The organism is Pseudomarimonas arenosa (assembly GCF_014841215.1).
In the GTDB taxonomy this organism is placed as follows: Bacteria; Pseudomonadota; Gammaproteobacteria; order Xanthomonadales; family Xanthomonadaceae; genus Pseudomarimonas; species Pseudomarimonas arenosa.
In genome coordinates this window covers 1-57,671 of the sequence record NZ_JACYTR010000024.1, presented here as the reverse complement: position 1 = coordinate 57,671, position 57,671 = coordinate 1, and the positions used below count along the sequence as shown (strand labels likewise).

The window sequence follows — 57,671 nt, the reverse complement described above, 5'->3', positions numbered from 1 at the left end:
AAATCGGTGGTAGCAGGACCAATCGGCCCCACGATCGCCACCTCGATCACCAGCGGCCGTTCGCCGGCAGTTTGGCCCGGCTCCGGTTCCGCGGGCTGCTGCTGAGCGAAGGCCAGACTGATGCCCGCGGCCAGAACCGCGAGCATGATCAACATGCGCACCACGGCGTTCATGGTTCCAGTGTACACCCCCAGACCGGCATTTCCCGGCAATCCCCGGCCCTGCCCTGAATGGCATGGCATCGACGGTGATCGCGACGATCAGGGAACCAGCACTGCGGCGCCACGCAGGCGACCCTGGCGCATGTCGCCCAGCGCGCGATTGGCCTCACTCAAAGCGTAACGTGTTGTTTCCGCATGCACCCCGGCACGGGCAGCCGCTGGGAAATAGCTGATGCCATCTTCGCGGGTGAGATTCGCGACCGAGCGAATCTGTCGCTCCTGCCACAACCAACGATAGGGAAAACTGGGGATATCACTCATATGGATGCCACCACACACCACCACCCCGCCCTTGCGTACCGCCCGCAAGGCCTGCGGTACCAGATCGCCCACCGGCGCAAAAATGATCGCGGCGTCCAGCTCACTGGGCGGCGCGGTAGCACTATCGCCCGCCCACTTAGCTCCTAGTTCGATGGCGAAGTGTTGCGCCACCTCATCGCCCTTACGGGTGAAGGCATAGATTTCCCGTTGCTGCTGCACGGCCAGTTGCGTCAGCAGATGTGCGGCCACGCCAAAGCCGTACAGGCCTACCCGTTGCGCTTCTCCCAGCATCCGCCAGCAGCGCCAGCCAATCAGGCCGGCACACAGCAGGGGCGCGGCAGCCACCGGATCCTGCCAGCGCGGATCAAGCGCAAAGCAGAAGCCGGCTTCTGCCAGGAGGTGACTGGCAAAGCCACCCGGCCGGGTATAACCAGTGAATTCGGGCGCGTTACAGAGATTCTCTTCGCCGCGGCGACAATAGACGCATTCGCCACAGACATGACCCAGCCACGGCACGCCGACGCGCTGACCCTGCCAATCCTCTGGCAAGCCCGCCCCCACCTTAACCACCCGTCCCACCACTTCGTGTCCGGGAATGATCGGCAGCGGCTGCGCTGGCAGATCGCCATCGACCACGTGCAAGTCGGTGCGGCATACCGCACAGGCCTCCACCTGAATCAGCAACTCGCCCGCGCTCGGCTCAGGATCAGGCAGTTCGCGCCAGACCAAGGGCTGGCCGTACGCTTCGAGACACATCGCATGCATGCGCACCTCCGGCGATGATCCTCTCCATTGTGCGCCGCTCACGTGCGGACTGCCAGCAGGCAACCGCAGTTAGCTCAACGAGCGAGCGTCGATAGGGCGTCTCTCAGGCCGGTGGCGAGACTATTGGCGCAAACTCAACTACTGGCTTCGCCAAACCGCCATTGGAACGGCACAGGGAACGCCCTCCGACCGGCTCACGGACGGCCTCCGTCAATCGCGACAGCAAGACTAAAGCCGCGCCATCAAGGAGCGCAAAGCCAAAGGCTTGACCGGCTTGTGCAGGATGAAGCAGCCGCGCGCCTCGGCTTCGGCGCGAATCGCCGGGTCGTGATCTGCGGTGATCAGCACACGCGGAAGCGAACTGGCGTGTTCAGGAAGTCGATCAAGTAGATCGAGTCCGCGGGCACCGGCATCGAGATGGTAGTCGAGGATCAAGACTTCGAATGGCATTGCCTCGGCCTGCCTGTTCGCCAGGCGGTCGATGAATTCCTCGGACCGTCGAACCGCCTCCACCGTGCATCCCCAGGCACCAAGCAATGACCGCATGCCGGCCAACACCTCGGCATCATTGTCCAACACCAAAACCCGACGCCCTTGCACGGCCTGCGCGCTGACCGCGCTCGGCGCGATCTTGGCCGGCGCCGCGCAAGTGGCCACCTCCAGCGCAAATACACTTCCGCGCCCAGGCCGCGACTTCAGCTCGAGCCGCGCACCCAGCAACTTCGCCATGCGTTGGGCGATGGCCAGGCCCAGGCCGAGCCCGCGCCCACCTTGACTCAGGCGGCGAAACTCCTGAAACACCAGGCTTCGCTGCGCTTCGGCAATGCCCGGCCCGGTATCCCAGACCTCGAAACGCACATACTCGCCACGGCGACGCGCGGCCAATAGCAGGCCGCCGCGTTCGGTGTAGCGCAACGCATTGGACAAGAAATTCTGCAGCACTCGGCGCAGCATCTGCGGGTCGGCCCAGACGTACCCGTCCAGACCCCGGGCGCGAAAGTCCAGGCCCTTCTCCGCCGACAGCAGACCAAACTCAGCCGCCAGTCGATCGATCAGTTCAGAGACAGCCACCGCTGACCATTTCGGCTGCATGGCACCGGCGCCGAGGCGCGAAATGTCCAGTAAGCTGCCGAGCAAATCTTCGGCCGACCCAAGCGCCGCGATCAGATTTCCGTTGTCGAGTCGGAGCTCATCGAGCACAGGCGCGGCGCTGTCCAGCTTGCGCGCCTGCGAATAGGCGAACAGCTTGGCCGCGTTCAGCGGCTGCGCCATGTCGTGAGTGATCGCAGCCAGCAACCGACTCTTGGCCTGATTGGCTTGCTCAGCTTCGTTGCGGGCCAGATTCAGCGCCGCGGTGCGCTCTTCAACACGTCGTTCCAACGACTCCGCGGCCACTTTCAACTCCGCCTCGGTACGGCGAAACGCGGTGACATCGGTATAGGTGGTCACGAACCCGCCAGCGCTCATCGGCTCGCCACGAATCTCGACGATACTGCCATCGGGGAAGCGCCGTTCGCCGTGGTGCGGCGTGCCATCGCGCAGATGCTGCAAGCGCCGACGCACCGACAGCGCATCGTCATATTCGTTTTGCAGCACGCTCAGAGCATGGCGGATCAGATCCTCGATGGGGCGACCGATCTGCAACAGCTCCGGTGGAAACTGGAATAGCTCAACGTAGCGTCGGTTCCAGGCCACCAGGCGCAAATCGGCATCGACCACGCTGATGCCCTGACTCATGTTCTCCAGCGCAGCGCCCAGCACCTGTTGCGAGAACCGCGCCGCCTGAGCCGCATCTCCGACCAGGGTAGCGACCTGTTCCAGCTGACGATTGCTGCCGCGCCTGGCAGTGTCGAGCAACAACCGGGTCGAGCTTGCGCCCAGCACCGACGTGAAGGCCTGGGTCAAGCGCTCCTCAAAACGAGCAGCGCCTTCGCCCGCGCTACCCAACACCTGGCTGGCGCGTGTTTCGCCGAGAAAACGCACCGCAATCGGCTGTAGCAACCCGCGATCAAGGGTGCCGACCGGTTGCACAGTCGCGGCATGTGGCCAGCCGCGTGCGACCAGACCCAGCACCAGTAGATTGGTCGCCAGACTGAGCAGCACGGCGCGCGGCAGTGCATCCCAGCTCCCCAGACCCGCTAGATCGGATGGCGACAGCCAGCCAAGGCTTTGCCGCAGCACCGCTCCGCCATCGACCATCAGCAGCGGTAAGATCAACACATAGGCCCAGACCAGAAAGCCGGCAATCACGCCAGCGCCGATTGCCTTGGCTGAGATGCGCGGCCGATACACCGCCAACACCACGGCCGGGCCAAGCTGGGCCAGGGCAGAGAAGCTCTGCGCACCGATTTCGGCCAACGAGTCGTGGTCGGCCAGAACTCGGCTGTACACATAGCTCAATCCCAGCACCCCGGCGATGCCGAGCCGACGGATGCTGCGTACGTCGCCCCACCAGCGATGCAATGGCCAACCGCGGCGCACCAGCAGGGGTGCGGCCCAATGGTTGCTGACCATGATGCTGATCGACAGACTGGCCAGAATCACCATGCCGGCTGCCGCTGCGACACCGCCCAGAAACACCAGAACGGTCAGGCCCTGCGCGTCGGAGGCCAGCGGCAAGCCCATCACATACAGATCCGCCGGCAGTCCGATCGCCTGCAACTGCAAGCTGCCGGCCGCCGCCAAAGGCCAGATCGGCAGGCTGATCAACAACAGAAACAGCGGAAACAGCCAAGCGGCAGTGCGCAACTGGCGCCGATCGCCGCATTCGATCACCCCGACATGAAACTGGTGCGGCAGGGTGAACATGGCCAACACACCAAGAAACGCCAGGGTGGCGTAGGTGCCCCAACGTGGGTCCTGCTGCCCCCGCAAAAGATCGATGCTCTGAGCATGCAGTTGCAGCGGGCCGTCATACAGCTGCCAGAGCACGAATGCTCCTACCGCCAGCATGGCGGCCAGCTTGAACAGCGCTTCGAAGGCCACCGCCAGTACCAGGCCGTGATTGGACTCGGTGGATGAGGCGCGTCGAGTGCCGAACAACATGGCGAACGCTGCCATCAAGATGGCGACGTACAGGGCGCTATCCTGCCAGGCCGGTGGGTCACTGCCGGCGGCGACCAGGGCCGAGTAACTCATCGCCACCGCTTTCAGCTGCAAGGCCACATAGGGCAACATGCCAATCACGATCAGGCCGGTAATCAGCGCGGCCAGCCCAGTGCTCTGGCCAAAGCGACTGGCGATGAAATCGGCCACCGAGGTGGCATTCACCGACTTGGCGCGATCGAGCAGGCGTTCGAGAAACGGCAGCGCCAGCAGATACAACAGGATGGTGCCAAGGAAGGTTGGCGGTAGCCACCAGCCATGCTTGGCGCCCTGCGCCACCGTGCCGTAGAAAGTCCAGGAGGTGCAGTACACCGCCAGCGACAGGCTGTACACCACCGCCGCCGCCCGCGGCCCGAGACGCTGGCGATCGCCCCACACCGCTACGCCGAACAACAGGCCAAGCCAGATCAGGGCAGCGAGGGCGAGACCGCCGGTGCTTAGCATGTTGGTTCACTTGGCAATGGTGGTCGCTCGTTCATGTGCAGGCTCTTGCTGTTCGCAACTCTTTCCCTCTCACCCCGCGACTCTTTCCCCCTCACCCCGCAACTCTTTCCCCCTCACCCCAACCCCTCTCCCTCCAGGGGAGAGGGGCTCAAGAGCCAGCAGCAGGCAATCGATATGGAAGGGCAAGTGCCAAATATAAAGCCCCTCTCCCCTGGAGGGAGAGACCGATGCGCACGGACAACGGGCGCCGGCTGGTGCCGCGGAACTCCCCGATGTGCGGGGAGGGTTGCAGGGGTTGGCAGCAAGCAATTGGTGCAGAAGGGCAAGTGCCGAACATAAAGCCCCTCTCCCCTGGAGGGAGAGGGGTTGGGGTGAGGGGGAGCCATCGCCAAGCCATTGTCAGTCCGACGACGGTGTCGCGGGCTATGGAACCGGCCAATTGATGTTTCAACTGGCCGATCCAATGAAAGCAGTTCATGGATGGGCTGCTCACGCGCAGCGACGTAGTCGCTGTGAAGCGCCCGCGCGTTCGGGCATGCCTGCCGTGAGCCTGTCGAACGGTACCGGACGCGCGGGACTTGAAGTTGAACAATGCTCGAACTTCAAGTTGCCGAATCAATCATCCAAAGGAGCGCCGAGCGCCCGACTCATCGCCGCGATCCACTGCATTTGAGCGCCCTGTCGAGTGTCGTAGTCGGGCCCGGTGTAGCCCCACCAGTCCCAGCAGGCCTTGGGGTTCAGCGGCATCAGGCTGGATTGCGCCTGCGGATACAGCACCACCAGATCCAGCGCATCGGCCCAGCGATTGAAGCCGGCATCGCGGGCAAAACGGTCGCCGATCTTGCCCAGCGACTGTTCGCAGCCGTGCAGCACAATCAGCAGGCCGCAGGTCTTGCCCTGCTCGCATTGCTGCGGCAGGTAGATCAGGCCGCGAGAATCGCCTGGCACGTCGGCACCGTTGGGAACTTCGGCACCGAACTCGCGCAACGTGCCCTGCGCCGTCACCGGCGGATCGAGATTCTGCTCGGGTTGATACAGATGGCGTATCGCGGCACCGGCGCCATCGAAGCCGCAGGCGCCGATGTAGGGTGACTCCGCCCCGCCGCACGCAACTCCAGCCGCTTCGGTGGGGAACACATGCGCTGCGTCGGAATCGTAGGCCTCGCTAACCTTCACCTCCGCTGTCAACGAACGATACAAAGCAGCGCTGGCTGAACTGATACGTTCGCTGACCACCTGATCCTGTTTGCCGTGCCAGATGTACAGCCGATCGCCCGCCAAGCCCGACAGCGGCGCCAGCCGGCCGTCGGCGCTGCGTTCGCGCACGGCGTTGGCCAAGCTGTCGAGGTCCGGCATGGCCGCATCGGGCGGATTCATGCAACCGCCCAGCGCGATGTTCAAATCGCCGCGGGCACAACCATAAGGTCCACCGGAAAACAGCGCGGCGCCGATCAATCGATCGGAATAAGCCAGATGCATCTGGTGCGCCATGTAGGCGCCCGAGCTCATACCGGCCACAGCGATGCGGTCTTGATCGATGGTGAGTTGAGGGATGGGTGACGGTGATTCGCTGCAGGCGGTGAGCCCAAAGGCCATTGCGCCGAGGAGAGCAGTCAGCCTTCGACAGCTGAGCAGATTGAAAAGAGCCATCTCGAAACTCCTGAGTTGGCGAAAAAAGAACGCCCGAAAGGGTCGGGCGTTGTATCACGCGTACTACTGAACGTCGCGTGCTTGGAGAAATCGGCTTCCAATCGCCGGGGCCGGAGGCGCGCACTCTGGCCCACTCAAAGACGATTCTGATTCAGGAATGACCGCTCGGCGGCTACTTCGAGCTTCGCTCGAATCCGCTGATCAACAACTTACGTTGTTGATCGCGGCGGTGCATCCGTGCACCGCAGGAATCTCTGAACGTGTTCAGAGATTCCCTAGAAATCGTACGACACCGTCAGCGATACGGTACGCGGCGGACCATAGAAACCCGTGAGAATGCCCAGCGCGCCAATGTTATAGCCGGTCGTGCGGTATTCCTTGTCGCTCAGATTGCTGCCTTCCAGGGCCACACGCCAGGCACCATTGCTCTGCCAGATCAGCCCTGCCGATACCAGACCGTAGCCTTCTTGCTTGATCGCCTCGCTAAGATCGGTGGTCGGATACACTTCATCCTGGTAGTAGTAGCTGGCACGGGCGATCAGGCTGCCCATGTCGCCCATATCGTGGGTATAGATGCCGCTGATCGAGCCGGAGAATTCTGGCGCATTGGTAAAGCGCTGAGTGTCGGCCACATTGGCGCCGGCGGTAATGAATTCGTCGTACTCAGTATCCAGCCAGGCAAAATTGCCTTGCAGGCGGAACGACTCGCTAAGTTCGGCTTGATACTCAAGCTCGACACCGTCGATGGTGCCTTCACCCGCATTGGTGAAGTCACCAAAGAACTGCGGCGGATTGCTGCCAGGAATCTCGGTGAAGATCGACAGCTGGATGTCTTTGTAATCGTTGTGGAAATAGGCCAGATTGAAGAACAGTCGGCTGTCGAAGAAAGCGCTCTTGGCACCGATCTCATAGCTGGTGACCTGCTCGTCATCAAACGGCAGCCGCGAACGCGGCACCGCGGTTGCCTGGGCGCGAATATTGAAGCCACCCGACTTGAAGCCGCGGCTGGCCAGGGCGTACAGCAGCACGTCGTCGTTGACCTGGTAGTCGATCGACAGCTTGGGCGAGAAGTCGTCGAAAGTCTTGCTGTCGGTGAAATCGGCCGAGATCACCCCGCTCGGCACGGTGAACGTCGCGTCGGTGTAGCCGATATTGAACACATCGGCGGACTTTTTCTCGTTGGTAAAGCGTGCACCGGCGGTGATCGACCATTGCTCATTGAGGTCATAAGTGCCCTCGCCGTACAGCGCATAACTCTCGGTATCGACCGTGCCCTGGGTATCGCCGAAGATTATGCCAAAGAAGTTGTTAAGCACCTGACCACCGGCCTTGCCGTCGAAGTAATAAAGACCCGCCACACCGCGGAAAGCGCCGGCATTATCGTAGTTGAGCTGGAACTCCTGCGACATTTGATGATCGCCATAGAAGGCGATGACATCGGCAATAGTGGCCGGCAAGGTATCGAAGTCGATGTGGGTTTCGGTGTCCGATTCGCGATAGGCCGTCACCGACTTCAGTGTCCAGGCTTCGCCCAGGTTCCAGCCCAAGGTCATCGCACCGCCACTCATCGATGTGCTGTTGACGTTGGCCATGCCATTGCGAACGTCGTAGCGGTCGTCCAGTGGCTCGATGCCCGGCGCAAACCGATTCGGACCCAGCATCATCGCGCCGCGCACGCCGCTTTGATCATCCATCCAGTCGGCGGTGATCCGTGCGTAGAAGTCTTCATTGCCAACATAGCCCAGGGTGGCGCGGGCAGCGAGGATTTCCTTGTCCGACACTTGCTGATCGGTATTGACGTTCTCGCCGTAGCCATCGCGACTGAGCGAAGCGACGGCAATGCGGCTGACCCAGCCATCGGCGACCGGCGCATTGACGCTGGCTTTGACATCAAGTTGGTTGTAGCTGCCCACGGTGACCGATCCGCGACCGTAGAAATCTTCTTCCAGTGGCGCCGAGATGTACTTGATCGCGCCACCGATAGTGTTCTTTCCGTACAGCGTACCCTGCGGGCCACGTAACACCTCGATGCGCTCGACGTCGAACACATCGAGCAAGGCGCCTTGCGGGCGAGCGATGTAGACATCATCCAAGTAGATGCCGACACCCGGGTCGACGCCCCACAGCGGATCGCTCTGACCAATGCCGCGGATATAGGCAGTCACGGTGCTGCTCGAACCGCGTGCGGCATAGATGGTGAGATTGGGCACGAACGCGTTCAGGTCGCCGATATCGGCAATGTCCAGCACATCCAGCGCTTCCGCCGTGTAGGCGGTGACCGCGACCGGCACATCCTGGATGGTTTCCTCACGCTTACGTGCGGTCACGGTGATTTCGGCCAGCGAGGTGTTGTCCTTCTTGGCCCCCTCGCCGCCCTCGGACTGCGCCTGGGCGACCGGAACCAGGAGGGCCAATGCGACGGCCGCAGCCAGGGTTTGACGACGAATTGATGGACATGCAGCACTCATGACGTATTCCCTCTGGACAGGCTGAATGGCGCATAGCCTGCGCTTCGGCGCGATCGGTCGCACTTGTACCTTCGTACAGTTATCGTCACCGGCCCATCGCAGGACCATGGCGCCATCCTCGCTTTTGCGGTATCTGCCCATGTTGAGCCTGATCGGATTGATCGGCGCGCTGGCCTTGCTGATCGTGCTGACGATTCGCGGCATGAACCTGTTCATCGCCACGCCGCTGTGCGCGGCGCTGGTGGCATTGACCTCCAATATCGCCTTGCTGCAGCCCCTGGCAGTACAGGGCTCACCCGATCTGGTGAGCGCCTACATGTCGGGCTTCACCGGCTTCGTGGCCAATTGGTTCTTCATGTTCCTGTTGGGTTCGATCTTCGGCAAGCTGATGGAAGACACCGGCGCCGCCGATTCGGTGGCGCGCTGGGTACTGAAGAGTATCGGCCCGCAACGCGCTGCCCTGGCCGTGGTACTGGCCTGCGCCATCCTCACCTATGGCGGAGTCAGTCTGTTCGTGGTGGCGTTCTCGGTTTACCCCACCGCACTCAGTTTGTTCCGCGCTGCCGATCTGCCGCGGCGCTTCATTCCGGCCACCCTGGCGTTTGGCTCGGTGACCTTCACCATGACGTCCGCCGGCTCGCCGGAAATTCAGAACTGGATTCCCATCCAGTACCTCAACACCTCGCCCTGGTCGGCCTGGGAGGCCAGTCTGATCACCGCTGTGTTCATGGCCGGTATCGGCTATGCCTGGCTGGTGTGGATGCTGAAGAAGGCCCGGGCACGCGGCGAACACTTTGAAGCGCGTGAGGGCGATCATGTGGAGACCACTCGCGAGCACTTGCCCCACCCGTTATTGGCCTTGATTGGGCCCTTGACGGTGCTGGTGGTGTCCTTCGTCTGGCACGACACACTGAAGACCGCCGCTCTGATCGTCGCCTTGCTGGCCGGCTGCCTTGGTGTGGCCGCAAGCTGCGGTCGTCATTTCAGCAAGCCCGGCAAAGCCATTGCCGATGGCAGCACCGGCGCGTTGATCGCGATCGGCAATACGGCTGCTGTGGTTGGTTTCGGCGCGGTGGCCAAGCTGTCGCCGGCCTTCACCATGGCCGTCGATTGGATCACCCATATGCCGGGCTCCGGCGTAGCCAGCGCCGCCTTAGCTGTGAGTTTGATCGCCGCCATGACCGGCTCGGCGTCCGGGGGCCAGGCCATTGCCCTGCCGATACTGGGCCCGATTTTTCTCGGCCAGGGCGTGAACCCAGACCAGTTGCATCGTTCGATCGCGATTTCCTCCGGCGTGCTCGATTCGTTGCCGCACAACGGCTATGTGGTGACCACCATTCGCGCCATCTGCGGCGAAACCCATCGTGATGCCTACGGACCGGTGGGGGCCTTGACCGTGATCGTGCCCGGCCTTGGGCTGCTGCTGTGTCTGGGCTTGTTCGCGCTAGGCCTGTAAGCATTCACAGGGTGGGCCTGCGGCCCCATCGATCGGTGCTGCATGCCGCACCCTATGATCATGGGCGTTGCGCTAACTCCACCATAGGGTGCGTCTTGGACGCACCGGCGCAAGGCGGACCGCGCCGATAAGGCGAGATCGATCCGGCTCGGTGCCGCTGCCAGCATCGCGCGGCGCTTGACAACACCCCATGTGTATTGTTGTACTGATACACATGGACGCAACGCTAATTCGTATTCAGCCCAGCGCACCCGAGCCGATCTATCGCCAGATCGCCGATCAGGTGCGTCGCCTGGTCGCCAGTGGGCAGTTGCAGGCAGGCGATGGACTGCCCTCGGTGCGTGATATCGCCGCGCATCACGCCGTCAATCCGATGACGGTGTCCAAGGCCTACAGCCAGCTGGAAACCGAAGGCGTGCTGGAGCGCTTGCGCGGCAAGGGCATGGTGGTCGCCGCCAATGCTGTCCGCCCCAAGCCTTTGGCCGAACGACTGCAACAACTGGAACCCGCCCTGCGCGAAGTCGCGCAGCGGGCCGAAGAACTTGAACTTCCGCCAGAACGGGTACTCGCCCGGCTCAGGCAGCTGATGGAGAAGTAGATATGACTCGCGACGAGCATCCGCTGAAGTGCATTGACCTATACAAGCACTACGGCAAGAAGCCGGTGCTGGAAGGCATCCATCTCAGCCTCGCGCCCGGCCAGGTTCTGGGCCTGATCGGTCGCAACGGTGCCGGCAAGAGCACCTTGATTCGCTGCCTGCTGGGCTTGAGCGAGGCCGATCAAGGTCAGGCCCTGGTGTTTGGCGAGAAGTCGTACTTCATGAGCGATGCCACCAAGGCGCGTCTGACCTATGTTCCGCAACAACCGACCTCACTGGGCTGGCTGCGGGTGTCCGATATGCTGGCCTTTGTCGCGCGCTTCTATCCGCAATGGGATCAGGCCATGGTCGAGCGCCTGCTCGATCGCTGGGAAATCGATCGCAAGCAGTCGATGGCGAAGTTAAGCCCGGGCGAACGTCAGCGCCTGGCCTTGATTCGCGCCCTGGCACCGCGACCAGACTTGCTGGTGCTGGACGAACCTGCCGCCGCACTGGACCCGGTGGCGCGACGCGACCTGCTGCGACAGATCGCCTTGCAAGCCAGTGACATGGGCACCACCGTGCTGTTCTCCTCGCATATTCTGTCCGATCTGGAGCGGGTTGCCTCCCACGTCGCCTTCCTCGATCGCGGCAAACTGCTGATCGATGGAGAGCTCGATGGCTTCAAGGAGCGCTTTGGCCGCTTGCATGTCGGCCCGGAGATGGCCGCCAGACTTCCCGCCAAACTGGCCGGCGAACTGCGTCGACGCCCGGCCGCCGATGCCGGACTTAGCTTGCTGCTTAGCATGGATGCTCAGGCCGCATGGCCCGAGGACCTGCGCCAGGCCTGCCATCAAGCCACGCCGCTGGGCCTAGAAGACCTGTTCGTCGAGGTGGTCGAATGAAACCCCACTTTGCCGTTGCCCGCGCAGCCTTTCGCCTCAAGGGCACCCTGCTGTTTCTGATCTTTGCCGCCCTGCTTTCGGCCGTATCACTGTTGATCAATTCCCAGGCCGAGAATCACAACACACAGTTCATCGCAGTGGCGTTCATGAGCATGGCGGCCTGGATGGGCTGGTTTCTGTATCTTCCGCGCCTTTGGCAGCTGCAACGACACGCCGAGGACCTTTGTCTACCCGGCGCCCGCCAGCGTCACGAGCGCACTACAGTGATACTGTGTGTGATGGGCACCCTGGCGGCAAGCCTGGCGCTGTGGGCTACAGGCGCCCCGTTTGGCATGGCGTTGCTGGGCATGTCGCTGGGCCTGAGCACGGCCCTGTTGCACCTGATGATCAGCGCCCTGATGGGTGTCGCCTTGATTGCCTCGAGCGTACTGCTTCCGGCGGCCGCAAGCGCGTTTCCGGGACTGCTTCCGCTGCTGCTCGAACACACCTATGGGCTGCTGAGTCTGGTGGTCCTCATTTCGCTTTGGGTCGGGGTTCGCACCTGGCGCCGCACCATGGGCGTATCGGCCGATGCCGGTTGGCGTGCGCCGCAGATCGTGCAGCTGGCACAGCGCGGCGATATCAGCATCAGTGACGAGCGCATGGATCCCTCACGACACTGGATGAGCACCAACGCCAGCTCGCTGGATGGCTCGATCGGCCCCAACACGCCGATTCGCTCACTGGCGGTGCTGCTGTGTGGTGCCATGGCCCCGCTTGGCTGGCGCAGCTACCTGCGCAGTTCAGCCTGGATGGCAGCAGCGATCGGCTTTCTGCTGCTGCTCAGCCTATCGAATGATCGAGCCAGAAAAGGCCCGGACTTCGGCCTGCTTATCCTGCTCAGCATCTGGGCCATGGCGCTCCCCACCACCCTGATCACCCGACTGCGACAGGAGTGGTCCGGCAGCGGGCAGGGTCTGGCCGAAGGTTTTCTGCTACCTGGCCTGGTCAATCCGCGCCTCTCCTGGCTGCAGGTGATCGGGGCCATGCTGTACACCTGTCTGTATCGACTTTCGCTACCGGCCTTGATGGTGGTGATCGCTCTCACCATCAACAGCGGCAGCCCGCAGGCTGGAATGCTGACCTTGGCGGTGGCCGGCTGGGCGCTGCTGCTTTCCCTGAGCTTGTTGCCGCTGGCTCAACGGCAAAGCGGATTGGCTACCTTCCTGCTGTACTTTCTGCTCGGCGTGATCGTCGTCGCGGTGATTGCCGTGCACCTGATCGTCGATAGTCGCGGACTGTGGCCCATACCCATGATCATTCCTGTGGTAACCGGCGTGATCTTGCTATGCGCAGCTCTCGGTGGCTTGCTGCCCCGCAGCCAGTCGCCGTTCGCACTTCCTGCCTCCTGATTCTCGTTCGCAATGGAGTTCACCATGAAACTTCGACTCACCCGGCCTCTGTTGCTGTGGTTGGCTTTTTGCCTGATTCAAGGCTTTCTGGTTGGCAATGCCTTCGCCTTGGACCTGCCCAAGGGTGTGACCCAGGTCACCGAGGTCGAGGGCATCACCGAATATCGCCTGGAAAACGGCTTGCGCGTGCTGCTGTTTCCCGATGCCAGCAAACCGACGGTCACCGTCAACATCACCTATCTGGTCGGGTCGCGCCACGAGCACTACGGTGAAACCGGCATGGCGCATCTGCTGGAGCACCTGCTGTTCAAGGACACCGAGCGCTTCCAGGACATTCCAGGCGCAATGAAGAAGCGTGGTATCAACTTCAATGCCACCACCTGGCTCGATCGCACCAACTACTTTTCCAGCTTTGCCGCCGACGAGGACACTCTGAACTGGCTGCTCGACCTGGAAGCCGATCGCATGCTGAACAGCCCGTTACAGCGCAGCGATCTGGATAGCGAGATGACCGTCGTACGCAACGAAATGGAAGCCGGCGAAAACAGCCCGGTCGGCTCATTGATCGAGCGCATCACCTCGATCGCCTTCATGTGGCACAACTACGGCAACTCGACCATCGGCGCCCGCGCCGATGTCGAGAACATGCCGATTGAGCGGCTGCAGGCCTTCTATCGCCGCCACTATCGACCGGACAATGCCACTTTGCTGGTAGCCGGACGCATCGAGCCGGCCGCCGTGCTGAGCAAGATCGTCGACCGCTTTGCCGAACTGAAAGCACCATCAACGCCGCTCGAGATCACCTATACGCGCGAGCCGCCGCAGGATGGAGAGCGCAGCGTCACCGTGCGTCGGGTCGGTGAAACGCGCTATCTCGGCTTTGGCTACCACACGCCGGCCGCCACCGATGCCGACTACGCTCCGCTGTCTCTAGCGGTGAATATACTTGGCGACACACCGACCGGCCGGCTGCACAAGACCCTGGTTGAAGGCAAACTCGCTACCTTTGTTGGCGCTTTCTCGTTCGGACTGATCGAACCCGGCTTCAGCATGTTCCTGGCCGAAGCGCCGAAAGACGGTGATTTCGATGCCTTGCGCGAGAAGATGCAGGGCCTGATCGAACAAGTGGCCGAGCAACCGTTCACCGAGCAGGAGCTCACCGACGCCAAGCGGCGCACCAGCAAGGCGATCGAGCTGACCATGAACGATGCCAATCGACTGGCGTTGGCGCTGTCGGAGTCGGTGGCTCAAGGCGACTGGCGCATGTTCTTCCTCAATCGCGACCGCGCCGAAGCGGCCACGCTGGATGATGTGAACCGGGTGGCCAGCGCCTACTTCAAGCGCAGCAATCGCAATTTCGGCCAATTCATCCCCACTCAGAAACCCGATCGGGTCGAGATCGCCGAAGCGCCGAGAGCGGCCGAACTGCTCAAGGGCTACAAGGGTCGCGCTGCAATTGCCGCTGGCGAAGCGTTCGATCCCAGCCCGGCCAACATCGATGCCCGCACCGAGAGCGCCAAGCTGACGAACGGCACCGAGTTGCGCCTGCTGTCCAAGGCCACCCGCGGCAATACCGTGGTACTGAACGCTGTGTTTCGCTATGGAGACCTGGATTCAGTAATGCACAAGAGCAGCGCCGCTGACTTTGCCGCGGCCATGTTGATGCGCGGCACCCACACGCGCAGTCGCGAAGATATCGCCCGGCGTTTTGACGAGCTCAAAGCAAGAGTCAGCATCGGCGGCGGCGTGCAGTCACTCACGGTATCCGTGCAGACCACCCGCGCCAATCTGCCGGCGGTGATGGAACTGGTGGCCGAGGTACTGCAGCAGCCCAGCTTCCCGGAGGCCGAGTTCGAACAGCTGCGCAGCCAGTCGATCACCGGCGTGGAAAGCCAATTGACCGAGCCACAGGCAATTGCATCGAATGCCATGTCGCGCCACTTCAACCACTATCCTAAAGGTCATCCGCGCTACGCCGAAACATTCGAAGAGCAGCTGACTGCACTCAGGGCACTGAGCTTGGAAGAGGTCAAGGCCTTCCACCAGCGGTTCCACGGCGCAGGCGACGGCGAGATCGCCGTGGTCGGCGATTTCGATCCGACCGAGACCGAGACACTGCTGCAAGGCCTGTTCGGCAACTGGCAGCGCGGCGTGGCCTTCGTCCGCATCGACAACCCTTACCAGCCGACGGAAACGGCCAAGCTGCGCGAAAACACCCCGGACAAGCCAAATGCACTATGGCTGGCGCGCAGCGAGATGCCGATGAATGATCAACATCCCGACTACCCGGCACTGAGCGTAGCCAGCTATGTATTCGGCGGTGGCAGCCTGAAGTCGCGGCTGGCCGATCGCATCCGCCAACGCGATGGCCTGAGCTACGGTGTCGGCGCCTCTTTCAGCGCCAGTGCGCAGGACGACAACGCCATGCTGATGGCCTATGCCATCGCTGCGCCGGAAAATATCGACAAGGTCGATGCGGCCTTTGCTGAAGAGTGGGACTTGATGCTCAAGCAGGGCATCAGCAAAGACGAGCTCAAGGATGCCGTCGAAGGCATGCTCAGAGCCCGCGAGCGCGCCCGCGGCGAAGACCCAAGCCTGGTCAGCGCCCTGCAAAGCAATGCCTACCTCGGCCGCGACATGAGCTGGTCGGCCAAGTTCGATCAGGCTTTGCGCTCACTCGATGTGGCCACCGTGAATACCGCCATTCGCCAGCACTGGTCCAAGCTCGCCTTCACCACCTCGGCGGCCGGAGATTTCGAGAAGGCCGGCAAACAGTGATGCGCGGCGGTGGTGCGCCAACGCCCACCGCCGCAGCCGCGGAGGACGCGATGGCAGGGCGGGCCCTGGCCCGCCACCGACGTTGACGAGACGCCACAACAGGCGACGTCACCGCAACGAAATGGCGGGCTGAGCACCCCGGTGCACTCCATTTGCCGAGATGCGTCAAGCGAAGGGGGAACAGGGTGTGGAGGCAACTGAATGGCGGGCCAGGGCCCGCCCTACGACCTGCTGACCCGCCGCAGACGTCACCGCAACGACATGGCGGGCCAGGGCCCGCCCTACTTCTATTCGGCCTCGTTCGACTGTCCGTTACGGGTAGTCACTGATCCCCTGCCCTAACACGATGTCGCGTTGCACCTGCCAGATGCCTTGATCATTACGCTGCGGCTGGGTGAGGCCATCGCCGCCGCGGCCGCTAGGCATCTGCGAGCGAAGCCGCTCGGTGAGCAGGGGGTCATCATCGAACAGGATATCGTCGATATAGTAAGTCACCCGCCCCGGTTCGATCACGTGCAGGTGCACGTGCTGCGGTATCGAACTGTTCGGATAAGAAGCGGGACGGATGGTTAAGAAGCCGTATTCGCCCTGGGCATCGCTGCGGGCCCAGCCGCGCAGCAGACCATGGCGGCTGTCGCCGCGTGGATATCTGCCCTTGGCATCGGTGTGGTAGGCATAGACGATAATGCCGGCTTGCGGCACACCCGCGCTGTTCAACACCCGCCCGCGGATACGCAGCGGCTCACCGGGCTCATCCGGCGCGGCAATGCGCGTGCTATGCGGAATCTCATCCGGCATGCCGCGAAACACCTGCTCGCAGCCATCGCAGGGGCCGCCAACGATGCGCTCCTCGGCCATCAACGGCACTGCTGCGAACAGAACAAGGCTGAGCCCAACTATCCAACTGCGCATGCGGCACTCCTGGAGTGGTGAACGCCGCCATCCTACGTCCGAAGGTCGCTCTGGCTCAAATTTTGACCCTAGCTTTGTCCTTCGTGGATACTCGCGGCTCTTCGCCTGGCCACTGATGGATCAGACCGGATGCCACGCCAACGCAGCACTCGCACCACCGATGTCGAACGTCGGCAACGCCTGACCGAAGAGCCGACTGAACGGCTGCAACTGCCGAGCGGGGCGCGCACCGCCCTGTATGCCCTGCGTGGCGCCAATACTGAACACACCAGCACGTCGATCATCCTGCCGGCGTTGGGCGTGAGCGCGGGCAGTTATCTGCGCTTCGCTCGCGCGTTAAGCGATCTCGGCCGCCACGTATTGATTGCTGATCTGCGCGGCGTCGGCACCAGCACGGTGCGGGCCAAGCGCGGTGTCGACTGGGGCTATCTCGACTTGGTCGATGAAGAATTGCGCACTCTGTGGCAGGCGGCCGAAACGCATTTCCCGGGCATCGACAAGCACTGGATCGGCCACTCGCTGGGTGGGCACCTGGCCTTTATACATCAGGCCCGCCATGCCGATCAGCCGGTGCAGCGCATTGAGCTGGTGGCCAGCGGTTCGCCCTGGTATCCGAATTATCCCGGCATCTACAGGCACGGCACCCGGGTGTTGGGCGCCTTTGCGCGTATCAGCTCCGTCCTGCTCGGCGCCTTTCCCGGCGACTGGATCGGCTTTGGTGGCAAGCAGGCGTCACGACTGATGCGCGAGTGGGCCGGCTTTGTCCGCACCGGCCTGCCTGGGCCATTGGCCGATGTGCATTGGGATCTGGCCGCTGAACTGCAAAAAGTGAAACATCCTGTTCATGCGATCTGCATGGCCGGCGACACCTATTGCCCGCGCACCGCCACCGAACACCTTATTTCACTCAGCAGCGGCGACGCCCGCATCGAGCAGCTAAACAGCATCGATGGCGGTCGTCTACCGGGCCATTTCGAGTGGATGCGCCATCCGCATGCAGTGGCGCGCATGCTGTGTGAGGCGAATCAAGCCAGCGATGCAGCCACCGCCCGATAGCAATCGAGAGGGGCCCCGGTTTCTGCAGCGAGCCGAAGCGAAACGAACTGTGCCGGATCGCATATTCGAAATCAGGCTCCACCCTTCAGCGGGCACTTCCTGAGGGTCAACGCCTCAGCATGCTATTCCACTTTCGGGCCAGGATCGGTCGCCGCATTGCGCCAGATCTTGCGGATAACGAAGGCCGGCCGACGCTTGGCTTCCATATAGGTACGGCCCACGTATTCGCCGATCAGGCCCAGGGCCAGCAGCTGCACGCCGGACATGAACAGCATCACCGAGATCAGCGAAGCATAGCCGGGCAGATCGACACCGAAAATCAGGGTGCGCACCACGATGTACACCACGTAGCAGAAGGCCGCCGCGGCCACCAGGGCACCGGCGTAGGTGGCCAGACGCAGGGGTGCGGTGCTGAACGAGGTAATGCCCTCAACAGCAAGATTGATCAGGCGAAAGCCATTGAACTTGGATTGACCGGCGGCGCGCTGCTGCCGCACGTATTCGACTCGCTCGGTGCGAAAGCCGGCCCAGGCGAACAGGCCTTTCATAAAGCGGCGATTTTCCGGCAGGGAGCACACCACATCCACCACGGTTCGATCCATCAGGCGGAAATCGCCGACGTTGTCCGGAATCTGTACTTCGGCGATGCGATTGATCAGTCGATAGAAGCCACTCGCCGTCAGGCGTTTCATCGCGCTGTCGCTGCGCCGATCCGAACGATGCGCCACCACCACTTCGGCACCTTGTCGCCAGCGCTCGATCATTTCCGGAATCAGCTCGGGTGGATCTTGCAGGTCGGCGTCGATCGGAATCACCGCGTCGCCACTGGCAACCTGCAATCCGGCACTGAGCGCGGCCTCCTTGCCAAAATTGCGCGACAGATCGACCACCACGATGGTGAAACGGGGTGACTGGTAGGTCTGGATCTTGGCCAGGGTATCGTCGTGACTGCCATCATTGACAATCACCACCTCCACCGCATACGGCTGCGGGGCCAAGACGGCCTCCAGTCTCTGCAGGGTACCGATGATCGCCGCCCCCTCATTGAACACCGGGATCAACAGGCTGACGGTCGCTGCAGCGCCTCGCGTGGACGGTTCGGATGGCAGCGACGGACTCATCGGGCAGATTCGACTCGGGTGATGGCGGCAAGGTGCGCAGTGTAACTCGCGGCTTGGCGCGCGCCGCTGCGACCCGAGTCTCGCACCGCGGCTAGCAGATTGGCAAACTAGCAAGCCCTCGTCTTAGCAATGCTCGGAGCCCGGATGGCCGATACCCAGCGCAGAATCGCCGTGATCAGCAGTTCACGTGCCGACTACGGGCACCTCTACTGGGTGCTGCGCGGCCTGCAGTCGCGACCGAATATCGACCTGCGGATCTACGCCATCGGCGCCCATCTGTCGCCGCATTTTGGCGCCACCTGGCAACGCTTTGCCGAGGATGGTTTCGAGCTGACGGGTCGCTTTGAATGCCTGCTCGACTCCGACAGCGATGTGGGTATGGCTAAGACCATTGGCCTGGCCAGCCTCAGTCTGGCCGATGCGCTGGCCGCGCAACGCCCGGATCTATTGCTGCTGATCGCCGATCGCTACGAGATGCTGGCACCGGCGTCGGTGGCCTTGGCGCTGCGCATTCCGATCGCCCATATCGAGGGTGGAGAGGTCAGCGAAGGCGCGATCGACGATGCAGTGCGCAATGCCCTGACCAAGCTGAGCCATCTGCATTTCGTGCCGACCGAAAATGCCCGACGCCGTGTGCTGGCAATGGGCGAGGAAGCCTGGCGGGTGCATCGAGTGGGCGCGCCCTCGCTCGATCATGTGCGGCGCAGCGAGTTGCCCAGTGCCGAAGCCCTGTCGGCGCGATTGCAAATGCCGTTGCAACTCGCGCCCCTGGTGGTGGCCTGGCACCCGGTCACCCTGCTGGCCGATCCGGCGGCCGAGGCCGAGTGCCTGTTCTCGGCGCTACGGGTGATCGGCGAGCACGACCCACGTCCAGTGGTGTTCTGTTTTCCCAATGCCGATGCCGGTCGCGAGGCGATCATCCGCCGCGCCCAGCAGTTCTGCGCCCACAGGCCATCAGCCAAACTATTCGTTAATCTCGAACATCGCGAATACTGGGCACTGTTGCTGCATGCCGCAGCCCTGATCGGCAACTCCAGCAGCGGCATCATGGAGACCCCGTCATTGGCCCTGCCCTGTGTCAATATTGGTGACCGTCAGGCCGGGCGCGAACGCGCTGCCAATATTCTCGATGCTCCGGCCGAGGCATCCGCCATTGTGCGGGCCATCGAGCGGGCCCTGAACCCAGCGTTTCGCCAAGGCCTGCAAGGCATGCATAGCCCCTACGGCGATGGCGATGCTGGCGAGCGCATCGCCGGTGTGCTGGCCGAGGTTGAGCTCGGCCCTGGCCTGCTGAGAAAACGCGCCCTGCCCTTGCAGCCACAGCGTGATGCCTTTGAACAAGCCCACTGACATTCCGCTGGCCTGGCCCGAATTCGATCAGCAGGAACAGGCCGCCCTGATCGAGGTGCTGCAAAGTCACCGCTGGAGTGTTGGCGAGCAGCTGCTGCGCTTCGAGGCCGAATGCGCCGCCTTGGCCGGCTGTGATCATGCGGTCGGAGTGAACTCGGGCACCAGCGGCCTGCAGATCGCCCTGGAGGCGCTGGGCATCGGCACTGGCGATGAGGTGATCGTGCCGGCCTATACCTTCGTCGGCAGTGTCAACGCGATACTTGCTAGCGGCGCTGAACCGGTGCTGGTCGACGTCGACCGCGAGTCACTCAATCTGGCGCCGGACTCAGTGCGGGCCGCACTCGGCCCAAGGGTGAAGGCCATCATGGCCGTGCACCTCTTTGGTCGCCTCGCCGCCATGGACGAACTGAACGCCATTGCCGAGCACGCGGGTCTGCATGTGATCGAAGACGCCTGCGAATCGGCCGGCGCGCATAGGGATGGTCAGACCGCCGGCAACCTGAGCGATATTGGTTGTTATGCGTTCTACCCCAACAAACCAATCGCCGCCGGCGAAGGCGGCATGCTGCTGCTGCACGATGCCGACCTCGCGCTGCGCTGCCGACAGCTGCGCAATCAGGGCTTTGATCCTATCAGTGGCAGTTACTTACAGGATCGCCACGGCCATAGTGCTCGGCTTTCCGAATGGCATGCAGCAATCGGGACCGCGCAATTGCGACGCCTGGATCGATCTTTGGCCCAACGCGACCGCGTCGCGGCGATGTATCGAGAGCGCTTGGCTACCGATGAGCGCCTCGAGCTGCCGTGCCTGGCGGCCGGCGACGAGCGAATCGCCTGGTTTACCTTTCCGCTACGCCTAACTCAGCGCTTGGCATCACAGCGCGACAGCCTGCTCGCTCAACTCCGCTCGCACGGCATTGGCTGCAATACCTACTTCACTCCCGTCCATCATCTACCGTTCCACCGAGACCGACACCGCCAAGTCGACCTTTCGGTCAGCGAGGACATCGGCGGCCGTTGCCTGGCCTTGCCCTTGCACACTGAACTGAGCGCTGAACAAGTCGATAGAATTTGCTCAGCGCTGCAGAGTTGTCTTGATCGACTCGACCGCTAAACTTCTGGTTCACAAATGCGCCATGCCCCTTGGGTGAGCGCCGTTTGACTCTCATAGGCGCAAAACAGAGAGCTTCGCGCACACATAGCTAAATTCCATGTTGACTCTCCTAACTCACATGTTAGGCTCTGCGCCCTTCGGCTCAGCACACATGGATTCTGCCACCTCAGGGGTTCGGCATTGGATCGCGGAAATCGAAGTGCCGACGATTGAATCACCCGCAATCGCCGAGGCGCTATGGCGTGCACGAGGTGCCGTTCCTGCCAATTTTCTGGTTGCTCGAATTCGAAGAATCAACAAAATGAACCTGAAAAACTCCACCTTTCTCGCCAAAGTCATCTTTGGCGCACTTGCCACCGGCGCAATGTTTTGCTCTGACCCCGTCGTTGCCGATGCTTCCTGTGACGAGCTCCGTTGCCGAGTGACCGAACCCATGCCTTGGACTCCGCCGCCGCCGCCACCGCCGTGCCAAACCTGCCAAGGTAACTCTCCTGGATCAGGTGATTCACCCGGAGGTGATGCTGGTGGTCAGCCGACAGTGCCACCGGAGGCCTGTCAGCGCCTCGCCGCTGATGGTGGACCACCACCGGACTGTGATCGAAACGTGGCGAACAGCGGCGCGAATCCGCTTGACGGGTTTGTACCAGACGGAATCAGTCAGATTAATTTCGCGGGCTCGAATTTCTGGCTCGGGCAGACAGCAGAAGCATCCGCGCGAGCCCTCAATGAGTGCTACCAAGACATATCCAACTCTCCGCACGACTGCGACATGGATTACTTGTCGACATGGGGTGCGTTGACACCACGGATTGCCCGCATGGCCGACCCCATTCGTGAAGCGTGGGATCAATCAATGTGGGATCTTATGTGGGACGTCGAGGTTGCTCGACAAAACCGAGAAATCGCCTCTTGGTTCGGTGACTCACAACAATTCTCCTACGGCGGCATCGGTATCAACCTAAATCTCATTGGACGGATTTGGACGCTAGATCGGTTCAACCAGATGCTGATTGCTTCGCGCAAGCAAAAGCTTTGCGAATGGTATTTCGCCATTTGGGATCAGAATAGCTGCAGCAATTACTAGTAATATACCTTTGCGTGGCCGAACAGCTGTTCGGCCCCGATACTGATATGCAGATCGCCATGAAAATGTTTTTGATCATTTGCGTGCTGGCGGCAGTAGGGCTCGTCTTCTACTTGACTGACAGATCACCCACTTTGGCGGAAATCAAGCAGCCGAGGCCTGACGGCGTGGAAGCGACATTACCGGATGATCCGTCGGCGAAACCGACAGTTCCGGCGGAAAGAGATCGAAACGTTTCGTTTGCGCCGTCGCAGCAAACGGCACCCCTTGATGAGCAGAGCCAGGAAGAGTTCTCGGAAGAATGGCTCAGCCGCCAGTCTGTTGACATTCGAGCCAGTTATATTTCGGGATACGACCTGAAAGGCCACGACACATTCCTGTCGTATTTCAATGCCCTTGAAAGCGCTTGGACAGCAGGCGATCACTCAGTTGCGCCTGAACTGGCACAACTCTACAGAAGGTGCCAGCGAGCGCTGCTGAGCTCCTCTGCGGGCGATCCAAATAGCCCAGGATTCTTCGCTGCGCAAGCGTGTTCCACGCTTCCAGATCGGGGTCTCGACTACTCTGCCGAACTCCTCGATAGGGCATCGCTGGCAGGCAACGATGAAGCCACGCTTAGCTTGCTGACTCACCCCCGTCGAGATGTTGCGATGTTCCCCACGTCTGCCGAGTCGATTGCATGGGCGCGGCAGGCCATTGAGCGACTCGAATCCCTTGCCCAGAGGGGCAACGTGGGCGCACATCTCGAGCTTGCGAACGCTTATCTGTCGGATCGCTACGGCTTGCGCGACCTCGAACGATCCCGTCGAAGCTTCGGAATATACATTCAGCTGGCGCCACCCTCTGACCCTCGACGAAGAGTCGCAGAGTTGACTCGGTTGCGTCTCTGCCAGCCGGATCCCGTTAGCCCGACTGCAACACAACCGGGCTGCTAAGTTCCATGCGAGATCGTGACCCAACAACTCAGTCGACGCGAGTCGTCTTGACCGACATCAACCTGCCTTTTCGCACCGTCTTCAAACTAGCAGTTCAATTCGCTGCGGCGGGCGCTTTCATCTGGTTCATAGTGAGCTTGCTCAAGGGCCTGTTAGGCAGCTTCCTGCCTGGCTGATTCTTGAAAGGCAACTCGATGCTGAAGTCTTCGCTACTCTGCGGCAGGCCCTATTTGTGGTTTTGCCCTCCTCTCCTGAGGACCATTCGCACTGACTTAACAGAGTATTGCAGACAATTTCAACGGATAGATCGCGAAATTGTGGTTGCCTCGCCGATGCTGAGTAGAAAGGAGTATGCGGGTAAGGTTGAGAATCACCGCTCTACGCGGATGATGCGTGGAGACGATCGATCTCATGACGAAGTTGCTCGCCCCTTGATTCTTCCCGCCATCGAGCACATGTGTGCGGCGGAGCCGATTTCCCGACGTGAGCTCATCGCTGCAAACGGATTGCTGGCCGACCGAAGGGCTGGGGCATTGCGCAAGACTCCAATGTGGGTAGGGGGGGCGCACCCTGCCGAGTCGTGGTTCGTCGCTCCTGACGCAGCAATGTTACCTAAATTGCTCGCCGACCTCGCATCTTTCCTTAGCGATCTGAGTTTACCAGTGACACTGAGAGCCGCTGTCGGGCTTGTGAGGTTTCTTCAGATCCATCCCTTCAAAGATGCCAATGGTCGAACTTCGCGAGCCTTGTTCTTGGCAATCTGTCTTCGTGAGTTCGGTCACCGCGAATCCCCGCTTGGAGTGCTCCCCAACATTTGGAGGACGGGCGGCCTTCACCTTCATGCCGCATCGTTGAGCATTCGAGATCATAACAATTGGGAGCCTTACTTGGACCTAGCGCACTCGAGCTTCGCGTTAGCTTTAGGACAGACTCCATGACTCAACTCGGCATGGAGTCGACGCAGCACGATGTCGGGGCTGAGAATCGCGCAGAGCATTCGCTGGGCACGAGAGCACAATCCATGAGAATGCTTGGAGGGCGCCGATAGAGTTCCAAGTGCTTCGGCATTGCCGCCGAGGGCGCGCAGGCGGAGGCGGCATGCTGCTGCACGATGCCGACCACGCCTTGCGCTCAACTCCGCTCGCACGGAATCGGCTGCAACACCTACTCCCCCCCGTGCATCACCTGCCGTTCCACCGCCAACGCGATCGACAGGTTCAACTGCCGGTGAGCGAAGATATAGGCAGCCGCTGCCTGGCCCTGCCCCTGCATACCGCACTCGGCGAGGCCGAGCTCGATCGTATTTGCGGCGCTTTGCGCGAAATTCTCGATCGGCTTGTAGTTTGACTGGGCACAACAGCGGTGGGCCACAGGCCTGTCGCGAGCCTGTCGAACGGCCCACCCTACGCCTCCTTTTTCAACGTAGGGTGGGCGTGTCGCCCACCATCGATCCGCCGCTTTGGATTGAGGGTGTCGAATCGGCGGGTCGAGACCCGCCCTACATCCTGTTTCAACGTAGGGTGGGCGTGTCGCCCACCATCGATCCGCTGCTTTGGATTGAGGGTGTCGAATCGGCGGGCCAGGGCGCCAGGGCCCGCCCTACGCGGCCGGGATGGGCGTGTCGTCCACCAGCGGCGAAAGATCAGGCTTCAGCGCCACGCGTTCATCGAACACGAAGCAGTCGCCTTGGTAGTGCGCGCCACCGGCGTGTTCGAAATAGCCGAGGATGCCGCCATCAAGCTGCAGGACTTCACCGTAGCCGGCTTCCTGCATCCACAACGCGGCCTTTTCGCAGCGCACGCCGCCGGTGCAGAAGCTCACGACCGTCTTATCGCGGAGATCGGCGCGGTGCGGTTCCAGTGCGGTGCCGAGATCGGTGAACTTGACGATGGGCAGTTTGATGGCGGCGGCGAAGCTGCCGTAGCAGTGTTCTTGCTGGTTGCGGGTATCGACCAGCACCACTTGGCGTCCGTGGTCATCCCGGCCGGCATCGAGCCAGCGCTTGAGGGTAGCGGGATCGACGCTGGGGGCGCGCTGCTGCACCGGCCGCAGATGTGGTTGCCGGAAGCTGATGATCTCGCGCTTGCGCCGCACGCGCAGGCGAGCAAACGGTACGCGCTCACTATGGCTGTATTTGATGACGATATGGGCGAAGCGCGCATCGGCGCGCAGCCAGTCGACGAACGCGCCCACCGCGGCGGCGCCACCGGCGAGAAAGATGTTCACACCTTCCGGCGCGACCAACACCGTGCCGAGCAGGTCGTGTGATTCGCAGGCCTGCTGCAGACGTTCGAGTTCCTGGTCTACCGACTCAAGATCGACAAAGTGATAGGCGGCAATGTTCAGCACAGACATCGAATTCTCCTCGGCCCGAGCCGGCGCAGTGACGCGCAGGGACGAACGGGCCGGGATTCTAAGCCAAGTTGGAACTGATGTCTTACGCGCCCGTCTCAGCGCTGTCGATCTGTTCAACTCGCAGCAGCTGATCCGCTTTCACATCGGTCAGCACTTGCTCGGCGCCATTGGGCCAGCGGATCTCGATTCGATCGACTTTCTCATTGGCTCCAAGACCAAAATGCAGGCTGAGATCGTTCTGCGACAGATAGCTGCGATTGCGGCTGAGGCTGCGCGATTGTCGCTGCGAGCCGCTGTGCACCACGACCTCGGCACCCAGCGCATCGACATTGGGGCCCTGCCCACGCAGCTGCAGCTTTAGCCAGTGGCCCTTACCGCTTTGATCGTTGCGCAGCAGTCGGACCGGGCCATCGACCTGGGTCAGGGCCAGATCAAGATCACCATCGTTATCGAAATCGGCTGCGGCCAATCCGCGGCCGACATTGGGCAGGCCCAGGTCACCCAGGGCGGCAGGCTCGATCGCTTGCATCTGCGCCCGGCAGTCGGCGCCACAGTTCCAGAACACCTGCGCCGGCTGAGCGTAGCGTTGGCTGGCCTGCACCCGCTCGATATCGTTCTCGACATGACCATTGGCCTGCACCAGATCGAGCCGACCATCGAGATCCAGATCCAGCAGCAGCAGGCCAAAACTCAGGGCCAGACGCGAGGCCGGCCCGACCCCGGTGACGATCGCCTCATCGGCAAATTGCTGTCCCTGTGCCTGAGCGACATAGACCGAGGTCATCTCGTTGGCGAAATTGCCGATCGCAATCGCCATGGCACCGTCCTCGTGCAGGTTGCCGGCATCGATGCCCATGGCGCCGGTGGCCATGCCGTTGCGGTCGTAGCCCAGACCCCACAGCTCACCCACTTCCTCGAACCCGCCCTGCTCGCCGCGGTTTCTGAACACGAAGTTTCGCACGGTGTCGTTGGCCACCATCACATCGACCCAGCCATCGCCATCGAGATCCTGCGTTAGCAGGGCCAGACCCTTGCCCACCGCGCCATCGCCATCCAGGGCATCGACGTGGATGCCCATCTTGGCCCCGACCTCGACGAACCGGCCATCACCGAGATTGCGATACAGATAACTTTGCGTGCCGGGGAAATTGGTCGGCGGGCCGTAGGCGCGACCGATGCCATCGAGGCGATAGTCGACCTCGAAGTCGCGCTCGCGCGACCATTCGACATAGTTCACCACCCAAAGGTCGAGCCAGCCATCGCGATCGAAATCGAGAAAGCCGGCGCTGCTGCTCCAGCGCTGATCCTCGCCGGCAACGCCGGCCTGCTCGGTGACCTCGACGAAACGGCCGTCCTGATTGTTGAACAAGCGGTTGGCACCCACCGCGGCAAGGAATAGATCCTGATCGCCGTCGCCATCGTAATCGCCTACCGCTACACCCATTCCATAACTCTTGATTCCCGCGAGACCGACTTCGGCGCTGATCTCTTGAAAGCGCTGGCCGTCAAGGTTGCGATACAGCCGCAGCGCGCCCGGCCAATCGGCATAGTCAGCCTGATCCGGCCAGGGACCGGAATCGACCAGCAGCAGATCGACCCGCTGGTCGTTATCGAAATCGAACCAGGCCACGCCACCGCCCATGGTCTCGGGCAGCAATCGCTCACCGGTGGCACCGTTGCGATGTACGAACTCGACGCCGGCCGCGGCACTGATATCGCGGAACGGCAAGGCCGGCGCGGCCACGCCCTGGCCGGGTTGCAGCAAGGCGCTGAGATCGGCCTGCCCTTCCTGCGTCACCGGCGCCGCGGTGGGGGCCCACAAGGCACGCAGAGCAAAGCCGACCGCCACCGCGATCAGCAACAGGACGATCACGATCGCCGACCAGCGAAACGCAACGCCGATCACCTGGTCGTCCTGGACTTCCGATTCGAGTTCTTCGTCGAGCTGTGGATCGTTTGGGCGCGTGCTGTTCATGGGTTTCCAATGTTTGTTCTAGGGCCGCTTTGAATCGAAACCGGGTCAAGCCCCTCTCCTCTACCCAGGAACCTCGCTATGCGAGGCCCCTGGGCAGGCAAAGATCGGCTCCCTAACCCCTCCCCGGCCCTCCCCGAACATCGGGGAGGGAGTTCCGGGGCACCAGCCGGCGCGCGTTTTGAGTGCGCATCGGTGTCTCCCCTTTCCCCTTTCTCACGAGGGGAGAGGGGAGCAAAGCCGGGCTCAGTGAATCAATAAGTTGTAAGGAACACAGTTGAACCGCATCACCGCGCACCGCTAGCACTCGCACCTGCGGCAGCGCTGGCCGAACTGGCCTGCTGGCTGGTCGGGTAAACAACCGATTGCACCGGCTCGGCGTATGGCTCGCGGCCGGCGCGCTGCAGGTCGTAGATCACCACGGGGTCGGCGGCGTGGCGGGCGGCAGGGTTCTTGCGACGGGCTTCGGCGATGGCGAAGTCGCGCGCGTTCTCATCAACGCGGTACTTGGCGTGCAGGGCAGCATGGTGCTCTGCCGCGGCATGGTCATCCAGTTGCCGCGCCACCTGGGCCAGGTTGTAGTGCGCCAGGGCGTTCTCCGGGTCTTCAACCAGGCTGCGCTCGAACCATTGCCGGGCTTGCTGCAGCAGTTCGCGTCGACGCGCGGCGCGCTGTTCGCCGCGTTCGCTCTTGGCCATCTCGATAAAGGTAAGTCCAATTTCGCTCAGCAGACGATAGTCACGCGAGAAGTCGAAACCGCGTGTTCGAGCTTGCTCGAACTGAGTGTCGGCCAGGCTCTCAAACGCCGCCACCGCCTGCTGCAACTCGCCTTGCTGTTTCAGCAGCAGACCACCGAACCAGGCACGCGACCAGGCCGGCGCCGGCTCGGCGGCGCGACCGGCGCGATCCAGGGCTTGGGCTGCTTCGTCGAGGCGGCCTTCTTCCAGATACACCCGAGCCAGATTCAGCGCGCCCTCGCCTCGTCCCAGCGCTTCGACCTGACGGAATGCCTCCTCAGCCTGACGCAGATGGCGACGCTGCGGCTTGCGCAAGGCGCCGATGCCATAGTCATTCCAGCGTTGCCATTCCGGAATCTCCGACGGCTTGGCGGTGGCGGTCAGCGCCGTCTCGGCAGCCAGCGGGAAGCTGAGCTGGTCTTCGGCCAGCAAGGTCACCGGCAGGTCGTTGCGCTCGAACTTGTCGCCCTCAACCATGCGCATCAAGGTGGTGTCGAACTTGCGATAGAACACCCGCACCAGCACATCAAGCTGCCCCTCGATACCTTCCGGCACCTGCAACCGGTAGTTAAGCAGGTCAGCCGCTCCAGGTGGAATCTGATGACTGTACAGCGGCACGAAGATGTCTTCCGGATTGCGTCGATCGATGCGGTTGCCGTTGCGATCGAGCACATAGGCATTGATGAAATGCGACCATGGGTCAACCTCGGCGTCGGAACCCTGCATGCCGCCGCTATGGGCAATCACTTCGCCGTTGTGCTTGACCTGCACTTCCACCCAGACCTCGTTGGAGTCGGCGGTGCCTTCAGTAAACGGGTGCCCCATGCCGGTGGTGCGCACCACCGGTTGCAGCAGATAGGTCTTGCCGGGCTGCAGGCTGGGCACATTGGGTTTGAGCGGGGCGATCAGTTCGCCATCAACTCGGCCGTCCAGCCGCAACGCCATCAGGTCGACCCGCAGTGCCTTGCGCATCATCGCCTGATGTTTCGCCAACACCTCTTCCGGGAAGCCAAGAATGGCGCCAATGCCGGTATTGGCGGCGGGGAACAGATGATCATGCACGCTGCGTTGGCCGCTGCCGTCGAAATCACGTGCAGCGAAATCGTTCGAGGCGGTGAGCGGCATGTGGCAGCCGTTGCAGTTCGGCTGCGCTTTCGGCGGGTAATAGAAACTGGTGACGCCATGCCCTGAAACGCCACTCAGCAGGAAACCATCGTAGTGGTTCTGACCGCGCAGCCACTTGTAGTTGTTGAGCTCCTTCGGCAAATGCACCTTGTGGCAGGTGCCGCAGAACTCCGACTTCTGATGCAAGGGCTTGAGGAAGGTGCGCTTGTGGAAATCCGGATTGGCCTTGATCAGCTGCCGGCTCAGCCAGGCCAGGGCCGGCTGCTCGCTGAAGGCGAACGGATAGTGAATCGGCTCTTCGATGGTGAAGTCGCCATTGCCCTTGACGTTGTTGACGTTGGTGATCGCATGACAGGCGGTGCAGGTGATGCCGGCCTGAGCGGTGGGATGATTCACATCGTCGAAATTGGGATCATCGAAGGCGCCGCTAAGCAGGGGCGCCAGATCATGACAGCCGGCGCAGAAGCGCGCACCACGCACATCGCCGTCGCGCTCCAGCATCGCTTTGCGCGTATTGCGCACGGCGAACAGATAGACCGGATTGTTGAACGAGGCGAAGCGATGCGCACTGTGCTGCCATTGGTCATGCGCGTCCTGGTGGCAGTTGGCGCAGTACTCTTCGCGCATCATGGTTTCGGCCGGAATGAAATTGCCGGTGGCCGAGCGCACCAGGGCCGGAGTGAAATCGGCATTGCCGTCGCGCCCCACTTGACCCCAGGCGCGCGGATCCTGTGCCTGCAGCACCACCAGGCCGATGACGAACACAGCACCGCTGGCCGCCACCGCCAACCCGCTACGCCAGCGAATGCGCGGCCCTGCCAGTCGATGCAGGACGAACAGCCAGACACACAGCAGCGGTGCGGCGATATGCAGCCAGTAGGCGACACTGCGCACGCCGGGATGGCGAATCTCGAAGGCTTCGAAGCGCACCAGCATCAGGCCACTGATCAACAACACCAGCACGGCAACAAACAGCCCAAGGCCGGCATACACCGCGCGTCGATTCGGCCGGCGCCAGGTGTTGCTCATATGAAGGCCAATGAAGATCACTGCCGGCAGCAAGAACAGGATGCCAACCAGCAAGTGGAACAGGAACATCAGCTGGTAGCTGTAGTCCTGATAGGTTTCGCCGGTATGCCACTCCAGCAGGCTGATGCCGCCCAGATAGGCTGAATTCACCGCCAGCAGGGTGAATACAATCAACAAGGCCACTAGCAGGATTTTAAGCTTGGGGCCGACCGCTTTTTTTGGTCGTGGTCGCGGATTCATGGTGCTCATCGGCCTTGCTGAAACCTCGTGTTATGGGCGCGGGCGAGGTCACGACCTGCTGCGCTGTTCAATCCGGCGGTGATCGGCAGCGGTTCGACCCGCTCGCCACCGCGAGTGTAAAGATCCATATCCTTGGCGTAACCGCGCACTTCGAGCACCAGCACGCGCTGCCAGCCCGCCGGAGGCGATTCTGGCGCATCGAAGGCAAGCTGGATCTCATCCCCAGGCCCGATAATGGCAAAACCGTCGTCGAGGTCAAGCACCAATTCGGTGGCATCGCCGAATGCAGTGTAGTGGCCTTCCGGATAACGGGTATCCCAGAATGGCGAGCGTTGCTGATAGTCAAAGTGCGGCCGCTTGAACGGCAGACTGCTGCGCCGTGGATAGCCCACCCGACGCACCTGTGCCTGCTTGACCGATATGGCCTGCTGGCGCAACTCGGCCGGCGGCGCGCTGGCACGAACCAGGCGCAGGCGATCCAGATACACTTCAAGATTGCCACGCAGGCGCAGGCGCCTCACCTGTGCCTGATCAGCGCCTAAACCTTCGGTTAAGGGCAGTGCAAATCCACGCGGCATGCCGGCCGGATAGCCAAACTGCTCGTAAACCGGATGCCAATCGCTACCCTGGCGCTGCGCATCGAGCGAGAAACTCTGATAGCTGGCGCCGGCCTGCCAGGCGGCGAACAGGGTCTGTGAATAGGGATACTCGACCCAACCATCGCCGAGCAGCCACAGATCATCACCGTCGCCGAACGCTTGCCCCAGCTCCAGCTCGATGCTCATCGGTTCGGCCAACCGACCCAGAAAACGTGGATCGAGCGCGCCGGGATCCAGCGGCAAGGCATCGTTGTGCGCCAGCATCGGGCCGATATCCTGGCCAAACCGATCACGCATGCCGGCGGTCGGAATCAGTCCAGCATCGGTAAAGAAGATCGGCGCACCGGTGGGGGCCGGGCCGCCGCCGGTGTGCATGCGTTCGTCCAGCGTCATCTGCCAGCCCGGCGGCAAGTCGTAGACATGCAGGCGCACTTGATCGAGGTAGGCCACCTCTTCCATCGGCTCGGCGATCTTCAGCAGGTACTGACCCTCGCGCGCCTGCGCACTACCTGGCGGCAGCTGGAAGAACTCCCAGGGTCGCGATTCGGCGTATTGCCCTGGGCTGAGCAGGAAGCCGATGCCGCCGACGCCCAGCAAATCGGAAATGAACTCGTAGCGCTGACCATTCCAGGCGAACAACACTGGACAGGAGGCCAGCTGGCGCTGCTGCTCGGCCACCACATGCAGTTCCCCTGCGGCCAGGGCCAGTTCGGTCTGCATCACGCCATCGCTCCAGCCGAACTCGATGAAATCGGCCAGCCTGGCGCCGCCCAGGCCGATCGACAGCGGCTGCAGGCTTTGCCCAACGCTGCTGTGACGATCAAGACTGTCGACAATGCTCCACTGCCCGCCGTACCGTAGGCGCACCTGGGTGCCGATTCCCGACACATTGGAGCGCATGCCATCGGCCTCATGGCTGCGACCGCTGGGCTGCAATGCAATAAAGGGAAACCGTCCGCTGCCGGGCGCAAAACGCAGCAGGGCCAGTCCCTGCTCCTGTTCGACCAGGGCCAGCAAGGCGGGCCCGGCAGCCGGCGCTTGCAGCACCGGCTGCAGTGCTTTCACGCTACCGGCATAGCGCCAGCGCGGGCGCAACGCCTCGCCCTCGACGCTTAACACCTCAATCCCAGCACCGGACCAGACCAGCAGCTCGGCCCGTCCATCTCCATCGAAGTCCTGCGCCAGCAGGTGGGCATTGGCCGTGCTCAGCTCAAGCTTGCCAAGCTCGCTGAGCTGTCCGTTGCCGGGCGTCGCCTGCCACAGCCGTGACTGATCGTCGACTGCATACAGCGAAGGCAGACCTGTGGCATCGAGGTCGGCCAAGGTGGCGGCCTGCCAGTTGCCGGGCCATTGCACAGGCAGTTCCACTGCCTGCCAGGCCCACAGGCGATCATTGCGTAACAGCAGGGGCGGCGCCTGTTCGCCAAGCACGAGCAGGTCGAGATCACGATCGGCATCGACATCGGCCGTCAGCCATTGGCGGTGCCCCGTGCTCGGCACTACATCGGCGAACTCGTCGAGGGCACGAAAACTGCCGTTGAGGTTGTTGTTCAGCAGCGTGCTGCCGTGATTGGCACTTGAACCGCCACGCAGCAGAAGATCGAGATCGCCGTCGTGATCGGCATCGAGCAGATTGAGATCATCGCAGCCGGCGGCTTCATCCAGCCCGGCGGCGGTTTGCAACGATTCCTGCGTGGCGCCAAGACGCCACCATTGCAGACCGTGCTCAGTACATAACACGGCGTCGAGCTGGCCATCATTGTCGAGATCGGCAAAACCTGCCGCACGCACCTGATCCAGCGCGGCCAGCGGATGCTCGTCCCAGGCCTGAAAACCATCGGCCACGCCGCGCCACACCCGACTCTTGCCGACACCGAACAGAAGCAGATCCTGCCGACCATCCTGATCGAGATCAGCGGTGTTGAGCACCGGGTTTGAAGGCGCATCGTTGACCTCGGCCACCCTCTCGGCCGCCGCAAACAGTTCACCCTCGGGCAGACGCGGGGCCTGCGACTCGGCCTGCGCTGCGCCCAGCACGCGCGCCTCGGCCTTTCTGCCCATCCGGGTGTAGCGGAATTCGGCCAGATGCGCGCGTGGATTGGCGGCCAGACGCTGGTAGTCGGCCAGCAGCGTCTTGGCGGCTTCGGCTTCGCCCGCCTTCCGCTGCAATAGCGCCGCCGCGTAATACGCGCTGCGCAAGTAAGGATCGGCCTCGATCGCTTGCTGATAACGCTGCAGCGCTTCTGCCTCACGGCCGGTCTGGGCCAGCGACTGCGCGGCAAAATAGGCAGCATGCGAGTCACTAGGATCGGCATCGCTCACCACCAGGAGTTCCGGCAGCGCCTGTTCCACCCGACCGAGATAGAGTTCAGCCAGACCAGCGACATAGCGGGCCGGCAGATGATCGGGAGCGCGTTGCAGCACGCCACGCGCCACTTGCAATGCCGCTTCCTCATCACCCTCGGTTTGCCGATTGAGCAGGGCAATGGCCAGGTTGGTGGCCAAGGTCTGTTGTTCGGGATAGCGCTCGACCAGTTCGGCGAAAATCTGCCGTGCCTCCTCGTTGCGGTATTGGCCCATCAGACCGACAGCGCGATTGTTGTCGGCGATAGCGCTGACATCGATCTCAGCTGCCGGCCGGCAGCCGAGCAGGAAAAGCGTGAGACTCAACATCAACGTCCAGCGAAAGGCGCCGGCCCAACGTCCCATGACACTCATGGCAGTCGTCCCTTGGCAGTGCGGATACGCGCTTGCAGCGCCGCAACGGAAATGTCGGCGCTGCCTGCCGGTGGCAGATACTCACGCTGGGCGTAAGCATGCGCAGAGCTGCGCAGATGGGCGCGAGTGTCGTGGCCGAGTCGGCGCCGTCGCTCCTGCCTTAGCGCCTCGATATTGATCGGTGCCACCACCACTTTTTCGCCCGGGCCTGGGTCGGCCTGGGCCAGAATACGGCCGTCGTAATCCACCACCATACTGCCGCCGGGCCAGCTGAACGGTGGGTAGTGGGCCATCTGCGCGCCCTGGTTGGCCGCCAGCACGTAACTGGTGTTCTCCAGTGCCCGGGTGCGGTTGATCAGGGTCCACCAATCCATCGGCTGTGCCGTGCCCCAGGGGTCCATGTAGGCCGACACCCGAATCAGTACCTCGGCGCCGCGAAACGCCAGCTCGCGCAGGGTTTCTGGGAACAACCAGTCATAACATATCGCTACACCGAGCTTACCCAACTCGGTATCCACCACGGGAAAGGGATCGTCCGGATAGTCGGCAAAGTCGTGCGGGCTGGCATGCACTTCCCAGGGAATCCAGGGATTGAGCTTACGATATTTCGACAGGATGCCGTCTGGCCCGATCAGCAAGGTGGTGTTGAACACGGCAGCGGGAAAACGCCGATCAAGCTCAAGGAAGGTGCCGGTCTGGATATGGATTCCGTACTTGGCAGCCACCTTGCAATACGCCTCGGTGTGCTCGTTTGGCAACTCAACGGCCAGTTCCGCCGCCAGCTGCTGCGGCGTTTCGAAGATCGGCACCGCGTGGGCAAACTCCGGAAAGGCGAACAGCTTGACGTCGAAGAACGGCCGATAACCGATCACCGTTTGTTCGATCATCTCGATCATGCGCCGCGTGCGGCTGGCAATCTCGGCGCGGCTTCTGGGCGCGGGAAAGTCGGTTTGGCAAGCAGCAGCGTAGTACATGGTTTCAGAACTCAGTGTGGAGTGAGCGGAGCACGCTTTCGAAAGCGGTCAATATCGAAGTGAAATCGCTGCGAGCGGCAGGAGCACGCCTCGCGCTCTCCATGAACTGATGGCATAACCCATTCATTCGCAGAAGTCAGGCTTTGCTCCCCTCCCCCTGGCGTGGGAGGGCCGGGGGAGAGGGGGCGAACCCGCGAAGTGAGCACCCCCTCTCCCCAACCCCTCTCCCGCCAGGGGAGAGGGGCTCTAAACCGCGATGGTTCAAGATCCGTGTGCGGTCTAGGGAAGCGAGTCTCGGGGCCACCCAGAAACCGATGGCGTAACTCATCGATTCGCCGATGCCGTGCTTTGCTCCCCTCTCCATGAACCGATGGGGTAAGCCATTCATTCGCAGACGTCAGGCTTTGCTCCCCTCCCCCCTGGCGGGGGAGGGGCGGGGGAGAGGGGGCGAACCCGCGAAGTGAGCACCCCCTCTCCCCAACCCCTCTCCCGCCAGGGGAGAGGGGCTCTAAACCGCGACGGTGGTTCAAGATCCGTGTGCGCTTTCGCGAAGCGAGACTCGCCCCCCCCCAGGAACCTCGCTTCGCGAGTCCCCGTGCAGGAAAAGGTCGGCTCCCTGCCCCCATCCCAACAACCCTCCCCAAACATCGGGGAGGGAGTTGCGAAGCGCCAGCCGGTGGGGCGAACAGCACCACACATCGGTCTCATCTGTAGCTACTCGGCAACGCTCTTGCGCTTTGGCTTCAGCATGGTGCCGCTGCACTTCGGCGATCCACAGCGACAGGCCCAGATCTTCTTCATCTTCTTGGTGTGCTTTTCCTCCAGCACGATGCCATAGTCATAGGTCAGCTCTTCGCCCGCCACGATGGGACGCAGGGTTTCGATGATGACCTTGTCGTGCTTGGCCTTGCCGTCTTCGGCCTCGTGCAGCACCGCCTGGCAGTTGGGATCACAGCTATGGTTGATCCAACGCGCATCGTTGCCGTCTTCATTGGCATCGATGATGTACTTCTCATTCAAAGTGAACAAGAAGGTGTGACCGGTATCGGACGTGTTGGCGTAGCGCTTGTCGGCTTTCTTGTGACTAATGCGCTTGCCTTTGTATTCGATCAGTTCCTTGCCAGCCTTCAGGTCACGTCCGGCAAACACGCCATTGCCATGAATGGGCGAACAGCGGGTAATCAACTTGGGCGGACGCTTCATTCGGCCACCAGCGCATCGTCGGCAAACACCAGTCGACCAGCCGCCGTGTGCAGCACCAGCTCGTCGCCTCGCTGACTGGCCGATTGCAGTTCGCGCAGAGCGTCCAGCAGGGCGCGCTCGACCGCATTGCGTTCCGGCTCAGCGCAGGCACGCTTGCTTTGCACCACCGGCTGCATGCTGATGGCGCCGGCGGCATCCATGCTGTAGCCAGCAAAGAACTGGTTGCAGCCGGTGTCACCACGCAACGTACCGCCGGCGATCTCCAGGCGAACCGCTTCGCTCGCCTTTGCCTGCAAGCCCTCGATATCGGAGGACACCAGTTTCCAGCGACTGTCTTCCGGCAGCACGGTGAGCTTGTCTTCCTTCACTGCCTGTGCTCCTTGACCGCCATTGGCGGCACAACCCACTGCGCCCACGCTCAGGCACAACAACAAAATCCATCGCATGATCCAGTCCTTAGCAGCAGCCGTGATCGCCAAACCGGGACTCACCTTCGGCCACGCCCACGCCTTGAGTGAGCCCCTGCTCGCTGGCCTCGTAGTGCTTCTGGATCACCCGCGAGACGCTCGCAGTCAACTTCTTGCCGGTGGGTATATGCAGGAACTCATTCGGACCATGGGCATTGGAGTGCGGGCCCAGCACGCCGGTAATCATGAACTGCGCACCAGGAAACTTCTCGCCCAACATGCCCATGAACGGAATGGTGCCGCCCTCGCCCATGTACACCGCCGGCGCGCCGAAGAAGCTCTGGCTGGCATCGTCAATGGCATGCTCCAGCCAATGCGACATGGCCGGTGCATTCCAACCGGTGGAGGATTTTTCCAGTTCAAACTCAATCTTGGCGCCATAGGGTGGATCGCGCAGCAAGATGTCACGCAGGATCTTGCCTGCCTTGTCGCCATCCAGGGTCGGCGGCAGACGCAAGGAGAGTTTCACTGCGGTATGCGGGCGCAGCACATTACCGGCGCTGTTCAAAGGCGGCATGCCATCCACCCCGGTCACCGACAAGGCCGGACGCCAGGTGCGATTCAGCACCAGCTCGCGGAGCTGGCGGTGCATCGGCCGCATGCCGGGCAGGAAGGGGAACTTGTCGAACACCGCGCTATCCAGCACCTTGGCCGCCGCGTCGGCCTGGACAATTCGTTCCACCGGGATATCGACCTGCAGATCGTCGATGATGATCTGTCCGCTGCCTTCGTCTTCAAAGCGCGACAGCAGCTGACGCAGAATGCGGAAGCTCGACGGCACGATGCCCGAGGCATCGCCGGAGTGCACACCTTCGGACAGCACGCTGATCTTCAGATTGCCGCCGGCAAGACCACGCAGCGAGGTGGTGCACCAGAGCTGGTCGTAGTTGCCACAGCCCGAGTCCAGACAGATCACCAGTGAAGGCTTGCCGATGCGCTCGGCCAGATGATCGACGTAGTACGGCAAGTCGTAACTGCCCGACTCTTCACAGGCCTCGATCATCACCACGCAACGGCTATGCGGAATGCCCTGCTCCTGCAGGCCACGAATCGCCGCCAGCGAGCCGAAGATGGCGTAACCGTCATCGGCGCCGCCGCGGCCGTACAGCTTGTTGTCGCGCAACACCGGCTTCCACGGGCCAAGGTCATCGGCCCAGCCGGTCATTTCCGGCTGCTTGTCGAGATGACCATATAGCAAGACGCAATCATCGCCCTGCCCCGGCACTTCGATGAAGATCAGTGGTGTGCGGCCTTCCAGCCTGACCACGTCCACTGTCATGCCCTTGATCGGCTGAGCACGCGCCCAGGCTTCCATCAGCTTGACCGCGTCCTCCATGTATCCGTGCTTCACCCAGTCGGCATCGAACATCGGCGACTTGTTGGGAATTTTCACGTAGTCGACCAACTGCGGGACGATCTCGGCATCCCACTGCTCGTCAACGAAGGCACTGAGCTTCTGATGATCCATGAAGCGTTCCTCGAAGTGTCCGGAAAGCCGCCAGTTTACAGCCCCTACGCATGCGCTGTGTCTTCAAGGCGGATTCCCAAGCTGTTCGGGTAGGAAAAATCCTACTGCGCGCGATCGAATTGTCTGACCACGCCCGTCGTACAAGCCCGATGGGCCTGAACCGGGTCGACACGGAAACTATCCCCACTGGCCGGCCACACCGACCAGCTCGCCTGAAGCGAACAACGAAACACCCAACCAAGACCATTCAACAAGGGGAATTCCATGAATACTTTCAAGACCTTTCTGCTCAGCCTGATGCTCAGCTTCGCCCTGATGGGCAGCGCTCTTGCCGCCGGCAAGGTGGATATCAACTCCGCCACCGCCGCCCAGATTGCCGACGCGATGAACGGCGTTGGCATGGCCAAGGCCGAAGCCATCGTAGCCCACCGCACCGAGCACGGTCCGTTCAAGAGCATCGATCAACTGGCCGAGGTGAAGGGCATCGGCCTGAAGACGGTGGAAAAGAATCGCGAAGTGATTGAAGTTGGCCCGCAGAAGCCAGCAAGCAAGTCCTGAGGTTTGCCCCCGCCCCGCCCGGCGCAGGAAGCGTCGGCGCGGGGCGGCGTCTTTTTCCGGGCCACCGCGCGCACTGCGCGGCCGCTACACTAGGGGCCTTCATTCTCGAGGCCCCCATGCTGCTTCCCCGCTACAGCGTCGCCCCTTCCCGTATTCCCGGTGCCGGACAAGGCATCTTTCTGCGCGAGCCGATCGCCGCCGGACGCATCATTGTCGCGCCCGAAGGCATCCCACAGGTGTATCGGTGGGACGAAGTGTTAGCGATGCCCGATCAGACCAGCGCACTGGCCGCCTCGGTGAGATGGTTCGAGGATCGCTTCACCGTAACGCTGGAGTGGCCTGATGAGTGCTACATCAATCATAGCTTTCAGCCCAATGGCCTGTGGCACCTGGGCTTTGTATTTGCTGCGCGCGACATCGAAGCGGACGATGAACTAACCGTCGACTATCGCCATTTGCTCGGCGAGGGCCAGCGCGAAGAGTTCAACGACGCCGTCAGCGGCGAGTCGATCATCGGCTGGAGCTGGGAGGAAAGTCTGCGCCGTTCAACCGCCGAATTGGCCTCGCTGACAGGCGTTTGAACGATGCTGGCCATCCACCTACCAGCATTCGGCTACCAGCGACAACGCTGGAAGAACAACCTCGGCTGGACCCGGGAGATCGCCCGCCAACCCGGTGCCGGCGATGAGTTTGACTGGCGGCTATCGCTGGCCGACATCGACCAGGATTGCGGCTTCTCGCGCTTTCCCGGCTACCAGCGCAGTTTGGTATTGCTGAGCGGCAACGGCATGCGCTTTCGGTTCGACGACGGCGAGGTCGCAGAACTGCACCCTCCTCACGGCCGTTGCGACTTCTCCGGCGACCGCGCCCTGAGCTGCGAGCTGCTCGATGGCCCGACCCAGGACTTCAATCTGATCTGGCGCCCCGACCGCGTTGACGCCCGCCTGCTGCATCGCCCCCTGGTCGGCTCAATGGTGTTCTTTGCCGAGCCTGGCAGCGAATGGCTGATCTTCAACCTCGCCGGCCACGCCAACGTCAATGTCGCCGGCAACAGCATCGCCCTCGAACCGCAAGACAGCGTTCGCCTGCACCCCTTGGCCGAACAGGGACGCGCCCAGCTGGAAGGCGCGGGCGAGTTACTGATCATCAAGATTGATCGGCTCGTTTGAGCAATCTCGTACACCGAGCGTTCTGCACGCAACCTGGTGTTCAGAAAGCTGCAGTGTTTGGAAGCGCAGCCCAACAAGCAGCGCAGGAAATGGGTAGACGCAATCAAGTCCGCCCCTACCCACGCTCAACACCCATCGGTGCAGCAAGCTGCCCTCATAGGGTGCGCCTCGGCGCACCGCCTGCGCGGGTCTTCCAGCATCAGCTTCGCATCGCCACGGTTTCAATTCCCCTCCACATAGCGTTGCGGTGGGCGGGCGATGGCGGGCCGGGGCGCCAGGGCCCGCCACATTGCTGATGAAGCGGCGAGCACCAAGAGCCTCGCGTCTCCATTTCGCCAGAGCTGTGATCTCGACTGCGACTGCGCTTGCGCTTGCGCTCAGTCGCGACGCGGCTTGAACCAGACGAGCATCTTGCGGATCGCCGATATGAGCGAGGCCATGTCGATATCCGGCGCCAGCGCAGCCACTGGGTAGCAGTCGTGAACAAACGCAGTAGCGCCTGTGGGCTTGAGCGGCCATACGTCAACTGCGTCGCCGGCGAAGGCCACTGCGACCGCGCTTCTCCATCCGGGGCAAGGGGGCGTGAGGGTGCTGCCGTGGAACGATCGCCGCTCGTTCGTCGTCGGCTCCACTATGCCAACACCCACGCGGGAGCAATTGTGCTTCTCGGCCAGCGCTGGCTTGATGGCTTGTTCACTGCGCGCCTCAACCAGCAAAGCCTCCGCAAGTGGAACGTAGTATCGGCCTTCGATTCTTTCAGCCTGCACCAGCCATTCATCTTCTCGTGCAAACACTACGATACGGGGCGGCATTGTTCCTCCAAGTGCGGATAGTCGCGAGTATCCGCGCCCCTCCAATTCACGTTGCAGGCGCCACTCGTGCAAGTCGGGGATCTGCTTGGCAAGGTCTCCACGTGGTGCGACGAACGCTGTGCGACCGCTGATGCCGACCAGGTCGCCTGCAGGGTGAAATTGCACATACGCCCTGCCGGGAAGCTGCAAGACCTCGCCACCGATGTCGATATGCGGTCCGTCGTCTCCCGCCACACCAAAAGCACCGCCGTCATGTGCAAGCGAAGGCGTAGACGCGATCGAAACAGGTGCGTCGCCTATCGGCGTCGTGGTCGCTGTCGAAATGTTGAAGCGCTCCAGCACTCCGCGCGACGCCCGTCCCGGCTCACCTGCATGGTGCAAGAGCAAGGCTTCTCCGCCGGACACCCGGGCAGTAGTGAGTTGGTCCCATTGTCCCGGCAGACGGCAAGGACTGGCTGATCCACGATCCCAGCGCCAAAGCGCGCAGGGCACAGAGCGGCCTCGACCGTTGTCGACGCTCCGTTGCGCCACCATCCAACATTCGTTCTGTGGCATCCAGTAAATTTCTCCCGAATAGCCCGTGGGCTCCAGCTGAAGGTCGCGCAGCACCTTGCCGCTCTTGCCGTCCAGTTCGAGAAGGCGACCTTCGTACGCCAACTGCAGAACTCTGTTGTCTGGCCCCAACCCGGGCGTGCCATCAAGTCGCCACGGGTACTTAGCTTTGAACTTCGCCAGCACCGACCCGTCGGATAACGACAGGCGAACGAACTGCCCCTGCTCGTTGCGCACCAGCGCCTGAGCACCATCACAAGAGAATGTGACTTCCGTCGGATTGCTGGGCACAGCCAGCTTGAGGATGCGTTTGCCAGTAGCCACCTCCCACAGATGCGTCCCATTCACCGTGACGGCGATCAGGTGCGCGCCACTTGGGGTGAAGTGCATGCGCTCGCAAGAGCCGAGAGAAAACCCCGGCTTGCGCACAGTGAGTTTACGTGGCTTCGGAAGATCCGTGCCAATACGCAAGGCCAGGGCATTTCGCCTGATCTCGAACGGGTACAGAGAACGCATGCTCGATTGGCTCGCCTTGAGTGGAATCTTCTGTGCAATCGGCCCCATGCCTTCTAGCGCGACTTGCACGCCAGTCCCAGCCTACTCAGGGACCACGGGCGTTGCGGTGGAAGTTGACGTTCGGAAGGTGGCCGGTCCAGACGTCCAGACCTGAGGTCTCCGCACTTTCCTGCGCGTCAATTTCCGCTGCGAGCATCCGCCAGAACGCCAAGGCGGTCGATTGCCCAACTCTTCATGGTAGACCGGAGTTCGCGGACCCGGCTGGCTGAAGCTCGGCTTCGTCGACACCGTGTGCGCGTAGACGATCGAACAACCAAGACAAAGCTGAGGCTTCTTCCTCGAATAATTCGAGTGCGCTATCGGAACCAGCATAGATGTTCTCCCACTGCCGGCGCAGGATCTTGCTGCCCGGAAACGGCGGACACACCAGGGCCATCGCCACCCGACCCGCGGCCGACAGTGCGGGAACGCTCTGGTGAAAGAATTCCTCCGCCTCTGGCGTCAGCAGCGCCCCCTTTGGATCAACGATTCCCAACGTGGCCCAAGGTGTTCCGCGCATGGCCTCAACCCAGGGCTTTAGCAGCGCCAAGTAGTTCTTGATGCCTTCAACGTTGGTCGCCCCGCCCCCCACAACCCGCAGCACGCGGCCGTGACGCGAAATCTCGATCAAACCACCGTGGGGAGCGAACGTCTTCATACCTGAGAAGTCTAGCCAATCGAATCTTCGATTGGGTGGCTGGGGAGGCGTGCAGGAGCAACGCATCGCGAGCGCAGCGAGTCCGCAGGACGTGGCGCAGGGATGCGCCACGCAGCCGCCGAGGAGGCGGTTCGCGCGAGGCATCCACTCGAAGTAGAGATCCAGAACGATATACGGGAAATGGTGGCGCAGGGATGCGCCACGCAGCCGCCGACGAGGCGGTTCGCGCGAGGCATCTACTCGAAGTAGAGATCCAGAACGATATACGGGAAATGGTGGCCGGGGACGGAATCGATATGCGTGCAGGAGCAACGCATCGCGAGCGCAGCGAGTCCGCAGGACGTGGCGCAGGGAAGCGCCACGCAGCCGCCGACGAGGCGGTTCGCGCGAGGCATCCACTCGAAGTAGAGATCCAGAACGATATACGGGAAATGGTGGCCGGGGACGGAATCGAACCGCCGACACGGGGATTTTCAATCCCCTGCTCTACCAACTGAGCTACCCGGCCACTGATCGCTGGCCGAACGGCCACGCGGTGAAGGCGCGCATTAAAGCGGGCCTGAAGCGTTTCGTCAAGAGCTGATTCCGGGCCGATTGACTGAACGCGTCAAAAATCGTCGAAGCGGCGGCTGCGACGGTTGGCCGGCTTGCTGCGTCAAGTCAGTAGGCGCACCATCAAGCGAGGCAGACGAGGCCCATATGAAGACTAACTCCCGCCATCTGCAACCGTTTTCCACTCTGGGATTGAGTGCCCTGGCTCTGGCCGCAGGGCTGAGTGCCTGCGCCACCACCAGCCCCGGCGATCGGATGGCGAAGCGTCTGGCACTCTTTGAAGAGGTCGCTCAGGCGCCGGTGAAGTCATTCCATTTCTGGCAAATGCACCGCTGGGAGGCGCTCGGCCGCTCGCATGTGGCGGTGTGGACGCGCCTCGACACCGCCTATCTGATCGAGGTGGATCAGCCCTGCTCTGGTCTCGACTTCACCTCGGCGATAGCTCTGAGCTCGACCCAGAATCGGGTACATAGCCGCTTCGACGACGTTCGATTCGAAGATCAGCGCTGTCGCATCGCCGAAATCCGCCCGGTCGACGTGGCGGCACTGAAGAAGGCGGAACACGCAGCACGCGACAGCGATTGATCGAGCGCGTCACCCCGCCTTCGTCGCTCACCAGCAACGTCTGAAGCGGTTCTGGGTGCGGCCAGCTGATACTGACTCGCCGAAACATCAGCCAGCTGCTTCGCCGAAGCCCCCAAGCCCGATTCTCTCAGCCACCTTGGCGCAAATGCTCAGCACCTGAGCTTGCGCCTCGCTGCTGATTTCGCGACGCGCTGGCGCGCGCATCCGTCCGCCCCAGTCGCGCAGCAATTGTTGCCTCTGCGCGGCCTCCAGCTGACAGTGTTCTGCCAGGCGCTCAAGCATCTTCTCGGTGTCGCAGCACAAGGATTCGAACGACACAATCAGGACTGCGTCGCGCAGCTGTCGATCATTCTCCAGCACGCGGGCCAACTCAGCATAGGACGCCGCCCACTGATGTGCGTAGGCGGCGATATTGTCTCCTACCCTGAAAAGGGACTCGATCAAGGCGGCGACCCCGCTATCGCCCGCGCACTCTGCACGACGCTGCGGCCCGAACTCGAAATGGCCACTCCTGGCGAGCTGGGTGCCAACGCTAGGCCAAGTTCGCGCGAGCTGATCGAATCGCTCGTGCTGCCGAACTAGGGAAACGACATGTTCAATCGGATCGCGGACCGGCACCACAAAGCGTGCGTCGGGGAACACGCGCTTGAGATACGGCAAGCGCAACAGGTTGTAGTTGCCCTTGCACAGGTAACGGCTGGCGCCGCGGGTGTACAAGACTTTTTGCAGATGCCGGCGATAGAACGCTTCGAAGCGCGGGTTGCTGTAGTCGCCATTCAGGCGTTGATCGACACCGACTTGATGTCGGCCCGGCACAAAATGCATCCAGAACAACTCATCGCAGGCCTCGGGACTGTCGGGTGTCACCTCGATGCCGTCGGCATGCGCTCGCGGTCGGGAGGGCGGTGATGGCAGGGGCAGCTGCGCACGCAGGCGGTCCCACCAGTACGGGAACCAGATCGGGGGAAAATCGCGATAGCGGGCACTGGCCAAGCCGGGCAATGAGGCCAGCGCCTCAAGCAGAATAGTGCTGCCCGACCGCGCCACGCCGGCGATGAAGATCGGCGCCCGCACTTCGGTGCTGCGCATCTCATCGGCCAGCAAGGTCGACTCCAGATCGGCCAGACGCTCACAGCTGCGACGACCGGCCTGCATCAGCCAACTTGCGAAACGCAGCGAACGGCTCGGCGGTTGAAACGCAGATTTGCTGAAAGATCGGCTGGTGGTGCTGGTCATCGCTACAAGGTTATCCGAATGCGTGATGTCGTTTTCACCTAAGGCCTGCGATCGTTTCGATTCCGCTACACTGCGCGTTCCATTCTGGATGACTGACATGCTGCGAATCATCTTTCTTGCCTTGAGCCTGCTGTTCGCCTTGGATGCGCAAGCCTATGTTGGCCCGGGCTCCGGAATTGGCCTGCTGGGTTCGCTTTGGGCCTGGGTGATCGGCATCTTCGTCGTGCTGATGTCCCTGCTAATCTGGCCCCTGCGCTGGATGATGCGTCGGATGCGCAAGAAGGCGCAGGCGCGTTCGGCGGATTCATCGGCTGGCGATTGATGGGCTGGCGCCCTGCGTTGACGGCAGCGGCCCTCGCTGCCGCTCTATTCGGTATCGGCTGCAGTCAACCGCCTCCCCCTGCCAAGGCCCAGGGGCGCGTGGTGGTGCTCGGCTTCGATGGCATGGACCCGGTGTTGACCGAACGCTGGATGGCGGAGGGCTTGTTGCCCGAATTTGCCAGGCTGCGGGAAGAAGGCCACTACCAACACCTGCCCACGAGCAATCCTCCGCAATCCCCGGTGGCCTGGTCGCACTTCGCCACCGGGCTTAAATCTGGGCATCACGGAATTTTCGACTTCCTGCGCCGCGACGCCGCTACCTATCGGCCGGACTTTTCCATCGCCAAGTACACGGCACCAGACGACCTCAATCTGTTCGGCTGGCATCTTCCGATCGGTGAAGGCACGCTGGAAAACCTGCGTCGCGGCGAACCGTTCTGGCTGACCGCGCAACAATCGGGCAAGCGAGCCAGTGTGTTCAGGGTGCCCGTCACCTACCCACCCGAACCGGTACAGCGCATGGTCTCGGGCATGGGCGTGCCCGACCTGCTCGGCACGCAGGGCACCTACAGCTACTACACCACAAGTCGCGTTGATCAGGCCGAGAGCGGCGGCCGCGTAGTGTTGATGCGCATGCAAAACGATGGCGGTGTGCAGACCAGGCTGGACGGACCGCAGCACCCACTGAAACCTGCCGAAGGCGTGCTGCAGTCCGATCTGCACCTGAAGTTTTCTGCGACACAGGTTGAGGTCACGCTGGCGGGGCGAACCGAATCCCTGCAGCTTCACCAGTGGAGCGACTGGTGGCCGGTAAGTTTCGATTACGGCCTGGGCTCGATTCCAGGTATGGTTCGATTGCGGATGCTGGCAGGCTTTCCGCGTCCAAAACTCTACGTTTCACCCATCCACGCCGATCCGATGGAGCCAGTGCTGCCACTGAGCTACCCGGCGGACTATGCCGCTGAACTGGCGGCCAGGATGGGCCGATACCACACCCTGGGCATGCCTGAGGAAACCTGGTCGATGAATCAGGAGCATCTCGACGAACAGGGGTTTCTCGACATGGTGAAGACCACCCTGGCCGAGGGCGAAGCCATGCTCCAGGACGCCCTGGATGCTGACGACAGCGAACTGGTGGTTAAGGTGTTTGTGCAGACCGACCGAGTGAGTCATATGTTCTGGCGCGGGCTCGACACCACGCATCCGCTGCACAGCGAATCCTCCGCGCTTGCCCGCGGCGCCATTCCCTGGATCTATCAGGAAGCCGATCGCGTGCTGGGTCAAGTGCGCAAGCAGCTCAAGCCCAATGATGAGCTGGTCGTGCTGAGTGATCATGGCTTTGCACCGTTCCGCCGCGCTGCGCACTTGAACCGTTGGCTGATCGAGAACGGCTGGCTGGCGCTGCAACCCGGGGCGAACGAATCACAGCCACTGTTTGCCCAGGTCGACTGGTCGCGCAGTCGCGCCTACGCGCTGGGTCTCAATGGCCTGTTCTTGAATCTGCAGCAGCGAGAAGCCCAGGGCATTGTTGCCGTCGATCAACGCGACGCCTTGCTGTCGGAACTGCGCAGCGCGCTGGCTGAGTGGCGCGACACAGACGGCACGGCCGTCGTTCGCCGCAGCTTCCTCGGCAGCGAGCTGTATCCTGGCCCGGAAAGTGCCCATGCACCGGATCTGGTGATCGGCTACTCCAGCGGCTATCGCGCATCCTGGCAAACCAGCCTGGGGGCGGCGCCCGCGGCCTTGATTGAGGACAATCAACAAGCCTGGAGCGGTGACCACTGCATCGACCCCGAACTCGTTCCAGGCGTACTGTTCACCTCCTTCAAGCCGGAAACCGAGATTGAAGGCATCGCTGCCATGGCGCGTTTTCTCCTCGAACGCACGCCAGCCGGCCCTGGGCACTGATCATGAGTGATGGACTGCTGGATCTACCGGCACCGCTGTTCGACGCCCTGGACAGTGGGCTGGCCTGGTTGGGCCTCCCTCCACTGGCGCGGCTGATGGTGTACGCCACCGCTTCCGCCTGGGTGTCGATGGCGCTGTATCGGAAATGCTCGCGCCAGGACGAGATCAAGCACGTCAGTGAGGCAGCGCGCAGCCTTCGAGCCGAGCTGGCCGATTACGATGGGCCGTTCGACGGCCTGCTGCAACAGGTAAGTGCGCTGTTTCGTCTAAGCGCACGGCACCTGGGGCTGAGCTTCGGCCCGGCCCTGCTCTCGGGCCTGCCGATTCTGCTGGTGCTGCCCTGGTTGTCCAACAGCTTTGAGTGGATCAGACCACAGCCGGGCGATGCCGTGTCGATTCAAGCGATCGGAAGCCAGAGCGCGATCCAGCAGTTGCGTTGGAATGATCCAGAGGTCGAGTGGAATGCCGATCAGCGGGCGTGGAAGGTTTCCTGGCCAGATGAGTCGAGCAAACTGCAACTGCAGCAGGCGGAAAGGATACTGCTGGAACTGCCGCTGCAACAGGTGAGCGCCGTCGTGCATCAGCGGATTCCGGTGTTCAACTGGCTGATTGGCAACCCTTCAGGCTACCTGCCCGATGGCAGCGCCATCGAGCAACTCAACATCGAACTCAAGCCGCGTGAGCTAATCGGTTTCGGCCCATCCTGGCTGCGCAACTGGCTGACCCTTTACCTCACTGCGGTCGTGCTGATCTCGCTCTTGCTACGTTGGAAGTGGAAGATTCACTGACCGCCGCCAGCACGCCTTCGGCGTACCGCGGTCGTTGAACAAATTGTCACTCGTCATTCCCGTGCAGGCGCATGCAGGCGGGATTCCAGTGCTTTCGCTAGCTAGTGTCCTGTCGCAGAAATAACATTCATAAATGACGTATACTTTTCCGGGCTTGGTTGCGGGAAACTAGCCGGACTCAACCCGATCCCGGCCCGCCTGCTTGGCGCGATAGACTGCTTTGTCGGCCGCCGAAAACAGCGTGTCCGGGGTGTGGTCCTGTCCCTTCGACACGCTGGTCACGCCAAAGCTGGCGCTGATTCTGAGTTGGGGAAAGCCATTGATCTGCATGTTGTGAAGCGCGACGCGGGTGCGGTCTGCCCATTGCACGGCCATCTCAAGATCGCTATCGATCAGGATGGCGCAGAACTCCTCACCGCCGAAGCGCGCAATCAGGTCGGTTTCGCGGCTGTGCAGTCGCAAGCATTCTGCGACCTGCTGCAACACGACATCTCCGGTGGCATGGCCGTATCGATCGTTAACCGTCTTGAAGTGATCAATGTCGATCACCACGAAACTCAAGGCGAAGTGATGGCGGCTGTTGCGGGCCAGTTCCTGTTGCAATCGCTGAAACAGGGCGCGTCGATTGGCCAGGCCCGTCAATGCATCGGTACTGGCCTGATGTAGCAACTCCCGTTTGGCTGCGCGCAGCTCGATCAACTGCATGACTTGCTGTGCCAGGCGTTGCAACAACTCCAGTTGCTTCTCGCTAGGTCGGCGTACTCGACTGTCCTCAACACATAGCGTGCCGAGCGCCAATCCGTCCGACGTTCGCAATTGAGCGCCGGCATACATCTGGAAATGCGCGTGCGGCATGTTCCGGGTTCGCGGATCGAGGTCCACGTCCTCAATGACCAACATCGGTTGCTGCGCCACGACATAGGCGCAAGGTGACGCCCCGCGTTGCAGACTGCTGTCCTGCAAGCCCATTCCAAAGGCTGACTTGACCCAGATTCGATCGGCATCGATCAGGACCACGAACGCGTAGGGCGTTCCGCACAACTCAGCCGCCAGTTCAGTCAGCAGATCGAAATCATCCTCACGCGGAGTGTCCAGAATGCCGAGTTGATGCAATGCGGCAAGACGCCGGGATTCATCCTCGGCCAAGGGAAAGTGCAAGCGATCGGAATCTGCCATGGCCCCCTCCAGCCATATCGCAAGGCGACTGCGTTGACGGAGTGTAGCGCTCTGCGGCGCCGCCGAAGCGAACGCGCAGCGCCAGCCAGCCAAACCGTTGACGTTGGGCTGGTCTGCTACTTCTCGCGCTGCAAGAACAGAAAGGCCCGGACTCGCCGGGCCTTTCCACAACACTTCGTCCGAGTAAGCGACTAACGCTTGGCGGATTCGGCGCGGCGGCGCCACATGGCAACACCCAACATTACCGAAGCCAGCAGCACCAGGGCCCAGGCTGCGTTGACCGGAATCAGCAAGGCGGCCAGCGTAAAGCCGGTGCCATCGGCGCCACCCGGCAGGTTCGGGTCGTCGGTCAGCGCGCTGGACTCATTCGTGCCATCGCCGTCGGCGTCGAAGTTCACCGTTGCCTGATTCACTACCGCACCACCGGCGGCCGGGGTGATGGAGGCATTAATGGTGATGGTCACCGTGCCGCCGGCAGGAATCGAACCGTTCCAGGTCACTGTGCCGGCTGAATGGGCTGCCGTACCCGAGGTGGCCGAGACCGAGCTGAAGCTGAGGCCGCCAGGCAGCGGATCAACAAACTCATCGCCTGGATTGTCAGCCTGGTTGGCCGGGCCTGCATTGCTCAGCACGATGGTGTAGATCACACCGGCGCCGGGGGCAAAACCTGCACCGGCCGGCGCCACGGTCTTGGTGGCACTGACTGCCGCCGGACTGGAGGTGGTGTTGGTATCGGTAGCAGCGTTGTTACCTGGGGTCGGATCGGTGACACCCATCGGCGCCGCAATGGTGGCGGTGTTGATGATCGAGGTACCGGGCGTAGTCGCCGGAATCACCGTGCATGTCGCGGTGAAGGTAACCGAGCCTGAAGCGGGCAAATTCACCGACTCATTGATGTTGCCACTGCCAGAAGCGGTACAGGTTCCACCGCCGGCGCCGGCGCAGATCCAGGTGCAGGAAGTCAGCTGCGCCGGGAAGGTATCGGCGATGGTGGCGCCAGTGACATCACTGAGGCCGGCATTACTGCCGACGATCGTATAAACAACGCTCGAACCCGCTACCGCGGTGGTCGCGCCGTCGGTCTTGGTGATCGACAGATCAGCCGAGGCACCAATGGAATCGGTGTCGGTAGCTGAATTGTTCATCGCATCCGGATCGGTCACTGCGCTGGAAATCGTCGCGGTGTTGATCAGGGATGCGCCCGCCGTGCCTTGATTGACGTTGCAGGTAGCGGTGTAGGTGACCGACTCTCCCATGGCCAGATTGACCGCGGCGTCATTGATGTTGCCCGAGCCCGATGCGGTGCAGGCGGCCGTTCCACCCGAGGGTGCGCAGGTCCAGGTGCAACCGGAAAGCTGCGCCGGGAAGGTGTCAGCCACCGTCGCGCCGGTGACCGCACTGGGGCCGGCATTGCTGCCGACAATCGTATACGTAACGGTGCCGCCAGCGGTGACACTGGTCACGCCATCGGTCTTGGTGATCGAGAGATCGGCCGAGGCCAGCTCCATCGGAAGGACATCGCCAGTGACGCGAATCAGGCCGTTTCGGGTGCCACCAAAGTCGAAGGTTCCGGTGATATTGGGGCCCATGCCGCCGGTGTAACCCACCACGCCATGGAAGCCCTGCGTTTGGTTGGTCCCGGTGCCGAAAGCGGGCACGTAACTGTTGGCAAAGTCACCAAACAGCACGAAGAAGCTGTCGCCGGTGTAGTTCACGCCAAGCCCGGAAAACTGGATGGTGTCAGTCACGCCCGTGGCACCGGTGAAGGTGCTGAAGATGGCCATGGCGCCGCCACCAACGGTCTGCGGCCCAAGCAGAACGAACCCGGCCGAACTGGTGGTAAAGGCCGGTCCCTGCACTACCACCGCTTCCACCGTATTGACGGTGCCCATGGTGAGAATGGGCTCCAGATTCATGCCGACGCGCGCCGAATTGAAGCGGTTGCCGATGATTGCGCCGCCGCCAAACGTGGTGTTAGCCACGCCATCGTCATACTGAATGGTTCCGACCACCTTGGCGCCGGTATCGAACTTGACCGGACCGCGCTTGCCGCCCGCACGATTCCCAGCGCCTTGATAGGCTCCCTGCCCTCGGGTGGCGGGGCTGCCGGCGCCGCGGTTGGCGCGGACTTCCGACATGACGGCGAACCAAAGTCCGCGACGATCGGCCGGACTCAATTGTTTCAGGGCAGCGCGCCGATCAGCCGGCGCCAGGGCGGCGATGCGTTCGACATCGGAGCGCGACCAGACGGCCTCCTTGGCCAGGGCCGACTCGGAAGCCTGTGCGCCTGCCGACATCAGGAAAAGCGAGAGACAGCCAATCGTTTTGACCTTCATCGACAACGCCCTCGGGTTTTGTAGCCTTGTTGTTCGGCATCACGTGCCCCTCGCCGTGTGCGGCGAAAGCTGCAACGTGGAGTGCCCCCTGGAAAAAAGTACCACAGCTGAACATCGAATTGTGTCGACGGATCATTCACATCTCCGATTCAACGCTCGCACAGGATGCCACTGCGGCCGGCGTCGACCTAGGCCACGCCAGTTTGGCTTGATTCCCATTGAAACAGCTCGTTAGGGACTGGCGACCTGACCCATCAGGGCGCGCCCTGCGGCCGCCTCCGGACTGTTGGGTGCATCCCGCTCAAGTCCGCGCAGACGCTCCTCTGCGAGCCCCAACTCGCCGCGCTCGACCGCCGTCGCAATCAGCGCAAGCCGGGCCTTGCGGTACTGCGGGGCCAGCTCGACCGCCCGAGCAAACCGTCCCTCCGCCTCATCCAACCGCCCCTCAGCGAGCAAGAACGTGCCGAAGTTGTACCAGCCGATGGGTTCGTAAGGCGCATGCTGCAGGGCGGTACGGAACTCTGCCTCGGCTTCGGCCTGTCGATCACCTCGCGCAAGTTCGACCGCCAGATCAATCCGCGCACGCGCAAAGTGTTCGTCACATTGCAGGGCATTGTTCAGCGCCTGCCAGCGCTTGCCCGCATCCTGCGCGTATCCGGGCATATCAGCCAGCACCCAATAGGCCCGCGCACTGCAGTGCGCGGCGGCGAAACGTCCCAGCACGTCGGCCGCCTCCTCCTCCTGCCCTTGCGCGCTGCGCGCCAGAGCCAATCCGGTAATGATCGATTCCGAGGGTTTGAAGTCGATCGCCTTCGGCGCATTCAGGTAGGCCCAAGCCTCTTCCGACTTGCCTCCCCCCACCAATGCAGCAAGATGCATCTCGATGTAACTGTGACTGTCGGGCGATGCGGCAATCAGCTTGCGGGTATAGACTTCGGCATCGCCGTAGCGCTGGGCGAACAACAGATGCTTGGCGGCGCTCATGTCGTTGATCAGACCAACATGCAGATGCGGCGCCACGCCGCCTGGCTCGAGTTCCTCTGAAACCGTGGTCTGCCCGCTCGCCCCGCCCTGCAGGTACCCCAGGGACTGCAGCATGCGAATGGACTCGGCGTCCAATGGCGCGGTCACGCTGGCGCCAGAGGCAAACTCCTTCAAGAACAGCGACAGCTCCTCATGCATGCGCGTACTCTGATCTTGATCATCCTCGATCAGGTTGCTGAGCTCCTTTGGATCGGCCTCGAGATCGTAAAGCTCGGGCCGCGGGCCGTGAATGTACTTGTAGTTGCCATCGAACAGCACCCTTAGCTTTCCCCAGCCGTGCGACATGTGCGGAGACAGGTTCTCGGCGTAGTACTGACGCCACTCACCCAGTTCGCCGCGCATCAGCGGCGCCAAGGATCGCCCCTGCATCTGCTCAGGCACCTCGATGCCCAGCAGTTCCAGAATGGTCGGCGCAATATCGACCGTGCCGACCCGCTCGCTGATTCGACCACCCGGATTCTGCACCTCGGGCGGACGCACGATGAGCGGCACTTGCAGGGTCGAGTTGTAAGCCAACACCGCATGCGTGACCTCGCCGTGCTCTCCCAGGCCTTCGCCGTGATCGGCGGCCATTACCACCAGGGTATTCTCGAGAACACCCAAGCGCTCCATCTGTGCGAGCAGCCGGCCCAACGCCTGATCGGTATAGCTGATTTCACCCGAGTAGAGATCGTCGGCGTACTTTTGATCGAACGGCGCCGGTGGTTCAAACGGTTGGTGTGGGTCGAAGTAATGCAGCCAGACAAAAAAGGGCTTGCCGGCTTGCGCTGTCTGGTTCAGCCAGGGAAGCACCGCCTCATTGACCTGTGCCGCCCGCCGCTCGTCAAAAAACAGACGCTCCTTCGGCGCGATTCGCTCGCCCAGGTGATCTTCGATATGACCGGTGAGGTTATCGTCGAACAGGTCAAAGCCCTGACTGAAGCCAAACTTGGCGATCACCGGGTAGGCGCCGACCGCCGCTGCCGTGGCATACCCGTGCTCACGCAGGATCTCCGGCAGGGTCAGCTGATCCTCACCCAACACGAACAGGCCGTTGTCGCGAAAACCGTGGGCAATCGGATACTTGCCGGTCAGCATGGTCGAATGCGATGGCGCCGTAATCGGCGCTGCAGAAAATGCCTGCTCGAACACAAACCCTTCTGCGGCGAGACGATCGAGGGTGGGAGTCGAGGCACGCGTGGCGCCATAAGGCCCCAGGTGGTCGGGCCGTGTGGTGTCGAAGGTCACTAACAGAACGTTCCAGCGCGGCTCTCCCGTTGAGCAGCCCTGCAGCGCGAGGCTGACCAGAATGACGCAGCCGATCGCCGTCGTCAGCCAGGTCCTGGTGAATGCCCGAAGCATGGTCACAGTGCCTCCAACAATTGTTCGAGCGTCTCGGCACTGATGTCGGGATCGGGCAATCCGGCGTTTACCAGGCGGGCCAACGGTTCGGCAAAGAACTCGATGGGCCGATCCTCCAGCAACTGCTCGGCAAAAGCTTGGTAAAGATCGGCCGCGTGGTGCGCAACGAAGGTCGAGGCAACGCGCTCCTTGACCTCCTGGAACGACGGCGCGCTGCCCTCGCTCTCCTCAACCAGCTGGAATACCTCCACTCCCGCCTGCGTGCGCAAGGGAGCGGATACCTGACCCACCTTGAGCGGAGCAATCACACCTGGAAGTACAGGCGAGATACGGCGTAGATCCGACTGCTGCTGGTTAGGCAACTCGGCAATCTCCCCGCCAAAGCGCGCCTGCAGCGATTCCAGCGTGGTCCCCGGCCGCACCAGTTGCTCCAATTCTCCGAAACCCTGGCTGTTCACCGACATCCGCAATCGCCGCAGCTGCCAACGCAAGGGCGGACCAAACTGCTCGATGTTCTGGTTGTAGTACTGCAACAGTCGCGGCTCGTTCTGCTTGGCCAGCTCCAGCAGGCTGGCTGCGCGCTGCCTGTCGATCAGGACCTGCTCCTCCCAGACCTGCAGGGAGTCGGTCAGCCTGTTCTGATCGATCCAGTCATTGGATGCGCAGACGGCGCGAAACTGTTCGCGTGTACGCAGCACCTGAAGGTATCGCCAGGCCTCGGTAACCGGCACCGAACGATCCTGCTTGACCTGACTCAGCTTGCGGCGAAACGCGGCGACCGTGAGGCTGAAGTCATCACCGCTCATCAACACCTGATCGCCGCCCGAATTCTTCAACAGGGCTTCGAATGCTTCGCGGCTGGGCAACTCGATGCGCCGGGAATCCTGCTCGGCTATCGGCTTCACCAGCTGTTCCACTCTCCGTGCCTGCAACCTGTCGCGCAACACAGGCATCGCCTCTGACAGCGTCGCCTCGCGCGCCGGCGTCAGCGACTGCACGAAGAAAACATGCACGCCGTCGGTGGTTGTGATCGGTTGACTTGGCACCCCCTCCTCGAGGCCAAACACGATCTCGTCCATTGCGGGCGGCAACGTGCCTCGCTCCAGCCATCCGATTTCGCCACCCTTGTGGCGTGTTTCGGAATCCGAGTGCTCACGCGCCAACCGCGAAAAGTTGTCGCCATTGAGGATGCGATCACGCAGCTGAGTGAGCTCTTGCACGGCCCGCGATTGCGCCTCGGGATTCGATGCACGGCGGAACAGATTGAACGTCAGCCGTCGCTCAGGCTTCTGGAACGAATCCCGATGCCGCTCGAACTCAGCCTCAAGATCTGCCTTGGAGAACGGCGGCATCTCCGCCAGTCGGTTGTGCAGACACAGCTCCACCTGAATTTGCTGCCGGGCAAACTCGCGCGACTGCAAGAATTCGGGCGCCTGATCACGCCCCAGGCGTTTGGCTTCTGCCAGGAACACGCGATCGACCACCAGTTCACGAGCACGCAGCCGGTACCAGGCATCCAGGTTGGCACCCGGCGCAGGACGATCCTTGGCCGGCAGGCTGAGCACATAGCGGTCGAGATCATCCACGGTGAGGTCGATCTGACCAAAACGGGCGACCACATCCGGGCCTGCAGGCGTATCGTTCACATCAGCGTAACTGCCGGCGCCCATCCGCGTGTCACAGCCCGTGCCGGCAAGCGCGGCGACAATCAGGGCCAGACGGGGCAAAACGAACGGCAGCGATCGGGCGCTGCGCATGGGTGTTGACGACAACATCACGATCAGAGCTACCTGCAATGGCTTCGGCACGGCAAGCTAGCAGACTCGAAGTCAATTTGGCACTGATCATGACGCCCTTGATCCAGCTGAATTAGGCTTTATGCTCTGCAGCCCTGCCAGGAAGTTCGCATTGAAGACCGCTCAGCGCCTTTTTTCTTTCGCGCTCGCTCCGCTGTTTGTGGCGTTCGCCATCACTGCCTGCGGGCGGCATGGTCAGGTGACGAGTGCGAGCGCAACCACGGAGGAAGCTGCCCCCGAGGTGCTCGCCGTTTGGAATGACGATCTGCAGATCAAACGCGAAGAGTACGAATCGTGGCTGCGCTGGAGAGGATTGCCAGATGCGCCGGAGAACCTGCTTGAGTTCGCGACCGGGCAGGTGCTGTCGCGCGCGGCCAAACAGCGCGAGGTGTCAGCAGGCGGCCCATCGGCCGCGCTTATCGAGCAGCAGGTGCGGCTGTACGTGTTGAGCGATGCCCTGGCGCAACATCTTCGAGCCGGCATCGAAATTTCCGAAGCGCAAATCGACCAGACCCTGCAAGCCAAGCCGGATGCGTTCAAGGTGCCCAAGCGCTATAAGCTGCGCAACCTGTTCCTGGCTTTGCCCGACGACGAGCAAGGGCGAACAGCGACACGCGAACGCATGGCTTCGCTGCGACAGCGGGCGATGGCTGGGGAAGACTTCACTGCCCTGGCCGAGCAGGAATCAGAATCGGACACGCGCTTCAAGGGCGGCCGACTGGGACTGGTCAAATTGGCCAACCTTCCGCCGGTGGTGGCCAGCGCAGTCGAGCCGATGCAGCCCGGCGACATCAGTCAAGTCATCGAATTTGGCCAAGGCTTGTTTCTGTTCTGGTGCGAGGATATCGAAGATCCGGTCACGCCCCCGCCCGAAGACGTGCGCAGAATGGTCAGGCAGGCCTTGGCGAAGTTCGAAGCCGATCAGATGCAAGCGTCGCTGGATGCCCAATTACTGGCCTCAGCAGGCATCGACCAAGAAGACGACAGCCTGACTCCCAGACAGCGGCAGCAACGCCTGGTCGAACTCCGGGCACAGCATGCCGAATCACTGTCGCTCGACCGCTTGCCAGCAACGCAAGTGGCGCTGCGCTGGCGAACCATGCAGCAGCTGGCGATGCGTGAAATGGATCGCCGGGTGGAAGAGTGGCGCAAAGAGCCGACGGAAGCTGAGTTGCGCGAGGCCTTCGCACATCGCACCGGCGGCGGCTTGCGGCAGTTTCGTGTCGCCGGCATCGCCTTTGGCGAGGCCAACTCCCCGGGCGCCGCGCGCGCGCGCGAAGTGCTGGAGCTGCTGCAGAACAATACGATCGACTTTGAACAGGCTGCGCGCACTTATTCCACGCACAAGAGTGCGGCTGAGGGCGGCGATCTTGGCTGGCTCGATTCAACGCAGCTGGCCTCGCGAGACTGGTCGCTGTCTCGCGCTGCACGCAAGCTTGCCAAAGGCGAGATAACTCTCGTTTCAGGCGATCGCGGGGTTTGGATCTACAAGTTGCTCGATCGCCGGGAAGGTCAGGACCTGTCGCTGCAGGATGCGCTGCCCGAGCTGAAGCGGCAACATCGGCAGCGGCAAACCAAACAGCTCAAGCAGCGTGTGCGCGACGAAGTCATTCGCACGCTGAAATTCTCCTGACCGGTGCCCAGGCGCCGGCGCAGATTGTTCGGGCAATCGCCCTGCTAACAGCCTGTCGGACTTCGTCCCGCGAAACGCGATTTCGGTCGATCTTACCCAACGATCGATGGCGTCAGGTGGTTCTTCGATTCGGCAATCGGTCGGCCCTTCGCCGAATCGCTGAACGTGCTG

Annotated in this window: 43 protein-coding genes and 1 tRNA gene (1 of these 44 running past the window's edge); 21 read left to right on the top strand and 23 right to left on the bottom strand. The window is 62.1% G+C overall.

What is annotated here, in order from left to right:
* From IFO71_RS12290 to IFO71_RS12270, 5 genes are all read right to left on the bottom strand, one after another.
* A protein-coding gene (locus IFO71_RS12290; protein ID WP_225444596.1) for an NfeD family protein crosses the window boundary here: on the bottom strand, positions 1-155 show its beginning. 1,288 nt of this gene lie to the left of the window's left edge; only the first 155 of its 1,443 coding nucleotides appear in the window; its start codon is at positions 153-155; its stop codon lies beyond the left edge, outside the window.
* 105 nt (positions 156-260) lie between these two features.
* A complete protein-coding gene (locus IFO71_RS12285; RefSeq protein ID WP_192029936.1) occupies positions 261-1,247 on the bottom strand; it encodes a zinc-dependent alcohol dehydrogenase family protein in 987 nt (328 codons plus the stop codon).
* Positions 1,248-1,475: 228 nt separating this feature from the next.
* Positions 1,476-4,796: a hybrid sensor histidine kinase/response regulator gene (locus IFO71_RS12280; RefSeq protein WP_192029935.1), complete on the bottom strand. Its 3,321-nt coding sequence runs from the start codon at positions 4,794-4,796 to the stop codon at positions 1,476-1,478.
* A gap of 615 nt (positions 4,797-5,411) precedes the next feature.
* Positions 5,412-6,446 carry an extracellular catalytic domain type 2 short-chain-length polyhydroxyalkanoate depolymerase gene (locus IFO71_RS12275; RefSeq protein ID WP_192029934.1) on the bottom strand — a complete coding sequence of 345 codons (1,035 nt, stop codon included), beginning with the start codon at positions 6,444-6,446 and terminating at the stop codon, positions 5,412-5,414.
* A gap of 275 nt (positions 6,447-6,721) precedes the next feature.
* The gene (locus IFO71_RS12270; protein WP_225444595.1) at positions 6,722-8,914 is read right to left on the bottom strand and encodes a TonB-dependent receptor; all 2,193 of its coding nucleotides are present in this window, start codon (positions 8,912-8,914) and stop codon (positions 6,722-6,724) included.
* 139 nt (positions 8,915-9,053) lie between these two features.
* On the opposite strand from IFO71_RS12270, the gene IFO71_RS12265 reads away from it, so the two are divergent.
* The 5 genes from IFO71_RS12265 to IFO71_RS12245 all read left to right on the top strand — a co-directional run bounded on the left by IFO71_RS12265 (position 9,054) and on the right by IFO71_RS12245 (position 16,021).
* Positions 9,054-10,370: a GntP family permease gene (locus IFO71_RS12265; RefSeq protein WP_192029933.1), complete on the top strand. Its 1,317-nt coding sequence runs from the start codon at positions 9,054-9,056 to the stop codon at positions 10,368-10,370.
* A 214-nt stretch (positions 10,371-10,584) separates the two neighbouring features.
* Positions 10,585-10,968: a GntR family transcriptional regulator gene (locus IFO71_RS12260; protein ID WP_192029932.1), complete on the top strand. Its 384-nt coding sequence runs from the start codon at positions 10,585-10,587 to the stop codon at positions 10,966-10,968.
* 2 nt (positions 10,969-10,970) lie between these two features.
* Positions 10,971-11,852 carry an ABC transporter ATP-binding protein gene (locus IFO71_RS12255; RefSeq protein WP_192029931.1) on the top strand — a complete coding sequence of 294 codons (882 nt, stop codon included), beginning with the start codon at positions 10,971-10,973 and terminating at the stop codon, positions 11,850-11,852.
* Positions 11,849-13,243 carry a hypothetical protein gene (locus IFO71_RS12250; RefSeq protein ID WP_192029930.1) on the top strand — a complete coding sequence of 465 codons (1,395 nt, stop codon included), beginning with the start codon at positions 11,849-11,851 and terminating at the stop codon, positions 13,241-13,243. The genes IFO71_RS12255 and IFO71_RS12250 overlap by 4 nt, the downstream gene beginning before the upstream one ends.
* A gap of 24 nt (positions 13,244-13,267) precedes the next feature.
* A complete protein-coding gene (locus IFO71_RS12245) occupies positions 13,268-16,021 on the top strand; it encodes a M16 family metallopeptidase (RefSeq protein ID WP_192029929.1) in 2,754 nt (917 codons plus the stop codon).
* A gap of 312 nt (positions 16,022-16,333) precedes the next feature.
* Here IFO71_RS12245 and IFO71_RS12240 read toward each other — a convergent pair whose 3' ends face one another.
* Positions 16,334-16,933, bottom strand: coding sequence for a dioxygenase family protein (locus tag IFO71_RS12240; RefSeq protein ID WP_192029928.1), 600 nt, complete (start codon positions 16,931-16,933; stop codon positions 16,334-16,336).
* Between the two features lie 129 nt (positions 16,934-17,062).
* On the opposite strand from IFO71_RS12240, the gene IFO71_RS12235 reads away from it, so the two are divergent.
* Positions 17,063-17,989: an alpha/beta fold hydrolase gene (locus IFO71_RS12235; RefSeq protein ID WP_192029927.1), complete on the top strand. Its 927-nt coding sequence runs from the start codon at positions 17,063-17,065 to the stop codon at positions 17,987-17,989.
* A 122-nt stretch (positions 17,990-18,111) separates the two neighbouring features.
* Here IFO71_RS12235 and IFO71_RS12230 read toward each other — a convergent pair whose 3' ends face one another.
* Positions 18,112-19,110, bottom strand: coding sequence for a glycosyltransferase family 2 protein (locus tag IFO71_RS12230; protein WP_192029926.1), 999 nt, complete (start codon positions 19,108-19,110; stop codon positions 18,112-18,114).
* Positions 19,111-19,254: 144 nt separating this feature from the next.
* Here IFO71_RS12230 and neuC point away from each other — a divergent pair, with 144 nt between their 5' ends.
* The 7 genes from neuC to IFO71_RS12200 all read left to right on the top strand — a co-directional run bounded on the left by neuC (position 19,255) and on the right by IFO71_RS12200 (position 24,940).
* Entirely contained in the window at positions 19,255-20,460 is a 1,206-nt protein-coding gene (gene neuC, locus IFO71_RS12225; protein ID WP_192029925.1) for a UDP-N-acetylglucosamine 2-epimerase, read from the top strand.
* Positions 20,444-21,574: a DegT/DnrJ/EryC1/StrS family aminotransferase gene (locus IFO71_RS12220; protein ID WP_192029924.1), complete on the top strand. Its 1,131-nt coding sequence runs from the start codon at positions 20,444-20,446 to the stop codon at positions 21,572-21,574. The genes neuC and IFO71_RS12220 overlap by 17 nt, the downstream gene beginning before the upstream one ends.
* A 151-nt stretch (positions 21,575-21,725) precedes the next feature.
* Positions 21,726-22,658, top strand: coding sequence for a hypothetical protein (locus IFO71_RS12215; RefSeq protein ID WP_192029923.1), 933 nt, complete (start codon positions 21,726-21,728; stop codon positions 22,656-22,658).
* Between the two features lie 47 nt (positions 22,659-22,705).
* The gene (locus IFO71_RS12210; RefSeq protein ID WP_192029922.1) at positions 22,706-23,593 is read left to right on the top strand and encodes a hypothetical protein; all 888 of its coding nucleotides are present in this window, start codon (positions 22,706-22,708) and stop codon (positions 23,591-23,593) included.
* Positions 23,594-23,640: 47 nt separating this feature from the next.
* Positions 23,641-23,769, top strand: a complete 129-nt coding sequence (locus tag IFO71_RS22310) for a hypothetical protein (RefSeq protein WP_269749980.1) — start codon at positions 23,641-23,643, stop codon at positions 23,767-23,769.
* 18 nt (positions 23,770-23,787) lie between these two features.
* Positions 23,788-24,531, top strand: a complete 744-nt coding sequence (locus tag IFO71_RS22650; protein WP_425502892.1) for a Fic family protein — start codon at positions 23,788-23,790, stop codon at positions 24,529-24,531.
* Between the two features lie 160 nt (positions 24,532-24,691).
* The gene (locus tag IFO71_RS12200; RefSeq protein WP_192029920.1) at positions 24,692-24,940 is read left to right on the top strand and encodes a DegT/DnrJ/EryC1/StrS family aminotransferase; all 249 of its coding nucleotides are present in this window, start codon (positions 24,692-24,694) and stop codon (positions 24,938-24,940) included.
* A 252-nt stretch (positions 24,941-25,192) separates the two neighbouring features.
* Here the strand turns inward: IFO71_RS12200 and IFO71_RS12195 are convergent, their stop codons facing one another.
* The 8 genes from IFO71_RS12195 to IFO71_RS12160 all read right to left on the bottom strand — a co-directional run bounded on the left by IFO71_RS12195 (position 25,193) and on the right by IFO71_RS12160 (position 38,480).
* Positions 25,193-25,948, bottom strand: a complete 756-nt coding sequence (locus tag IFO71_RS12195) for a sulfurtransferase (RefSeq protein ID WP_192029919.1) — start codon at positions 25,946-25,948, stop codon at positions 25,193-25,195.
* 82 nt (positions 25,949-26,030) lie between these two features.
* Positions 26,031-27,923, bottom strand: coding sequence for a CRTAC1 family protein (locus tag IFO71_RS12190; protein WP_192029918.1), 1,893 nt, complete (start codon positions 27,921-27,923; stop codon positions 26,031-26,033).
* 284 nt (positions 27,924-28,207) lie between these two features.
* Positions 28,208-31,060 (bottom strand): multiheme c-type cytochrome, encoded by a 2,853-nt coding sequence (locus IFO71_RS12185; protein ID WP_192029917.1) that lies wholly within the window; start codon positions 31,058-31,060, stop codon positions 28,208-28,210.
* Positions 31,057-34,368 carry a CRTAC1 family protein gene (locus IFO71_RS12180; RefSeq protein ID WP_192029916.1) on the bottom strand — a complete coding sequence of 1,104 codons (3,312 nt, stop codon included), beginning with the start codon at positions 34,366-34,368 and terminating at the stop codon, positions 31,057-31,059. The genes IFO71_RS12185 and IFO71_RS12180 overlap by 4 nt, the downstream gene beginning before the upstream one ends.
* Positions 34,365-35,342: a nitrilase-related carbon-nitrogen hydrolase gene (locus IFO71_RS12175; RefSeq protein WP_192029915.1), complete on the bottom strand. Its 978-nt coding sequence runs from the start codon at positions 35,340-35,342 to the stop codon at positions 34,365-34,367. The genes IFO71_RS12180 and IFO71_RS12175 overlap by 4 nt, the downstream gene beginning before the upstream one ends.
* 714 nt (positions 35,343-36,056) lie before the next feature.
* Positions 36,057-36,545, bottom strand: coding sequence for an SET domain-containing protein (locus tag IFO71_RS12170; protein ID WP_192029914.1), 489 nt, complete (start codon positions 36,543-36,545; stop codon positions 36,057-36,059).
* Complete coding sequence (locus tag IFO71_RS12165) at positions 36,542-36,991, bottom strand: META domain-containing protein (RefSeq protein ID WP_192029913.1); 450 nt, start codon at positions 36,989-36,991, stop codon at positions 36,542-36,544. Before IFO71_RS12165 ends, IFO71_RS12170 begins: the two co-directional genes overlap by 4 nt.
* Before the next feature lie 10 nt (positions 36,992-37,001).
* Positions 37,002-38,480 (bottom strand): M20 family metallopeptidase, encoded by a 1,479-nt coding sequence (locus IFO71_RS12160; RefSeq protein ID WP_192029912.1) that lies wholly within the window; start codon positions 38,478-38,480, stop codon positions 37,002-37,004.
* A gap of 264 nt (positions 38,481-38,744) precedes the next feature.
* Between IFO71_RS12160 and IFO71_RS12155 the strand changes: the two genes are divergently transcribed.
* From IFO71_RS12155 to IFO71_RS12145, 3 genes are all read left to right on the top strand, one after another.
* Positions 38,745-39,038 carry a ComEA family DNA-binding protein gene (locus IFO71_RS12155; RefSeq protein ID WP_192029911.1) on the top strand — a complete coding sequence of 98 codons (294 nt, stop codon included), beginning with the start codon at positions 38,745-38,747 and terminating at the stop codon, positions 39,036-39,038.
* Positions 39,039-39,154: 116 nt separating this feature from the next.
* Complete coding sequence (locus IFO71_RS12150) at positions 39,155-39,619, top strand: SET domain-containing protein-lysine N-methyltransferase (RefSeq protein WP_192029910.1); 465 nt, start codon at positions 39,155-39,157, stop codon at positions 39,617-39,619.
* Between the two features lie 3 nt (positions 39,620-39,622).
* Entirely contained in the window at positions 39,623-40,207 is a 585-nt protein-coding gene (locus IFO71_RS12145) for a HutD/Ves family protein (protein ID WP_192029909.1), read from the top strand.
* A gap of 377 nt (positions 40,208-40,584) precedes the next feature.
* On the opposite strand, the gene IFO71_RS12140 is transcribed toward IFO71_RS12145, so the two are convergent.
* The 3 genes from IFO71_RS12140 to IFO71_RS12130 all read right to left on the bottom strand — a co-directional run bounded on the left by IFO71_RS12140 (position 40,585) and on the right by IFO71_RS12130 (position 43,292).
* Entirely contained in the window at positions 40,585-42,156 is a 1,572-nt protein-coding gene (locus IFO71_RS12140) for a WD40 repeat domain-containing protein (RefSeq protein ID WP_192029908.1), read from the bottom strand.
* Positions 42,157-42,319: 163 nt separating this feature from the next.
* Complete coding sequence (locus tag IFO71_RS12135) at positions 42,320-42,784, bottom strand: hypothetical protein (protein WP_192029907.1); 465 nt, start codon at positions 42,782-42,784, stop codon at positions 42,320-42,322.
* Between the two features lie 432 nt (positions 42,785-43,216).
* Positions 43,217-43,292 (bottom strand) — tRNA-Phe (locus IFO71_RS12130).
* Positions 43,293-43,483: 191 nt separating this feature from the next.
* On the opposite strand from IFO71_RS12130, the gene IFO71_RS12125 reads away from it, so the two are divergent.
* A complete protein-coding gene (locus IFO71_RS12125) occupies positions 43,484-43,921 on the top strand; it encodes a DUF6491 family protein (protein WP_192029906.1) in 438 nt (145 codons plus the stop codon).
* Between the two features lie 87 nt (positions 43,922-44,008).
* On the opposite strand, the gene IFO71_RS12120 is transcribed toward IFO71_RS12125, so the two are convergent.
* Positions 44,009-45,076: a sulfotransferase family protein gene (locus IFO71_RS12120; RefSeq protein ID WP_192029905.1), complete on the bottom strand. Its 1,068-nt coding sequence runs from the start codon at positions 45,074-45,076 to the stop codon at positions 44,009-44,011.
* Between the two features lie 178 nt (positions 45,077-45,254).
* Between IFO71_RS12120 and IFO71_RS12115 the strand changes: the two genes are divergently transcribed.
* From IFO71_RS12115 to IFO71_RS12105, 3 genes are read left to right on the top strand one after another with little or no spacing between them, the layout of a single operon-like run.
* A complete protein-coding gene (locus IFO71_RS12115; RefSeq protein WP_225444594.1) occupies positions 45,255-45,479 on the top strand; it encodes a hypothetical protein in 225 nt (74 codons plus the stop codon).
* Positions 45,479-47,386: an alkaline phosphatase family protein gene (locus IFO71_RS12110; RefSeq protein ID WP_192029904.1), complete on the top strand. Its 1,908-nt coding sequence runs from the start codon at positions 45,479-45,481 to the stop codon at positions 47,384-47,386. The genes IFO71_RS12115 and IFO71_RS12110 overlap by 1 nt, the downstream gene beginning before the upstream one ends.
* Positions 47,387-47,388: 2 nt before the next feature.
* The gene (locus IFO71_RS12105; RefSeq protein ID WP_192029903.1) at positions 47,389-48,174 is read left to right on the top strand and encodes a hypothetical protein; all 786 of its coding nucleotides are present in this window, start codon (positions 47,389-47,391) and stop codon (positions 48,172-48,174) included.
* A gap of 168 nt (positions 48,175-48,342) precedes the next feature.
* On the opposite strand, the gene IFO71_RS12100 is transcribed toward IFO71_RS12105, so the two are convergent.
* The 4 genes from IFO71_RS12100 to IFO71_RS12085 form a co-directional block, all read right to left on the bottom strand.
* A complete protein-coding gene (locus IFO71_RS12100) occupies positions 48,343-49,350 on the bottom strand; it encodes a GGDEF domain-containing protein (RefSeq protein ID WP_192029902.1) in 1,008 nt (335 codons plus the stop codon).
* A gap of 191 nt (positions 49,351-49,541) precedes the next feature.
* Positions 49,542-51,686, bottom strand: coding sequence for a DUF11 domain-containing protein (locus tag IFO71_RS12095; protein WP_192029901.1), 2,145 nt, complete (start codon positions 51,684-51,686; stop codon positions 49,542-49,544).
* Between the two features lie 231 nt (positions 51,687-51,917).
* A complete protein-coding gene (locus IFO71_RS12090) occupies positions 51,918-54,071 on the bottom strand; it encodes a sulfatase-like hydrolase/transferase (protein WP_225444598.1) in 2,154 nt (717 codons plus the stop codon).
* A 2-nt stretch (positions 54,072-54,073) separates the two neighbouring features.
* On the bottom strand, positions 54,074-55,828 hold the full coding sequence (locus IFO71_RS12085) for a peptidylprolyl isomerase (protein ID WP_192029899.1): 1,755 nt from the start codon (positions 55,826-55,828) through the stop codon (positions 54,074-54,076).
* Between the two features lie 280 nt (positions 55,829-56,108).
* Here IFO71_RS12085 and IFO71_RS12080 point away from each other — a divergent pair, with 280 nt between their 5' ends.
* Positions 56,109-57,500, top strand: coding sequence for a peptidylprolyl isomerase (locus IFO71_RS12080; RefSeq protein ID WP_332309368.1), 1,392 nt, complete (start codon positions 56,109-56,111; stop codon positions 57,498-57,500).
* Positions 57,501-57,671 lie beyond the last annotated feature (171 nt).

What these genes read in the sequence shown, in the direction of transcription:
- IFO71_RS12285 (WP_192029936.1), bottom strand. Translation starts at nt 1,247, where the DNA reads ATGCATGCGATGTGTCTCGAAGCGTACGGCCAGCCCTTGGTCTGGCGC.
- IFO71_RS12280 (WP_192029935.1), bottom strand. Translation starts at nt 4,796, where the DNA reads ATGCTAAGCACCGGCGGTCTCGCCCTCGCTGCCCTGATCTGGCTTGGC.
- IFO71_RS12275 (WP_192029934.1), bottom strand. Translation starts at nt 6,446, where the DNA reads ATGGCTCTTTTCAATCTGCTCAGCTGTCGAAGGCTGACTGCTCTCCTC.
- IFO71_RS12270 (WP_225444595.1), bottom strand. Translation starts at nt 8,914, where the DNA reads ATGAGTGCTGCATGTCCATCAATTCGTCGTCAAACCCTGGCTGCGGCC.
- IFO71_RS12265 (WP_192029933.1), top strand. Translation starts at nt 9,054, where the DNA reads ATGTTGAGCCTGATCGGATTGATCGGCGCGCTGGCCTTGCTGATCGTG.
- IFO71_RS12260 (WP_192029932.1), top strand. Translation starts at nt 10,585, where the DNA reads ATGGACGCAACGCTAATTCGTATTCAGCCCAGCGCACCCGAGCCGATC.
- IFO71_RS12255 (WP_192029931.1), top strand. Translation starts at nt 10,971, where the DNA reads ATGACTCGCGACGAGCATCCGCTGAAGTGCATTGACCTATACAAGCAC.
- IFO71_RS12250 (WP_192029930.1), top strand. Translation starts at nt 11,849, where the DNA reads ATGAAACCCCACTTTGCCGTTGCCCGCGCAGCCTTTCGCCTCAAGGGC.
- IFO71_RS12245 (WP_192029929.1), top strand. Translation starts at nt 13,268, where the DNA reads ATGAAACTTCGACTCACCCGGCCTCTGTTGCTGTGGTTGGCTTTTTGC.
- IFO71_RS12240 (WP_192029928.1), bottom strand. Translation starts at nt 16,933, where the DNA reads ATGCGCAGTTGGATAGTTGGGCTCAGCCTTGTTCTGTTCGCAGCAGTG.
- IFO71_RS12235 (WP_192029927.1), top strand. Translation starts at nt 17,063, where the DNA reads ATGCCACGCCAACGCAGCACTCGCACCACCGATGTCGAACGTCGGCAA.
- IFO71_RS12230 (WP_192029926.1), bottom strand. Translation starts at nt 19,110, where the DNA reads ATGAGTCCGTCGCTGCCATCCGAACCGTCCACGCGAGGCGCTGCAGCG.
- neuC (WP_192029925.1), top strand. Translation starts at nt 19,255, where the DNA reads ATGGCCGATACCCAGCGCAGAATCGCCGTGATCAGCAGTTCACGTGCC.
- IFO71_RS12215 (WP_192029923.1), top strand. Translation starts at nt 21,726, where the DNA reads ATGGATTCTGCCACCTCAGGGGTTCGGCATTGGATCGCGGAAATCGAA.
- IFO71_RS12210 (WP_192029922.1), top strand. Translation starts at nt 22,706, where the DNA reads ATGCAGATCGCCATGAAAATGTTTTTGATCATTTGCGTGCTGGCGGCA.
- IFO71_RS22650 (WP_425502892.1), top strand. Translation starts at nt 23,788, where the DNA reads ATGCTGAAGTCTTCGCTACTCTGCGGCAGGCCCTATTTGTGGTTTTGC.
- IFO71_RS12200 (WP_192029920.1), top strand. Translation starts at nt 24,692, where the DNA reads ATGCTGCTGCACGATGCCGACCACGCCTTGCGCTCAACTCCGCTCGCA.
- IFO71_RS12195 (WP_192029919.1), bottom strand. Translation starts at nt 25,948, where the DNA reads ATGTCTGTGCTGAACATTGCCGCCTATCACTTTGTCGATCTTGAGTCG.
- IFO71_RS12190 (WP_192029918.1), bottom strand. Translation starts at nt 27,923, where the DNA reads ATGAACAGCACGCGCCCAAACGATCCACAGCTCGACGAAGAACTCGAA.
- IFO71_RS12185 (WP_192029917.1), bottom strand. Translation starts at nt 31,060, where the DNA reads ATGAGCACCATGAATCCGCGACCACGACCAAAAAAAGCGGTCGGCCCC.
- IFO71_RS12180 (WP_192029916.1), bottom strand. Translation starts at nt 34,368, where the DNA reads ATGAGTGTCATGGGACGTTGGGCCGGCGCCTTTCGCTGGACGTTGATG.
- IFO71_RS12175 (WP_192029915.1), bottom strand. Translation starts at nt 35,342, where the DNA reads ATGTACTACGCTGCTGCTTGCCAAACCGACTTTCCCGCGCCCAGAAGC.
- IFO71_RS12170 (WP_192029914.1), bottom strand. Translation starts at nt 36,545, where the DNA reads ATGAAGCGTCCGCCCAAGTTGATTACCCGCTGTTCGCCCATTCATGGC.
- IFO71_RS12165 (WP_192029913.1), bottom strand. Translation starts at nt 36,991, where the DNA reads ATGCGATGGATTTTGTTGTTGTGCCTGAGCGTGGGCGCAGTGGGTTGT.
- IFO71_RS12160 (WP_192029912.1), bottom strand. Translation starts at nt 38,480, where the DNA reads ATGGATCATCAGAAGCTCAGTGCCTTCGTTGACGAGCAGTGGGATGCC.
- IFO71_RS12155 (WP_192029911.1), top strand. Translation starts at nt 38,745, where the DNA reads ATGAATACTTTCAAGACCTTTCTGCTCAGCCTGATGCTCAGCTTCGCC.
- IFO71_RS12150 (WP_192029910.1), top strand. Translation starts at nt 39,155, where the DNA reads ATGCTGCTTCCCCGCTACAGCGTCGCCCCTTCCCGTATTCCCGGTGCC.
- IFO71_RS12145 (WP_192029909.1), top strand. Translation starts at nt 39,623, where the DNA reads ATGCTGGCCATCCACCTACCAGCATTCGGCTACCAGCGACAACGCTGG.
- IFO71_RS12135 (WP_192029907.1), bottom strand. Translation starts at nt 42,784, where the DNA reads ATGAAGACGTTCGCTCCCCACGGTGGTTTGATCGAGATTTCGCGTCAC.
- IFO71_RS12125 (WP_192029906.1), top strand. Translation starts at nt 43,484, where the DNA reads ATGAAGACTAACTCCCGCCATCTGCAACCGTTTTCCACTCTGGGATTG.
- IFO71_RS12120 (WP_192029905.1), bottom strand. Translation starts at nt 45,076, where the DNA reads ATGCAGGCCGGTCGTCGCAGCTGTGAGCGTCTGGCCGATCTGGAGTCG.
- IFO71_RS12115 (WP_225444594.1), top strand. Translation starts at nt 45,255, where the DNA reads ATGCTGCGAATCATCTTTCTTGCCTTGAGCCTGCTGTTCGCCTTGGAT.
- IFO71_RS12110 (WP_192029904.1), top strand. Translation starts at nt 45,479, where the DNA reads ATGGGCTGGCGCCCTGCGTTGACGGCAGCGGCCCTCGCTGCCGCTCTA.
- IFO71_RS12105 (WP_192029903.1), top strand. Translation starts at nt 47,389, where the DNA reads ATGAGTGATGGACTGCTGGATCTACCGGCACCGCTGTTCGACGCCCTG.
- IFO71_RS12100 (WP_192029902.1), bottom strand. Translation starts at nt 49,350, where the DNA reads ATGGCAGATTCCGATCGCTTGCACTTTCCCTTGGCCGAGGATGAATCC.
- IFO71_RS12095 (WP_192029901.1), bottom strand. Translation starts at nt 51,686, where the DNA reads ATGAAGGTCAAAACGATTGGCTGTCTCTCGCTTTTCCTGATGTCGGCA.
- IFO71_RS12090 (WP_225444598.1), bottom strand. Translation starts at nt 54,071, where the DNA reads ATGCTTCGGGCATTCACCAGGACCTGGCTGACGACGGCGATCGGCTGC.
- IFO71_RS12085 (WP_192029899.1), bottom strand. Translation starts at nt 55,828, where the DNA reads ATGCGCAGCGCCCGATCGCTGCCGTTCGTTTTGCCCCGTCTGGCCCTG.